The following is a 57,671-nucleotide window of genomic DNA, read 5'->3' as shown; positions in this document are numbered from 1 at the left end:
GAACCCGGCACAAATAACATGCTTCTACGTAATTTCGCTTTCATTACACCGCACTCCAATCTATTTCTGAACTGTCCGACGCACGCATAACCGCCGCTTGAACTCGAGCTCTAATCACGCAATCTAATGCACCTTTGTCATTGATAACCACTGTCGCACTAGTAACACCTAGTTCGTTCAAAGTATCGGTAACCACCTTGAGAATAAGATCTCCGAATTGCTGTTCTACAGAGCTGGTAAGTTCGATTTCTAAACTGTTTGTTTCAGATGGCAAGATCTCAACTAGCAGATCACTAGATTCAAGACCTCCAGCGTACGATCGCTGATTAATTTGCATGTTAACTCCTCATGAGTTAAGAATTTGGGGGAAATGATTACGAAGAAATGGCACGATATAAACACGGACCAAGTCATTATCTGGGTGTTATTTTCCCCGATGAGAAAGACTTTATGATGATGAGACTCAAGTTTCATCGAAAGGTAAAAATCGTTTATGTATTTAATGGTTTTAACTGGAAAATTGCAGGAGTGATGGGTGTTAATTGACGTAAACAACGTTGCTTAGTATTCAACTTTCGAAATTTGGTGACCTCTCGGCCACCAAAGGTAGGTTCTTACTGTTATATTTAGGCTAATAAAATGACGGAATAAAAAGCGATATCATCCTAAAATAATGAGGGGATTTTGACCTTTTTACCTAACTAGTTTTTACATAGACTCGTTCAGGACGTCCAACTCGACCATGTTCATTTTCAGCGATCAAAAAACCACTCGCGGAACAAAACTCCAAATAACGTCTGGCTGTAGTTTTGCTAATACCAACCTCGCCACCTAAACTCTCCGCCGTATATTTGACGCCAATATTCTGCAAAAACACCTGCTTGATCTTATCAAGTGTTAGGTCACCAATGCCTTTCGGTAAGGAACCGGTCGTTTTATCTCGCGCCTGAATATTGAATAGATCATCAACATGTCTTTGACTGATATTATCAAAGGCATTAATAGCACTGTTAAATTTTAGGTATCTATCTAGGGTATCTTGTAGTCGGTCGTAAGCGACTGGCTTCAATATGTAATCAAAACAACCACAGTGCATCGCTTCTTTGACTGTTTCCATTTCGCTAGACGCCGTCACCAAAATAACGTCTACTTTGTCGGAACTTTTATCCGCAGCAATTTCCCTCAATAGCTCCGTACCTTTGCCATCCGGTAGGTAATTGTCGAGGATAATTAACTTTGGCTTTTGAACCTTAATCATGGTTCTCGCCATATTTAAATTTGAGGCGATTCCAATTGGTCGAAATCGTTGAGTTTGCCTTAAAAATTGCGCATGTAATTCAGCAATTGCTGACTCATCTTCGACAATTAACACATCAATGATATTCATTATTTGTCATCACTATTTGGTATAAAAATTGAGAATATTGAACCTTTCGGTTCTGCGTTGTCCACCAAGATTACCCCACCTGCATTTGTGACGTAACGGTTAATTAAGTAAAGTCCAATTCCGTGACCATCGCTATCCATTTTACTCGTTACTCCGCGGTTAAATATGTCTGCGGCTAATTCAGAAGGGATCCCGCAGCCGTTATCCGCTACTTCTATCACTAATTCATGGCTTGCATCCGTGATGAGCAACGATACTTTTTTATTACTTTCTGGGTTATTGAGCGTTGCTTCATAAGCATTATCAATTAAGTTACCAATGATTGCTGAAAGCTCATCTGGCTCTATTTTTTCATTCAAATGATATAACTGGCAAGTAGGATCAAACTCGAGTTCTAATCCCAACTCCCGAGCTCTAGAGTACTTCCCAAGCAATATACCGGCTACCTGACGACACTGAATTCTCGTACTGATAAAGTCAATTAATTGCTGTTTCATACTGCTCTCATGATTGATAAGTCTCAGTGCAGCGGCACTATCACCAATCCCAATCAAACCACCAATCGTCGACAGTTTATTCGCATGCTCATGACGCATGACACGTAGATTTTCGGTATACAGCTTTATTTGACTTAACTCTGCTGTCAATGAATTGATATCATTTTTATGCCGGAAACTAATGACCCAGCCACTCAAAATGTCGCCATCAAAAATAGCCACTCTATTCGCTATCAATGTTTTTCCATTGATCGACACAATTTCATCTTTTATATTTTTATCAAATGGGGTTTGAAAGAAGAACTGTGTTTGAGAGACAAATTCAATAATTTGGCGGGTTTTTAGGTACTTAATCTCTCTTTCGGTTCCAAGCAGTTCTCTAGCCGTATTATTAACAGCTAAAATGTATCCTGCTTTATCTATCGCAATAACGCCTTCATAAACAGAACTTAAGATCGATTTTTGCAAATGCAAGGCTAATGCAATTTCAGACGGCTCCATTCCATTCATTTTCTTTTTGATATGAGACGAAAAGGTCCATGCTCCAACCATGGTTAAGAACAGTATGATCGCGATCTCTATGATGAGCGGTTGGCTATAAAATAAAAACCATTGTTCAAATCGGTTGAGTAAATAACCGACAGACACAACACCAATTATTTTACCATCAAAGTCAATAACTGGGGCTTTACCTCGTACTCCATACCCGAGACTGCCTTCTCGCACCGAAATATACGACTCACCCCTTTCCAAAGCACCCGTATTGTCCCCACCTATCATAGGCAGTCCAATTCGTTCTTTCACAGGATGAGACAGTCGTATGCCTCTCTCGTCACCTACGACGATAAAGCTTGCGTCTGATATCCCATGCAACCTATCGATCACATGTTCTACTGCTGGGACATTTTTGATGCGAACTTCTTGTATCAGTTCGGGGTCACTCGCAATTTCCTGTGCTTGAATGAGCGCTCTAGTACCCACTTGATGATGCAGCGTATCGATTAGTGCATTATGAAAATTGAACCCCATGATGACGGCTTGTAGCATTAAGAGGCCAAAAATAAGCACGAATACGCGCCCTTTAAAGGACATACCTATTTTTAGTCTCTCTTTCAAACGCGCAGTCCTACTTTCCATAATATCTTTAAACCTTCAAATGAAGACAAAAACCTAACGATAAACGGTATTTGTTATTGGCATTTTAATCAACAAATAATTGCTTACAGTTATAAATAAGACCAATAATTAGTCATAGGTCACATATTTACACTCAATAATAAAATCAATATTACTTATATTAAACCAACAACAATACTTTTGGCGTTAAATTAGACGTCAATTTATATTAAATTTCGCAAACTCATCTGAACTAAGACAATTAAATTCATTAAAACCATTTAAAGCTCTTTCGCTTTATATATATGTATTAGTTCTCAAAGTAAAAGAGAATTGTTCTGTTATTGTCTTATTCATATTGATTAAGGAGGACAGTAAATGAGCACCAGCGTATCCCTATATGACTCTTTTCTTTGTAAAGAAACCAGAGCAAAAAAACAGCAGCAACTAATTAAAAAGTATGCAACACCACTCGTCACGATAAAGGCTCATATGCCCAAAGAGCTTCGCTGTAATATGTATGTCAATGCGATCATCGAGCAAGCCTACTTATCGGTCAAAGACGTATTGTTACAACATGAATTTACCTGCATCGGTAACGACGAACACAAAAGTAATGTCGGTGAAGAGCGGTACCTAGCGGTTCAGTGTCGTTCGGCAAGTGAGCTTAAAAAATTCATGATGGTCATTGAAAATACACATCCTTTAGGACAACTAATGGACCTAAATGTTATGAACCGCGAGGGAAAAACCATCTCTAGGGGCTCGTGTGAACTCTCGGCTCGTAAGTGTATAATTTGTGACTGTCCTGCACCTGAATGTGCTAAAAAACATCAGCACAGCCTTGCTGACTTGGACCTTAAAATTAAACAGATACTAGAAACATATATGACGGTTGCATAGTGCCTTTATCCTTACTCAACAAACGTGCCAAGCACTTTGATAGCGTGTGTTAAGCACGTAGATTCTTCTGATATGTTTGATTAAATAATAGAGTCAACTCGACATTGTTGCTTCGTAATGAATCGGAGCAACTCTCGCCTCTTTACACCTCAGTTCATACACTTCACTTTCTTTGCTAAAAAGGTTTTTAACATAGTTGTAGGTCGTGAGAGGGACAAGTTTTCTCAAGTCATCCCACTGATTATTGAATAACAGATGCCTTACCAAAGAGGCAGAGATAGGCTGATCTTCTTTCTCACAACGAGGAAACTCAACTAAATTTACTGGCTCACACTCAAGTGTTGGTGTCGTTAACCATTGGTGCATTTGTTGGTTGTAGAAACGAGTCACAGCACAGATAGGTTCCGTACCGACAAAGCGGTGGGTTATACCAAGGGACGGAGCAATATATCCTCTGAACATTTGCAGGTCGACCGCAGTATGACAATAGTTAATCACCCCGTCATCTTTTAAAAAGTAGCTTGGAAATGTTGCTCTAGAAATGATGTAATCTGACCCAGGATGGATAATGACATTAGGGAACTCTTTTACCCCTTCACGGATCATATTCAATCTATCTTCATAGGTGAAAAAAGATCGGTCTTCTTTAACGACAAATACATGAACCCAGTCGCATTGCTGAGAAGCTTGTTCAACCAAGTAACGATGGCCGTAAGTAAAGGGATTGGCATTCATTACGATACTGCCAATTTTATCTCCTGAACGTTTCAATAAGGCCAGTTTATTACAGTAATTTTTAAGCCGGGTTTTGCTATTTTCAAGTAAAACCACTCTATCCTTTACTGACGTAAGTTTATAAAACCCTGCTTTGTGAAACATCTGATAGTTTTCTGGCTTGGTGTAAATAAACAGATTAAAACGCCCAATATCATAGGCATATGTCACCAGTTCGGTCAGTAATTGTGTTGATAGTCCATGGCCTTGATAGCGGTCATCAACCGCTATCGACTTAAGCGTATTTCCAGCCAAACCACCGGTTGCGACTACTCGCTCATTGTCGAAAGCAACCACAAACATTTCGACATCGGAATCAATACCCAATCCCATTTTGTCTAGAAAGGATTTTACCTTTTCTAATTTTTGGTTGTTTTTCGTGCTTACACGAATAAAATTGAAAGCGAAGTCCACTGACTTTTCCTACTACTTAATAACTTGTTAAGTATCGTTTATATGCGGTATTAATATCATGATTTAAATCATAACTGAATTTAGTTAATAATATTTAAATGGCGTAAATGATTTTATTTCAATAATATTAGTAAATATATATAAATTAAAAAAACGGTGCAAATCTAATAGATTGCACCGTTTTTAATCACTTTTATATTAAGCGATTGCTTCTTTCTTACGTTTTCTCATCATGCCTAAGATTGGCAAAACAACGGACAAGATAGTAATTAATATCAGTCCTTGTGACACAGAAGAGCCCACAAATATTGATACATCTTGGTTCGCTATTCGGTAAGCCTGACGGAATGATTGTTCCATAGTACCACCAACGATGACGGCAAGAATCATAGGCGCAGTAGGAATATCTGCACGCTTCATGACCACCCCAGCAACACCCAATATAGTCAGAATATAGAAATCCATAACCGAACTACTGATTGCATAACAGCCTACAAAAGCAAGACCAAGAACAATCGGGTAAAGAACCTTAGGTGGTATAGCAAGCACTCTCACTAAAACACCTGCCAACGGTATGTTTACAATCGCTAAAATGAAGTTTGCTACAAACATTGACGCAATTAAGCCCCAAGCGGTATCTGGATACTGAGTAAACAATAGTGGACCAGGCTGAATACCGAGCATTAACAATGCGCCCATCATTACTGCCGTGGTACCTGAACCAGGAACCCCCAATGTTAACATAGGGATCATTGCACCAATTGATGCTGCATTATTCGCAGATTCTGGAGCAGCAAGACCTTCAATCGCACCGTTACCAAACTCTTCACTGTTTTTCGACAACTGTTTTTCATTGTTGTAGCACATAAGCGAAGCCATTGTACCGCCAGCTCCAGGAAGTGAACCAATAATGAAACCCACTGGGGCGCTACGAAGGATAGGCCATTTAGAACGTTTCCAATCATCACCACTAATCCAAATTCTTTTGAATTTAGTCTGTGCTTTTTTGGTTCCGTCGCTCAAAGAGCGGAAGCTTTTAAACACCTCTCCCATTGCATAGATACCGATAATCACAACAAGGAAATCCACACCAGTTTGCAGCTCTAAGCTGCCGTAAGTAAAGCGGTCAAGCCCGGACTGTGCATCGATACCAATTGTCGCTATCGCTAAGCCAACCACCATTGAAAGGAATCCTTTCAACATGTTATTTTTAGACATAGAAGCTGTCATTGATAACGCAGCAACCATTAACAGAAAGTATTCTGCAGGTCCAAATTTTAAGGCAAAGCCCGCAACTGGTTCAGCTAAAAGCGTCATCAATACGGCCGCTATTGTACCGCCTATTAACGAGGCAATTGCGGAAATTGCTAATGCCGATTCTGCTCGACCTTGCATCGCCATTGGGTAGCCGTCGAAAGTTGCAGCAAGGGCCGCACCATCCCCCGGGGTATTTATTAAAATCGAACTACGAGACCCACCAAACATTGCACCGATGTAAACACCAGTCATGGTAATGAGTGCTGCTGTAGGCCCCATAGCAAAAGTCAGTGGCAGTAGCACTGCAACACCGGTTGCAGGGCCTAAGCCCGGAAGCATACCTACGATGGTCCCTAAAACGCCACCAACGGTAACAAGTAGTAAATGATATGGTTGTAGCGCGATGCCAAAACCATTTATTAAGTTCGCAAATACATCAGTCATGATTATCGCCTTATTCCATAAATGGCAGAGGTGGGAGACTTACAGCAAGCAAAGTGTTGAATATAAAAAATATTGCTACTGAGAAAACCAATGCCACTACTATGCTCATTTTCCAACCACTGCGCCCACTTGTAATAGTCAACATGGCTGACATAAACAGGAATGTACTGATTACATAACCTAAATGTTCAAATAACAAAGCATATGCGACAGAAATTATACAAGTGTAAAAAATTCTTTTCCGATCATTCTTTTTGACCGAGTCTTCATTGATAATATTTGTGAAAGCCATTATTGATGCTTTAAAGTTGCTTTTAACCAGCAATAATACACCGATTAAAATGGCTAAAGTTGCAATGCCTAATGGAAAATAAATTGGGTCCATTGGGTTACCAAACATCGCTCTTGGCATCGTATAGGCTTGACCGCCATATATCAGACCGAATGCTACGCTAAATAAACCCGTAAATGCGTCCCAATTTGGGCGAACATTCTTGCTATTCATGGAATAACCTTATGTTAGGAGTTCTAGGAGGAACATTGATAAATGACACAATGAAGAGGGAAGTCGCCTTCCCTCTTATTTTCGTATAACTAATCAATTACTTTGCGAAAATTTCTGCAAGGATAGCTTTGTACTGCTCGTTCGTTGTAGCAAGGAACTTAGTAAATTCTTCGCCATTTTGATAAGCATCATCCCAACCATTACGTGCACGAGCTTCAGCCCACTCTGGAGTAGCAACCATATCTTTCAATGTCTTGTTCCAGAAAGTTACCGCATATTCAGGCATATCTTTAGGCCCGAATAGTCCACGCCAGTTTTCAAACGTAGCATCAATTCCTTGTTCTTTTACTGTAGGAATTTCTGCAACCAAACCTTCGCCAATGCGTTTGTCAGCCGTATGTGCTAAAGCACGCAAATCACCGCTTTTAACAAGAGAAGTTACATCACCAAGACCAGTAGAGATTAGGTCAACGTGGCCACCAAGAACCTGAGCAACCGCACCACCATCTTGGAATGAGATATAGTCGATTTGACTTAGGTTAGGAACACCTGCCGCTTTAGCAATAATCAAAAACTGGATATGATCCATTGAGCCAGCAGAAGAAGTACCACCAATTTTCACTGATTTAGGGTCTTTCTTTAGTGCTTCCATTATTTCATTAATAGATGTGTACTTAGAGTTTTTAGAAACCACAAATGCGCCATAGTCCGTAATTAAACGAGCTAATGGTGTTGTATCTTGGTAGCTGTACTTACTTGCACCCGTAAGATTTGTAAGCAAAATAGGAGGAGAATAAACTGAAATAAGTTTGTCACTACTCTTTTTGGTTTGCATGTAAGCGAGGTTGACTGCACCGCCGCCACCAGGACGGTTAGTAACAGGCATGTTAGATTCAACAAGACCGGTATCTTTCAGTGTTTTTGCAACAGTACGAATCGTTAAATCCCAACCACCACCAGCGCCAGAAGGTGCAACCATAGAAATAGTTCTTGGTGGATAATCTTTAGCAATAGCATTGCTTAGAGGCATTGTAGCGATAGAAGCCATAGCAGCACCCATCATCACGTTTTTGAGTTTCATGTTCATTGAATTACCTATAATATTTATTAGTATTTATTAGTATTCATTCTAAATTGCTAGTATGAGAATTCGTCATCAATCATTAATTGATAACAACATTATTAAATATAAGGAGAAATGGTTATGTGATTTAAAACTCTTAAAAGTAGTTCTTTAATGTTACAAATGGCGTAAATGAATTTAAAGAAACAAAATCCATATATTACAATGAGTTATTAAATCTGGATAAATAGACATAATTAAGGTAGTCAACCCAGAGACCAAAAAAACACACACACTAATATTATTGTATATATCGACATCCACCAACTAAAATAATGAGTTGACATTATATTGTCAAAATAAATTTTTAAGAGTATTCATTAGGTTTCTAAATAAATTTTACGTTTAAATCAATAACACCACTAAATACTTTAACTCCGTTTATTGGTGTGTCGAAGTTCAAAGATTGAGTTGGGTATAATATATAATATTACTCTCGTTCCACAGCCACGAGATAATAAATATGATCGTTACCAACATATCAGATGATACTGTTACCGAAGAAGCTAGAAATCATTGGCTAAAATATTGGAAACATTTTTCTACACAAGATTACTGTTATTGTTCTGAAGTCAATTGTACTGAAAAACATGACCACGGTGTTTTAGTCAAACATAGAACACCGACTTCAGAAAAACTTTTTGTTGTTCCTTTGTGCAAAGAACATAGTTATGGCTATCAAAGTCAACTCGAGATAGACGAGAGAGTTGATATTGTTCCAGCGGAACTGTGCTTGTAGGGATTTTATTGGGACAGAGCAATGAACTATTTTCATTGCTCTTTTTTTTCAGAACAATGTCTAAATAATTTCTTGTGTAAACGTCATTACATTCTGGTTATTAACTAAGTCACCAGATTTGAAGTGCGCTTTAATTTCATTTTCATCCAAAACCTCGGCGTCGCACGCCGCGATATGTACTTTATCACCCACTTTAATAAAGTTATCCGTACCCCACTTTGAGTAATTTGGTGCGCCAGTATATAAAACCAATTCCTCAGGATAATTACTCTCAATGATTGAAGGCAATATTTCTTCATACATCCCTTCATTTTTTTGATTGTTAATTTGCTCCACGATCCATGTGATTAGATCCGAGCAAAAAACTTTCGTATCAGAACAATCAACCAATGGTGTTGCGCAGTGGAACTCACCATCACGTTCTATGTATGACACCAGTTTTAAGTTTCTTCCGTAGTTCTCTGGTGTAAAGGGTTTCATATCCCACCAAAGTTTATTGATCCCTTTTGACTTTTCTCCCCAAGCTTTACGTTGGGAGATCTTCTGTGACCCTTCTAATTTTCGAATGGTGAAATCATTACCAATCGTTATTTGCAACGGCTGTAAATCGACAATGCGTCCATTTTGGTAAGCCACTTTAAATTTGATGACAAATTCTGGTTCAATATCAACATTAGATCCTGCTTTCGGATACATCACGTGTCCATTGCTGGTTAGCGTCTCTTCGTGACCTTTATTGATGACAAAAATGCCATTCGGCAATGGGTGTTCTTGCACATTTTCCGCACCACTTAGATGGCCGAAATAATTACCGATAATGCCGATACATATACTTGAAGTCATGGTTTCCCTTAAATAAAAAAAAGTCCCCATAACGAAGGCTATGGGGAAAATCGAAGATAATATAAAACATATGAACTCTATTTATCACACTAATTCACCGAGTGTGATAAATAAAATTCATTAATAACCCGTTACATTGAGCCTTACGGGTTTGCATCAGAACACATATTGAGTTGCGCAAGTAACCATGTGGCAGCAAGTAAGTCTGCACTTCCTCCGGGACTTAGATTCAGATCGACGAGTTTCTCATCGAACGCCAATATCACTTTCTCATAATCGAGATGAGTGCTATCAAATGCTAAGAGCATGTCTTTCGACTGTTCCTGAACGAATGTTAAGCCTTGTAACCCGCCTCTATTGACTAGATTCGTATCACTATTATTCGCCATTAGTGATAATAGTGTTTTTGACATCGCTTGTTCTTCGGATTTTCCGTCAGAAATGCACTCTTCGTAAACGGATAAACCGTGTTGAAAAATAGTCGGGTATCCATACGCAGCTTCACCCCGAATGCCTGTCAGCCTGTGCTCTCTAAATAACCTTTCCCCTGCTGTGGCAGGTATCTTAGCGGATTCTTTTAGGTCATCTTTCACTAAACTGGCGCAACATTCCATAATGACACTTCGAATATGGATCGCATCATAAGCAAGGCCCTTTTTATGCAACCAACCAACGGCACCACAGATCAAACCAAGCGTGAATATCATCCCTTTATGGGTATTAACACCATCCGTCGCTTTAAACATGGCCCTCTCTGCCTCAATACCAACTCGACGTAGGCGAGGTAAAAGTTGACTTGCGGGAAGGTGATGATTGTCATACCCGGTTCGAACAAACTTTTTCATGAATGATCTTAACGCATTTGAGCTAGCAATAAACGTGTTGATATCCATATCTGAATGCGCCCCTGTCGACAGGCAATCAACCAAACCAGGTTTTGGTGTAAGGTGCGCTTCTAACATCATCGCATGGTAAGCAAGATTCCCTGCTAACTCACAGATATTGAGCTCTAATTTACCACTGGCGGTCTGTTCATATAGACAACAGTCATCTAATAACCATCGAATAGAATTACTTGCAATCATAGACAATCTCGCTCAATTTCTTGTTCAATTTGGATAACGACTGAATCAGGCACTATATAGATCATCATTGTTTCCTAAAGAGAGAAACAAGATGGCGATTACAATCAAGGTTTAGCACAGGTTAAACATCATTTATGGTTTTTATGACGGTAATTATGGGAATGATCATTTAAGCGCAAAAAAGGGAGAGCACCGCTCTCCCTTTTTCCATTAGATTGTTTATTTGCTATAGATTGTTTATTCGCTATTAAGCTTAACCACCTAACACATACTTTATCATCACACCGGCCGCGACCGCGGAACCGATAACACCGGCAACATTGGGGCCCATTGCATGCATAAGAAGGAAGTTTTGTGGATTCGCTTCTAGTCCAATTTTATTGGTGACACGTGCCGCCATCGGTACTGCCGAAACGCCAGCAGAACCAAGTAAGGGGTTAACCTTATCTTTGAACACTCGGTTCATTAGTTTAGCCATCAGCAAACCAGCTGCGGTTCCGATACAGAATGCCACGATACCAAGCGCAAGAATCCCTAATGTTTGAGGCTGTAAAAATTTGTCTGCCATCAACTTAGATCCAACCGACAAACCTAAGAAAATGGTCACAATATTGATCAAACCATTCTGTGCTGTATCAGATAAACGCTCTACCACACCACATTCACGCATCAGGTTGCCAAAGCAAAACATACCCAATAAAGGCGTTGCTGAAGGAAGCAACATCGCAATCAAAATAAGCAGCATTAGAGGGAAACACACCTTCTCTATTTTGCTTATTGGACGAAGTTGCTTCATCTCAATTCTGCGTTCCGCCTCCGTGGTTAATGCCCGCATTATCGGCGGTTGTATCATTGGAACCAACGCCATGTAGGAGTATGCCGCAACCGCAATTGCACCAAGCAACTCAGGCGCTAACAAACTCGATACATAGATAGCAGTTGGACCATCTGCACCACCAATGATGCCAATAGCCGCCGCCTGAGCAACACTAAAGTCCATGATACCGAATTGGCTTAGAGCCAAGGCACCAAGCACGGTCGCAAAAATACCAAATTGAGCCGCCGCACCAAGCAACAAGGTTTTCGGGTTTGCCAATAACGGACCAAAGTCAGTCATTGCCCCTACACCCATAAAGATAACCAGAGGAGCGACCCCTGATGCAATAGAAACATTATAAAAAGTATAAAGCATACCATCAGAATATTTGTATTGCTCAGCCATTAAGTGAAGGTGCATTTTTTGCTCTGGCGTTGCCATCGCTAACGCGCCTTTAATCACATTTGGTTGTGTATCAGTCATGCCAAGAATATTGGCAAACGCCTGCATTACTTCGGCATTGCCGGCATGTAAAGCGGCTTCAATACCACTAATGGCAAGGTTTGCTTCAGGCAGGTTTGCAAGAATCCCACCGATACCAATTGGCACAAGAAGCAATGGTTCGAAGTTCTTAACTATCGCTAAGTAAAGAAGTATCAGTCCCACTATAATCATGGTTGCCTGACCCCAAGTGAGGTGAAGGAAACCAAAGTCTCTTACTAGAGCTAAAACGCTGTCCATTTCCTGCCCTTATGCTAGTGCAACGAGTGCATCGCCAACCTGAACGGAATCACCTTCAGAAACGGTGACACTTTCGATGACACCGCCACGTGCGGCTCTAATTTCCGTTTCCATTTTCATGGCTTCTAGAATCAAAATAACGTCACCTTCTTTTACCGTTTCGCCTACCTTTACGTGGATCTTCCAGATATTACCTGCTAGCGGAGCTGATACGGTTTCAGCGTTGCCAGAAGGTGCAGCAGGGGTTGTTGTGAGTCCAGCGACAGGTGCGGTGTTGGCAACAGCCAACACATCAGGATCTGCCCCTTCGTTTATTTGAACCACGTAAGCTTGGTTGTTTACGTTTACGGTATATACTGCGCTTTCATCTGTAGTCGATTTCGTCGCCGCTTTTGGTGCTGGCTCAGCAACCGTTGGGACTGGTTCAAAAGCCTCTGGATTATGACGATTCTCAAGAAATTTCCATGCCACTTGATCAAATAGAGCAACCGTTAACACATCATCAATTTCACTTTCAGCCAGTGTGATGCCTTTTTCCTTCGCTTTTGCTTTTACTGATTCTGTTAGGGTAGATACTTCAGGTTCAATAAGATCGGCTGGACGGCAGGTTATCGGTTTCGCACCATCTAACACTCGCGCTTGCAGTGATGCATCCATCGGTGCTGGTGTCTGACCATACTCACCTTTTAATACACCTGCCGTTTCTTTTGTGATGGTTTTATAGCGTTCACCCATCATCACGTTGATCACGGCCTGAGTACCGACAATTTGAGACGTTGGAGTAACCAGTGGAATATAACCAAGATCTTTACGGACACGAGGGATTTCTTCCAACACTTCATCAATACGGTCAAGCGCATTTTGTTGCTTAAGTTGCCCTTCCATGTTGGTGAGCATGCCACCCGGAACCTGTGCAACTAAAATGCGAGAATCAGCCCCTTTCATCTGGCCTTCAAACGCGTGGTATTTCTTACGAACCTCACGGAAATAAGCCGCAATATTCTCTAGTTTTTCGATATCAAGACCCGTATCTCGCTCGGTGCCTTTCAGTGCCGCAACGATAGATTCTGTTGCTGGGTGCCCGTAGGTACCACTCATCGAAGAGATCGCCGTATCCACACGGTCTACACCTGCTTCAATCGCCTTAAGCATTGTCATATCGGCAATACCTGCGGTTGAATGGCAATGGAGGTGCAATTCAACATCCAACTGCTTCTTCAGTGTAGAGACCAGCTCATACGCCTCATAAGGCGACATCACTCCGGACATATCTTTAATCGCAATAGAATCAACACCACACTCAACCAGTTGTTCGGCGACGTCTATCCACGACTGCATTGTATGTACAGGGCTTGTTGTATAGCAGATAGTACCTTGAGCATGTGCTCCTTGACGATTCACCGCTTTAATCGCTTGTTGCATATTACGAACATCATTCAATGCATCGAATACCCGGAAAACATCCATACCGTTGACCACGGCACGTTCTACAAACTTATCGACAACATCATCAGCGTAGTGACGATAACCAAGAATATTCTGCCCTCGGAAAAGCATCTGCTGTTTGGTATTCGGCATCACTTTTTTAAGTTCACGCAAACGCTCCCATGGGTCTTCCCCTAGGAATCGGATACATGAGTCGAACGTTGCGCCTCCCCAAGATTCTAAAGACCAATATCCGATCTCATCGAGTTTTGAAGCAATGGGTAGCATGTCGTCTAAACGAAGGCGGGTAGCAAAAAGTGATTGGTGTGCATCGCGCAGTACGACGTCGGTGATACCTAGTGGCTTAACTATTTTGGACATTAGAGGTTCCCTGTATTCTTACAGCTGTTGACTGATTTTTTTCTTATGGTGATGAAGTGCTGCAGTAATAGCAGCAACCATAGTGTCATCGGAAGTTGAGACCGCAGATCGTGTTGCCGACGCGGCGTTTGGAGCAGCAGGAGGTTGGAGCTTGATAGCAACGAAAGATAGCAGGCGCGTTGCCCCTACTAATAAGGCTAAGAAGCAGAAAACGAAACCCATGCCAAGAGCCATTAATGTTACGCCTTCGAGAATTATCGGACCTTCATTCATGAAAATTCCAAACCTGTTGGTAAAAGTGTCCGAGAAGTCTAGCTGAGACCGCGAATCCAACTCCGTGAGTTAGCTCATTCAATTGGGACTACTAAACAACTAATATGGCGTTAATAACCTAAATACAAATTCGTATCTCTTTGATTTACAGTTGAATTCATTAACAGCATATAAAGCTCAAACGTCACAATATTTTGTGAAGCGACATCCGTTTCTTAATTTCAGCGTTAGAGATTAAAAACGCCAGACAAAAGCCTGGCAGAGGGTAGATGAAGAGGGGTTCTTAGTAAGCATCCGTGATTATGCCTGCAAACTGATCTGTGGTGCTGCTGACTTAATTAAATGATGTCTGGCTAAGATTTACCACATTTTCGAGTCGTACTTGGTGGCACTCCTATCTGATTCTTATACGCTCTGCTGAATGCCGCCTCGGATTGATAACCCAAGCTCAGGGCGATGTCTAATACACTTTCTCGACTGCTTATTAGTCGACGGCTCGCTAAAGTCATCCGGTATTGAGTAAGATAATTGAGGGGCGAGTCGCCCACCATCCGTTTGAAATGTTCCGAAAATGTTGTGCGCGACATACCAGCTTCGTTTGCTAGCGACTCAACAGTCCAACTCACCTCGGGTTTATGATGAATAGCCAACATTGCCTTACTTAACCTTTTATCTCGAAGCGCCGCTAACCAGCTGTTCTGATCGGATTCAAATAGCGCTAACCACGCTCGAAGAGATTGTATGACTAAAATGTCGGCTAAACGTGTAATCACGGCTTCCCCACCAACATTCGCATGCTTCGCTTCGTCCGCGAGCATAGACATGGTGCTGTGAATGACGTGATGATACTCACTTTGATCAGAACCAATCTTAATAAAATGAGGCATCAATGCTAATAACCTGCAGGCAATCGGATGATCAAAGCTAACCGCACCACAAATCAGCACGGTTTGCTCACCTTTCCCACCGTACGACAGAACCTCATAGTGATCGCTTAACGACTCTATTGGTAACTCTAATAAGGGAACGCGACAGGATGTGGCATGGTCGAAAATACAGTGACCTAAACCATGAGGCACCATAACGAAATCGCCTTTTGAAAGAGATGTCTTTTCTCCCTCAACTTCAACGTAGCAATGCCCGTGGACCACGATATGAAACATGAGCGATTGGTCTATCACGGGCATTTCCATCCCCCAAGGCGCTGTGAGATCTGAACGGGTATAAAATACACTATTCATTTTAAGCAGGTGAAAGATATCCCCTAGTGGGTCGCCCGTCCTTCTGTCCACAGACCGTTGAGAACTTCTAACCTTCTGTATTGCAAATGATTCTAAGTTATCCGCCATAATCAAATACTCATTCCGTACGATTAATCAACAATAGCGTATAAATTGCAATCATTCATTCTAATCATTCAATTACACTGAACTCGTCAATTAAACAACGAGGCAAAAAACATGATTGAATCTAACGCACCAATCCTAGTCATCGGTGGCACGGGTAAGACAGGTAAACGAGTTGTACAAGGTTTACACGAAAAAAAACTCAATGTACGAGTGGGCTCTCGCTCAGCGCATCCTGCATTTGACTGGGACGACGCAGAGACGTGGGAAGGGGCTCTACAAGGTGTCAAGGCTGTCTATTTAACTTATTTTCCAGACCTGGCGGTACCTCAAGCACCATCAGCCATTCGCCATTTTTGCAAAGTAGCAAAAAGCGCCGGTACTGAGCATATCGTTTTGTTGTCTGGTAGAGGCGAGCCTGCCGCACAACATTGCGAGCAAATTGTCCAAGACTCAGGAATGGATTGGACGATAATTCGAGCTAGTTGGTTTAATCAAAACTTTAATGAAGGTGCGTTTAATAGCATGGTTGAGGCGGGTGTAATGGCGCTGCCTGTCGACAAGATTGGCGAACCTTTTATTGATGTTAATGATATTGCTGATGTTGCTTTGAGTGCCTTAACTGATCCCAAACATAGAGGACAGCTATACGAAGTAACGGGTCCACGCCTGCTGACCTTTGCTGATGTTGCGGACGAATTAACGAAAGCTACTGGCAAAAAAGTGCGGTTCCTTTCTATATCGGCGGAAACCTTTACCGAACAGTTGACCATACAACAGGTTCCAAAAGAGACGATCGGTATGTTGCTCTTTTTGTTTAAAGAAGTACTCGATGGTCGCAACGCGACGGTATGCGACGGTGTTGAACGCGCTCTTGGAAGGCCCGCGACCGATTTTTCAGTGTATGCCGCCAATCTGCCAAAAACAGACCATACCTAAACACGGAGACAGAGCATGCCACATCATCTGATCTTTGCTCTCTATATTTTTGCAGCGGTATCGACAGGGTTATTAGCAGGTATTTACTTTATTTTTTCAAATACCGTAATGCCCGCATTAGCGGGCATGGCGACAACTTCAGCAGCTGAAGTCATGCAACGCATAAACCGCCTTATTTTGAATCCGCCTTTTTTGGTATTATTCATGGGCTCCGCATTCGCAAGCTTGCTCATCATTGGCTTAAGCTTATTTGGTTTAGGAATACCGGACAGTACCTTGGGTATATTCGCAGCTGGACTGACTATGACTACTTTTATCTCCACTATCGGGGGTAATGTACCTCTAAACAATCTACTTGAAGGCACCCATTTACACTCCATCTCATTAGAAATGACATGGTTGCATTACCTCAACAAATGGATAAAGTGGAATCACTTACGTGCAGTGTTGAGTTCTATTGCCACCATACTCTATTCTATTGAACTCACACTAATAGCGTTCTAACGCAGAAACCCTATATATAATGCCCTCTTTCCCTATTCAAGAAAGGAACTTTTGACTCATGAAATGCAAACTTGTTGATGTCTTTGCACACAAAAAACTCACAGGTAATGGTCTCACCATTCTCTATGATTTTGACTCATTGACTAAACATGAAATGTTGGTTCTTACACGCGAAATGAAGCAATTTGAATCCATATTCCTGTCGAAAAGAGCGAAAGATGGGTCTTTTCGCGCTCACATTTTCACTGTAGATGAGGAACTCGATTTTGCCGGGCACCCATTAATCGGGTTGGGCGCTCATTTACATGAAGAGTACGGTACAAATGACCTTCATACGTGGGACATAGAATTAAACCAACAGCACGTGGAACTAACTTCAAAACCCTATGCTGACTATTATCAAGTGACCATGGATCAAGGTAAGCCTCTTTTTTTTCAAGAATATAGAAAAGATGAACTCAACGAAATCATTACGGCGATGAGTTTAAAGCAGGCGGATATCGCGCCCTATCCTCTGGAAGTCATTTCAACAGGCTTACCTTATTTAATCGTACCAATAGTTCGGGGAATAGAAGATGCTCGCATTATTGTTAGCAATTTCGAGGACATGTTAGAAAGATGTGGTGCAAAGTTTGCCTATATTCTTGATATTAATAATTTTGAAGGACGGACTTGGGATAACCATGGCAATGTTGAAGATATCGCTACTGGCAGCGCAGCCGGCCCTTCAGCAGCTTTTCTTTATAAACATAAATTGGTATCAGGTAAACAATCATTCACTTTATCTCAGGGCCGTTTTTTAGAACGCCCAAGCAAGATTGGTATCAACTTGATAATAGATAACGACACCATTAGTCATATATTGGTCCATGGGCAGGTCTGTAAGATTGCTAATATTGAGTTTGTGTAATATGGGAACAGCGTAGTACCTGAGTAAAACTACGCTAATGTAAACCTTCTCGACATGAACCGTCACCAAGGGTTCTCTTTTTCACTGCACCTTTTTAGTCAATACCAAAATACCATCGTTAATTTCGGAATTAAGGTCGTTGTGCTTGAGATATTTACTGATATCACATTTGAAATCATGTTTATGCTCGTTAGCAATGCGTTCTATCGTCTCTTTTGGGGAGTCTTCCAGCTCAACCTCCATTAATTTGATTTCTAATTCAGAGACATACCAAACACGTTTTCAAAGTTTTTCTTCATCGTTGAGTCGGTACTTAACCGAAGTACTAAAGGCATTTTCACTTGGCATCTGAAAAGGTTCCTCTTTGTATAATAAAATATCATCGAACTGTTCTGGTAGATGCTCATGGAAAAAAACATACGGTACTCCTTCAATTTGTACAATATAAAGAAGCCAGTAACGGCTTCCTTATATATGAATTAGTTTATGGCTTGTTCAATAGCAACGGCGGTTGCTACAGTGGCGCCTACCATTGGGTTATTCCCCATACCGATGAGTCCCATCATTTCTACATGGGCAGGTACAGATGAAGAACCAGCAAATTGTGCGTCGCAGTGCATTCGCCCCATCGTGTCTGTCATACCATAAGATGCCGGCCCTGCCGCTACATTATCTGGATGCAGGGTACGTCCAGTACCACCACCGGAGGCAACAGAAAAGAAAAGTTTTCCTTGTTCTAGACGTTCTTTCTTATATGTACCAGCCACCGGATGCTGGAATCGAGTGGGGTTGGTTGAGTTACCTGTGATTGAAACCTGCACATTTTCTTTATGCATCATTGCAACACCCTCTCTGACATCATCCGCTCCATAACATAAAATTTCTCCATTAGAACCTTTAGAAAAAGAGCGACGAGACAGCTCAATGAGTTCGCTGGTGTCGTAGTTAAATTTGGTTTCCACATAGGTAAAACCATTGAGACGAGAAATTAAATACGCCGCGTCTTTACCTAAACCAATGAGAATAACTTTCAACTTTATATCTCTAACCTTGTTCGCATTAAGTGCTATTTTTATCGCACCTTCTGCTGCCGCAAATGACTCATGACCTGCAAGAAAACAGAAACATTCCGTCGTTTCACTAAGCAAACGTGCGGCTAAATGACCATGTCCTAAACCAACTTTTCGCTGCTCAGCGACTGAGCCGGGAATACAAAAAGCTTGCAGCCCTTCGCCGATATAATTTGCGGCGTCCGACGCGGTTTGAGACCGCTGTTTCAACGCTATAGCAGCACCCAAGACGTATGCCCAACCTGCGTTATCGAAGGCAATTTTCTGGGTTTCCTCAACGATTTTTCTTGGGTCAATATTCTTTTCTAGACAGTATTCTTCAGCATGCTCCAAACTATCAAAGTCATAAGCCTGCAATGCGGTAAGAATTTGTTTTTCTCTTCGTTCGTAGTTTTCAAACTTTGGCATAATATATTCCTTTGGAAGATTTCGTTATTGGTGTCGAGGATTAATAGTTTTCGTGGCTTCTGAGTACCTACCATAGGTACCTGTTGCTTTAGCAAGCGCTTCATTTGCTGCACATCCTTCGCTGATCAAGCCCATCATTTGGCCTAAATTGACGTACTGATAACCAATAATTTCATCATTATCATCCAATGCCATAGATTGGACATAACCTTCCGCCATTTCTAGATAACGCGCGCCCTTAATCTTGGTTCCATAATGCGTACCGATAGAGCTCCGTAATCCTTTTCCTAAGTCTTCAAGACCTGCGCCGATCGGCAATCCTCCTTCAGAAAAAGCAGTTTGAGTTCGCCCATAAGCAAACTGAAGAAATATTTCTCGCATTGCAACATTGATCGCGTCGCATACTAAGTCAGTATTCATTGCCTCTAAAAGCGTCTTCCCAGTTAGTATTTCCGAAGCCATTGCAGCAGAGTGTGTCATTCCAGAACAACCGATCGTTTCGATCAACGCCTCTTCAATGATGCCGTTTTTAGTATTCAATGTAAGTTTTGCAGCGCCTTGCTGTGGTGCACAAGTTCCAACGCCATGACTAACCCCGGATAAGGCAATAACATCTTTTGGTGAAATCCAGCGTCCTTCGACAGGAATAGGAGACGACATATGTCTCGGCCCACGTGAAACGGAGCACATAGATTGAACTTCGGTAGAATAATTCATTGCTTACTCACTAAATCAATATATTAGAAAAGCAATAAGCATAGGAAAGGTTGGATATCGACGTTCTGTCAATACACAAGCCTAGGAATAATCCTATTGCTCTTGCGTGTATTAGCAGACGTCATCAGCTTTTTAGGGCGGTTTTGTATACGTGAGGAATTAAAGTATACATGGCGGAACATCATCGCCTTTTACATATGTTACTCTTATTTACCGTGCTGTAAACACTTCAGTAGACACGTTTTATCGTAATGTAGTTAAGTTATTAAATAGATTGAGTTTTAATCATTGCGTCCAGTTTTATACACGATAGGACCGTCAACTCATCCGATTAAGGTGATTAAGCTCAATCAGGTTAGTATTATTCTATATTTAAAATACCGTTAGATCTCAGAAAAATAAAATATCAACTTATTCATCTAAGTTCACTTAATTGTGGATACTTTCTGGCGATTAGGTTCACTACGATACATCATTAAGTGGCTAAGAATATCGTGTTAAAATAAGTAATGACGGTTAAAGGTACGCCCCCTCCAACAAAAAGCGTTTAGTTAAAATCGGATTTTAACCACAGACATTAGTCGCTTAATTACTGTTCCTGTAACGTTATCATTCATGTCAATGTCGACTGAACATTTGCCCATTACTCTTTACCCACTTTGCCGTGTTAATCTACCCGATAATCAAAAATCAGAGTACAGACCCATTATCAGCAGAACGGACGCGTTTGACCTCTATTGTTACCGCTATGCATATCTTAATTTTGACTAAAACAGACCATACCAACGCCTCCTAATGAGACTAATATCCTGCATTGAGCATATTATAAAACTATTACGCGCTCTAGTAGGGTAAGATCCTCTCAATGCGATTACTTTATTTGTTACTTCAGCTCTAGAATCTAGGGTGGAATTTAGCCTAGTGGTAATGTATAACACCAATAAAAAATAGAGTAGTTATGAATAATAAGAATGAGTTAGAACGTACCCATGATGAAATATTGGGGTTTTCAGATAGATTACACCAGTCTGGTTGTGCTCCATATTCAGTATCTGAATATACAAAATTGTATGCTAAGAATCGTAATGTCGATATTTCAATCGACGTAACGCCAACTAAAGTCATCACTGTCTTCGAAAAACCCATTCAAAACGTAGTGATAGAAACAAAAAAACCACCTTCTGTTAACCTGCGCAATTTGGTCGCAACGCTAGAAGCATTCTCTACTAAAAAAAAGTTTAAACCCGCAGAGAAATACTCAAACCGAATGCTGTGTATCGCCAATATAATGCTACCACCTTGCTATTTGATGTTGGTAGGAACCACATATTTCGCTGTCGTAATCTCGGCGATTTTGGGGCTAATTGCTTGGCTTGCACAGGTTACGCTAAAAGGAGAGAAAGCACTGCTCATCGAGTTTTTAGTTGCGCTTATCGCCAGTTTTTTGGTCGGATTAATGGCGGCCCATTATCCTCAGTTACCTACCCTTGCGTTATGCATCTCATCCATTGTGCTTTTTATCCCCGGCCTTACGGTAACCAATGCTCTAGGGAGCTTAGCGTTAAACGATTTCCGATCAGGCATTGAACTGCTCGCACAAAGCACGTTGGTGGTCATTAAAGTATTCATCGGTATTGTACTGGGTTTAAGTTTGTCCAGCTTAATCACTCACAACACAGCAGTGGTAGAATTTGCCAACGAAATCCCTCTGTTTCTTCATGTATTGGCTCTTATCGGCATATCAGTTGCTATCGGTATTGTTTTTAACGCGAGCATGAAAGATATCATTATCGGTTTACCTGCCGCCGCAATTGGGATGTGGGGACCACACTGGTTTACCTCTGATTGGGTTGTAGGGACTTGGATTAGTACCATGTTGATCACTTTATATGGGTTAGCTGCGGGCAGAGTACGAGAGGTGCCCCCTTTGGTTTACATTATCCAAGGCATTATTATTTTGGTTCCAGGCAGTAGAATTATTGTCGGGGCAAGTGAATCCTTTTTTGCTACCGCTATCTTGCCTATACCAAATATTGGTATGTCCGCGCTACTGATGTTTTGCGCCATTGTTGCCGGTCAGATTATGGTCTACTCATTTTTTAACCGGAATTTCAGCTCCATCGAGTAACGTGATTAAGCTCAGCGAGCAGACATAGACAATATAACCTTCCCTCTAGAATGGCCACTTTGAATTTGAGTGTGCGCTTCGATAATCTGATCTTTTCTAAATGTCTTTTGTATACAGGGAATCAGTTTTCCGCAATCTACCAAGTCCGCTAGATAGGTCAGATCTTCATGTGAAGAATTCACCATTACGAGCCTAGATTTGTTACTTATGTGCAACCGAGCCTTCAGTTCAGCCATAATTGATTTACCTGTGGGTACAGTGCTAACGAAGATCCCTTCTTTTTTGAGTTGTTTTGAAAAGTAGTGCCTTTCATACCTACCTGCTGCGTCAAAGACCGCATTGTACTGATGATCAATTTCTGAAGGTTTAACTTTAGTGTAATCGTACACATGATGTGCACCTAATGTCGAAACAAAGTCCACATTATTGGTACCACAAATACCGTGAACTTCAGCCCCTAGGTGCTTTGAAAGTTGAATCGCGAAGTGACCAACGCCTCCGCTAGCACCTGTGATAAGAACTTTCTTACCCGCCTCCACGCCACAAATATCACGGATAGCCTGCAATGCAGTTTGGGCCGATAAAGGGATTGCTGCACAAGTAACTAACGGTATCGATATCGGAGCTTTGGCAGCTTCTGTTTCTTTAAGCACAGCAAACGTACTAAGTACACCACCAGAGAAATTATTGGTCATCCCAAAGACCGTATCACCAATCTCAAAGCACGTAACATTCTTACCTATCTCCACAACAGTGCCTGAGATATCCATACCTGTTAATCTTGGTAGTGGCTCACGCGCGAGTGTTCTTCTAAATTTTCCCTTACGTAACAAAGCATCTTTCGGGTTAACGCTACTAGCCGCAACTTTAATGAGTAACGAATCAGTATCGCACTCTGGTTCTGGCCAATTGTCGACCCACTCTAAAACATCTGCTCTACCAAATTTTTTGTAAATACACGCTTCCACAAGCACTCCATGATTTATTGATTAAATAAACACGACTAATATCGAATAAATAGGTAATAAGTAAACATATCTTCTTTATCAACAAATCGCACTTCTGAAAAAATTGACTATCGTACCTAATCCCCTCAAACAATTTTACAGTTTAACTAAAGATAGACCGCATTTTAAGATCACCTGTCATCATCTTCGTATCCTAAGGAATCTAATTGTAAACACTCTGTTTATTAATCAAAGTCGTCACCACAAAAATTTCCGAATAAGAATACTTATGTTGTATTTGTAATTGGACTTCGAGCTAGCACAAATCTATATTTGAATATTGTATAACCACCATGTCCAAATCAGGGCAATGAGAGCAACAGTTTATTGAATTTTAGACACACAAAATACACAACAAAGCGTTTCATTTTCGAATGATTGGGATGGTTGTTATAGAAGGGACAACAAGTTAACTAGATAACTAGATAACTAGATAACTAGATAACTAGATAACTAGATAAAAACAATACCATTTGGTCTCAACAATGATGTCTATTTAAATTTGAAAAATGTAGATTCACTTTGCTTTGGTATTAAGAAGATTCCAGATCTTTAACGTTAAGGGGCCACTACCCTTTTGGTAATAACTGTAAAGCACCTACATAGTCTCTACCGATCATAGATAACAAATCAAAGGGTAGAGAAGAGCCTACTTGAGTAGCGAAAAGAATGAGCACCGTTATTGGATTTTTTAAACTCGCCGACGAGGTAGGCATCTAAGAGAGCTTTACCACTCCTCTTTCCAGCCTGATTCATCATCGCTACTCTTGCTATTACGAGGGGTAATTTCAAAATCTAACTCAAGTGCAGAAAGGAGTTTAAAAAAGGTATCCAGCTTGGTTGGTTCTGCTCTTAGCTCGAAATTTGAAACGATATCTTGGCGTATCCCAACTTTTTAGCGACATCTGTTTGCGATAATTCATTATCTAAGCGAACATCCTTTAAGTATGCACTGAGTTGTTTTGTTGTGGAGATTTTCATATTGCACCTTACACGCTATAACAAATAAAGCTTACTCCTCTTGGTTCAGGTACACGTTCCCTATGAGCAACTACATTAGATAAACTGCGATCCAATTAAATTTCAGCCACCTTCAGCACTGGCGCTTGCAAGATAGATTTGTTTAACAAACCAGCGTAAATACCGTTGTGAGCAACCAGTTCTTGATGTTTACCCCTTTCAACGATTTCACCTTGTTCAAGTACTAATATCATATCGGAGTGACGCACTGTGCTTAAACGATGCGCAATAGCGATCACCGTTTTTTCTTTAAACAGACGCTGCATTGCTTTCTGGATCAAATCTTCCGTTATGGAATCAACAGAACTCGTCGCTTCGTCCAACATCATCACTTGCCCACTTTGAGCAATAGAACGAGCAAAAGAAATCAACTGAATCTGTCCGACCGAAAGATTTGAAGCATTTTTATCCAAACAAAAATCATAGCCGTTAGGCAATTCATCAATAAATTTATCCGCATAAACATAACGTGACGCCTTCTCTACTTGTTCACGCTGTATTCCTTTTTTCCCCAAAGCAATATTGAAATGTACACTCTCTTCAAACAGGTGAACATCCTGCATCATCATCGAGAATAGATGCGTAGAGTCTTCAATCGAAATTTGAGAAAACTCGATACCATTTAGCAGAATGCTGCCGTCATAATCTTGATATGTTTTTGATATCAAACGTAGAATTGTCGACTTACCTGAACCAGTTGAACCAACCAGTGCTATCTGATGCCCCTTTCTCAGTAAAAAAGACACATTTTTTAACACATAAGGTAAACTTTCATTGTAACGAAAACTGACATTTTTGAACTCAAGACTGACAAACTTATTTAGTTGTTTTTCAACCTTATGTGTCGGTTGCAAATCACGCCCTTCTTCTTCCGTAGCTTCGACAAAGAGCTCTTCAATATGGTCAAAAGCAGCAAAGGAGCTCTGAATAGATGCAATTTGTGATGTAAAATCCCTGATTGGAACAAATACTTTTTCCAGCGTGTTAATAAATGCAATCAGTACACCCAATGTGAGTGCTTCTTGAATGACTTGCCCTGACCCATACCAGATCATCAGCGCGATGGTGATAGAGGTAACGCCGGAAATAAAGGCAAACAAAATAGCATCATATTTATTAACCTTCTTTTGAGCTTTTAACAACTCATCGGTATAACCTTTGTACCTGTCCTCGACCTCTTCTTCGGCGCGATATAACTGAATGGTTTTCACGCCGAGTAAAACTTCCTGCAAAAAACCGATACTACGTGCCAATGTTGAACGTGTGACTTGATAAAGCGCTCGAAGACGGTTACGAACATAGAAAGTTAGATACATCACAGGAGGCATGATGACCAATACAATCAGTGTCAGCTGCCAATCAATAAATAGCATCATCACCAATAGAGCGACAGTATTGATGGTGTCTTTCACCAGCCCAACAATGGATTGAATAAAAGTCTCGCCGATAGTTTCTAAATCACTCGTTAAACGAGAGAGGGTTACGCCAGTCGGTGTATTATCAAAATAGCGGCGTGGCAACTTAAGCACGCGATCAACAAGCACCGAACGCATATCTGTAATGGTGTACTGCCCTGCTTTACGCAAGTTGTATGAATACGTTGTATCAACAACGTAGCTAGCAATTAGTACCATAAGCAAATAAGCAGTATGTAGCAGCAATCCATCTATATTTCTCTGAGAGAGATGGACATCAATGACTTGGATAATGAGCCAGGGGAACAATAGACTGGTGATAACAGAAAGAGGGAGCATGGTAATGCCAAGCAATATGGAGCGCTTATATTTTTTAGCAAACGTAAAAAAGTGCTTTAAATATTGAACATCGATGCTCTTTAACATACTGCCGCCTCCGTTTCATTCTGTTGCAACTTCCAAGTTTCAAAATAATAGGGACAAGTCAGGATCAGAGCGGCGTGATTACCTTTGGCGATAATCTTGCCCTCACTGAGCACGATAATTTCATCCATGTATTCGAGTGCGTTAACACGGTGAGAGACAACAAGTACAGACTGGTTATCCAACCGTTCAAACAACCCTTCTAGAATTTTACGTTCGGTTTCGTAATCCACCGCAGACAATACATTGTCCATGATAATCACATCACAAGGTTCAAGCAGAGCACGAGCAATACTCAAGCGTTGCTTTTGACCTCCAGACAGCATAATCCCCTTCTCACCAACCAGAGTTTGGTCACCTTTTTCAAAACGGTAAACATCATTAGCCAACTGGCTCAGTTTCAGGACTTCATCAACTTGAGTTTTCGCTATATCTGCATCACGACTACCAAAGCGAATGTTCTCCTCTACGGTTGCGGAGAATAAATATGGGTCTTGGGTCACCGTTTTAATATAACGGCGTAAATCACTACGGGAAAAAGTCGTCACATCCCTATCGGCAAGAAACACTGTGCCCTCAGGCACATCAAGATGGTGATTCAGACAGTTCACCAATGTTGTTTTACCTGACCCAATACTGCCCAGTACGCCTATTTTTTTACCGACTGGAATATCGAAACTGATGTTATCTAAAATTAGTCGCGTCTCTCCCTGATAACTGAAGCTCAAATTTCTAATCGAGAGTGTTTTAGCCTTCAGTTTTTCAACTTCTGCCAGTGGTAGTTTTACTAAATCTTTTTGTGGAACTTCAGCATTTAGAATTGTCTGCACACTGTGAATGGCAACCATACCTCGCTGATAAATAGTGGCGATCCGGCCTAATTGCATTAACGGCATAGCCAGTAACACTGAATAGGTAAGAAAAGCGGTAATTTCACCAAGAGTAAGCTGCTGATTCATCAGCATATAACCACCAATCCCAAGAATCATAATTTTCATAAAGTCATTGGCGTAATCCAACACTGGCATAAAAAACACCTGAACGCGTGTGATCTGAATTCGGCAGCGAAGTAAATTCTGATTAAGGTTTTCGATTTCTTCCTTCACCCAAGGAGACATTTTCTCGCTCTTAATTAAATCAATACCCGTTAAATAACTCATTAATTGAGCGGAAAGATTTTGCAAGCGACGCATATGTTCCATATGGAGATCTTTCATACGTTTAAAGCCAATACGAAAAATCACGAACGCAATAACAATAGGGATAATCGAGTAGAGTGTTAACTCTGGCGAGATACGCCACATCCATAACGGTGTTAACGAAAGCGCAAGCAAAGCATTAAAAAACTGCAAAAAGCCGAGTCCAAATAGTAGACGAACACCACTAAGGTCGTTATTGATGATTGAAATAAGTCTCCCTGATGCAAATTTTTGATGAAAATTATTTGGTAGACGATTCAGTTTTTTCAACAGAATGTTTTTTAACGCAGCCTCAGTTATACGACCTGGATTTAACGCATAGATACGTGAAAAAACCCGAACTACGGTCATAGACACAGCCATCACAACAACAATACCCACATAGGTTTGAAGCTCTTGATGGTCAGCCGGAGATGCACTGTCAATTAGGTCAATTGCCAATTGAATATAACGAGGAATTTCTACTTGAAGCCAATTAACGAGAAAAATTAATACGATTGCAATCATATACGACGTACGATTCATACGCAGGAAATGCGCGATAAACTGTTTTTTAGTCATGTGACTCTTTCTTTCGGGGAGGTTCAATGCCGTACTGCTCGATGCAAGCTTTGACAATACAGTGACGAGGTTCATCTATATCTTCTAATGCATCCAATAACCACTCAGGTAGGCGCACTGGCCGCGTTTTTACACCTGGTTTACGACCACAACCCGACCTAAAACCACCTCTATTACTGCAATGATACTTTTCAGAGTTATTTTTCAAGCTAAGTCCAGATTCGTTGCTATTTGATAAGTGTACACCTATCAAAATGAAATAGCATCCGGTATGTGAAGCAAAGGCATCCGTTCTGCGGCTTTTGTAAAATTCGGCACGATGCAAATGCCTTTGTAAATTGAAAACGTTGTAAACCAATGAAAACATACTGAGGAAACTCTGAGCGTGGGCCTGCTTTCGAACTGGGAACTAACTCCCTATGAGCAACATATTAACTGCGGAGTTTGTCTGTCACCATTTTCCAAGATTTAACACCTTAATTGCACATTAGTCAGCATTTGAAAAAACACGTTGCTGCTTTTCCGTCTCTTCTTTTCTGAACAAGAGTATCGAAGAATTTCGTAACTTACGGTAACGCCTCATTCAGCCTAAAGCTCTTCTACATATCGAAAACGCAGATTATCGCACAATTGGTTGATGCGTTGTTAACTTGACAATACCAATCTAAGATACAATTTCATTAACTTATATCGTGTTTAATTGCTGTAAAGTTTATTTCAGCTAAACTCTATTTATTATTCAGTGTTGGTAAGGAAGTATTAATGGAATTTGAAAAAGGCAGTAAAAAAATATCGGTTAAAAAAAACGCCAAGAATACAATAAAAACACCAACACAATTAAAGCGAAAACGTAATAAGTTATTTTCTCGCGTCAGTATCAACGTGCCATTAGCACCTTCAATTATGATGATACTACCTAATGTTAACGCACATGAAAATCAGCAAAATTCACACACAGAAAAAGTGAAAACTGAAGGTATTAAGCACGATAAGTTAAATGATGAAAGTACGCCCCTTTCAAATACTCCTGAAAAAAATAACGAAATAGCACAACAACTACAAGATAAAATAAGTGTTGAAGAAGCATCTTCCACCGATAAAAACATTACGCCTAAAACTTCCACGACACCGATACATTCCGGTCACCATTTATCAGCGACATCAAGCCCTTCTATTATTTACATGCCAGTAACTAAATCACCAACTAATACCTCAATAGAAAACGCGTTAATAAGTCCTGCGGTTAATTTAGTAACAACAGGAACACAAGCTCCCCATACCAACTCCAATTTATCGCAAACACCTATGCCAATCACTTTTGTCGTTGAATCTATTGTTGGTAAATATGGCACATTACAAGTTGATTCATCTGGGCAATATCAATTCACTCTTAATACTCAGTCCCAACCTTTTATTGCCTTAACCGATAAAACATTAGGAACCGATACCTTTACTTTGTATCGAACAGACGGATCAACATTTATAGTGCATATTCCTGTGACAGGAAAGCAAGACCAAGCGCTTATCAGTGGTGACTTGTCTGGCAATGTAACGGAAGATACCAATGTTGATCAGCAAGGGTTGTTACAAGTGAGTGGTAAGTTGGACATTGTCGACCCCGATCAAGGCGAAAGCGGTTTACAAGCAGAGACCATACAAGGTTTGTACGGTGTTATAACCACGGACTCACAAGGTCATTGGCAATACCAAGTTGATAATAGCCAAGCAGTAGTACAACAATTACTGACGGGAGGTGCACTGCATGAGTCTATTGATATTCATACCATCGATGGAACGGTTCAAACCTTAGATCTCACTATCGGTGGAACAGATGATAACGCCACCATTTCGGGTATCGATATTGGTAATCTCACTGAAGATTTAACATTGCAAACATCAGGTAAGTTAACGGTTAACGACTTAGATGCGGGCGAATCACATTTCTCTAGTGGCGATATTATTGGTTTGCTAGGCACTTTACACCTTCAGGAAAATGGTAACTGGAGTTATGATTTAGACAATAGCAACTCAACGGTTCAATCGCTCAAGCAAGGTGCAACGACTCAAGATATTATTACGGTGCAATCCGCTGATGGCAGTACCCATCAAGTGACGATCACGGTAAATGGTATTAATGACAAAGCGGTCATTACCGGCACTGCCACTGCAAGTTTGACTGAAGATAAAGACTTAATGAGTGGCGCAATTCTGCACGCTGATGGACAACTTATTGCAACAGATCCAGACGCTGGCCAATCACAATTTACCGCTGATCACTTGCAAGGCCAATATGGTGAAATGTCGATTAACAGTAACGGACATTGGTCTTATACCGCTCACAATGCAGGCACTGCCGTTCAAGGATTAAAAACCGGAGAACAACTCACTGAAACGTTGTTAGTACATTCTATTGATGGAACGGAACAAAAAGTGACAGTAACGATTGATGGTACGGACGATAAACCAGTCATTACCACTATTACTGCTTCGACAGCGATTGAGGGTGCAACGGCAACAACAGGTACGATTACCTCAACAGATAAAGATTTGGGCGACACATCCACCTTTACCACCACTGCAACCGTCGCTGGATTCACACTCAATACTGACGGCACTTACACCTTCGATACAGTTAACGGTGCAAATAGCGCCTACGAGCATTTAACAGATGGTGATACCCAAACAATCACCATTCCTGTAACCGTCACCGATACGGCAGGTAATAGCGATCTAAAAGATCTGATCATTACCGTTATAGGTACCAATGATAAACCCGTATTAGGTACAATCAGTGCACAAAGTACTGATGAAGACGGCGCTAAACTCACTGGGCAATTGACCTCAACAGATGTCGATGATCATGAAACCGCAACCTATACTTCGCCAACGATTGATGGTTTCGTATTAAACAGTGATGGCAGTTATACTTTCGATTCAAGCCACGGTGCTTATCAGCATTTGGCAGCAGGCCAAGAGCAGACGGTAACGATTCCGGTGACTGTCACCGACCAAGACGGTGGTACCGACACCCATAATTTAGTGATCACTGTTCACGGTAGCCAAGATGCATCAATTATTGCCGGTACTGACTCAGGAATAACCAAAGAAGATTCAATACTGCAAGCGAGTGGCACACTGACTATCGCTGACAAAGATGATGGACAGGATCACTTTCAAGCGGTACTAATTCAAGCGGCTCACGGTACACTTTCATTAAAGGCAGATGGCAGTTGGACTTACCATCTCGATAATAACAATCCAGACGTTCAAGCACTCGGTACAGGTAACGGTAGCACAACAAGTTCACTGACAGATATCATCACAATTTCAGGTGCAGATGGCACAACGCATGATATTAGCGTAACCATTAATGGGACAAATGACGCCCCAACCATCTCCACTATAACGGCGGCAACAGCGACAGAAAATGCAAGCGCAACAACGGGTAGCATAACCTCAACCGATACAGATACCGGTGATACCTCAACATTTACGACCACGGCAACCGTGGCCGGGTTCACGCTAAATAACGATGGCACTTACACCTTCGATACAATTAATGGCGCCAGTGGGGCCTATGAACATCTAGCTGATGGTGATACACAGAAAATTACTATACCCGTGACCGTGACGGATGGCTCTGGTGGCACAGATCAAAAAGGGTTAGTAATCACTGTTACCGGCACCAACGATAAACCAATATTAAGTGCAATCAGTGCGCAAAGTACGAATGAAGATGATGTAACACTCACTGGTAAGTTCACTACAACTGATATTGATGATCATGAAACGGCAACCTATACCGCATCAACTGTTGATGGGTTTACCTTACATACTGACGGCAGCTACAGCTTCGATCCAAGCCACAGTGCTTATCAGCATTTAGCGGCAGGACAAGCTCAGACCATCACTATCCCAATTACCGTAACCGATCAAAGCGGTGCGACTGACACGAAAAACATGGTCATTACCGTTCACGGCATCAATGATGCGACGACACTCACTACACCTGATTTAGCGGCCAAAGAAGATGGCACATCAGTGAAAGGCACAGCCTTGTTTACTGATGTTGATACGACGGATACTCATAGTTTCACAGTATCAAATATGCCTAATAGTGAAGGCGCGGTATCAATTGATTCAAAGACAGGGGAGTATACTTTTACGCCAGGTACAGATTTCCAAGCGTTAGCTGCAGGTGAAACCAAAGATGTGAGTTTTATTGTCACCATTAATGATGGTCACGGTGGTACGGATACAGAGCAAGTGACGGTTACCGTTACGGGAACCAATGATGCACCGACATTGGCTGTGACAAACTTAGCGGCAAACGAAGATGGCTTGTCAGTCAAAGGCACAGCCACATTTACGGATGTGGATCTAACCGACACGCACAGTTTCACAGTATCTAATATGGCTGCAGGTGAAGGGACAGTGTCGATTGATGCAACAACTGGCGAATATACCTTTACACCCGGTACTGATTTCCAAGCGCTAGCCGCGGGTAAAATCAAAGATGTCACTTTTGATGTGACCATCAATGATGGCCATGGCGGCAGCGATACTCAACAGGTAATTGTTAGCGTCACCGGTACAAACGATAACCCGATCATTACCGATATAAGAACCGGCAGTATCGATGAAGGCACCGGAAAATATTATGACATGTCGCCAGATTTTGGTAAAAGTCGCTTAACTTCCGAGGCACTCTATGCTGATGGTAAAATTGAGATTGTTGATGCTGATACAGGTCAAAGTCAATTTGACACAAAAGGTGGCGGGTATAATTACGCAGGACAATATGGGCGAATAAATCTCCATCAAGACGGCACATGGCATTACATGGTCGACATTGGCCATAATGGTTTTACTACAGGTACATCAACCACCAGCGCCGCAACGGCGATTGACCAACTAGGCGATGGACAATCCTTAACGGATACTATTACCGTTTATTCTAAAGATGGTACGGCTCATGATGTTGTTATCACCATTCATGGTGATAATGATAAACCGTATTGTTCCTCTGACGTTCACTTAAATTCTGGGATAGAGGATACCGCTCAAATACTGACGTTAACACAACTTCTACAAAATACGGTTGATGTAGATAAAAACGATGTAGGACAATTATCGATTGAAAACTTACGGGCTAATCACGGTTCAATCGCAATCAATACAGATGGCAGCTTCACTTTCACACCTGATAAAGATTACAACGGCCAAGTACAATTTAATTATGATGTTAAAGATGCACATGGCGGGGTGACTCACACGAGTGCAACAACAACACTTTCTGCCGTATCAGACAAAGCTGTCATCACTGGCGACACTACGGGTTCAGTCACTGAAGATGGTAAACATCATACAAGTAACGCAGGCGTAACGACTGAACTTGCTAATGGCAGTTTACATGTGATCGACCCTGATGCTGGGGAATCAGGTTTTCGCTATAGTCAGTTTGGCGAACACGCTCTACACGACCCATTTGGTGGTTTTTTACGTATAGATCGTGCAGGTAGTTGGGGTTATTCAGTACCGAACAGCGCGCTACAATCTCTTGCTGCTGGTCAAGTAGAGAAAGTTCAATACGAAGTCACGACGTTAGGTGGCGACAGACAAATTATTACCATTGATGTCGTGGGCACTAACGATATACCTACTGTTACCTCTCATGTATTAGCAGGAACAGAAGATACTGCCCATACATTCACAGCTAATGAGTTTGGTTTTACCGATGTCGATGCAGGTGCTGCACTTGATCATATAAGTATCACCGCATTACCTGATGCATTAGAGGGTGTATTAACACTCAACGGCGCAACAGTTTCAGCGGGCGATAGTGTAACCACCGCTGATATTGGTCACCTTGTTTTTACACCGACAGCTAACTTTAATGGTGTCGCTAATTTTGGCTATACCGTTAACGATGGTTCAGCAAATTCTGCCCCAGCCACAATGCAACTGAACGTAGCATCAACTAATGATATATCGGTTATTAGTGGTGATACCTCTGGCGCGCTAAACGAAGGTAATATTGGTGATGTATCGACTGCTACAGGTCACTTAGCCATTACTGATGTAGATGTTACTGATACGCCAACATTCCCCGATGTTGCTTCAACAGCAACGACTTACGGCCATATAGCTATGGTTAATGGACAATGGAAATACACCGTTGATCAAAGCAAAATTCAAGATTTAGACCCTAACGATAATGATGTGACTAAACATCAAGTGACCGATCACCATACGTTTACCGCCAGTGATGGCAGTACACAAGTGGTTGATATCGTCATCAAAGGCACTAATGACAAACCAATTATTGAATCCGCACATGCAGCACCGGCAGGCTCATCAAGTACCTTAAAAATTGATGACTTTGAAATGGTATCAGCACCAACCGGCGCAAATATTGATGTGGCGCCAAGTGAAGCAGAAAACGCTGCACGTTGGGGAACCGATCAAGTTGAAGTTGGGGTTGGAATGAAACTGGTAGGCTTGTACAAACCTGGCAGTGATCAAAATTGGATTCAATCAGGACATGAAGCAACCATTACCACCGGTCATAGTGGTGCGGGTGGTTATAGTATGGTTGATAGTCATGGTTGGTGGGCAGCGAATCACGTTCCCGATGCGGTTAATACCGGCTCTGGCGGGGCAACGGGTCATGGTAACGCATGGACTGGTGGTATCGCAGTTTTTGAGGCTCCTGATGGTACTCAACATATTGGTATTGTTAACCGAGTGTGTGCAGGTGGCGGTAGTACAGAGCATGATTACCTTTATTTTCATAGCTACAGTAACCTTCATCCGGGTGCGTCGATCATTAAAGGTCAAGGCACCGCTGGCGAAACCATCACGGTTAAAGACGATCAAGGGCATGCAATCACCACCGCCGTAGTTGATACTCACGGCCATTGGGAAGTGGCAGCAGCCGCGTTAGGAAACGGTCAGCACACCTTGCATATTGAAAATGCAGCAGGCCAATCGTCACCCGATCGTATTTATGATATTAAGGCGAATGGCGTTGTTGACATTACCCCTGCAGGCTTAACCGCTGAGATCAAAGAAGATACAGCCCATACAATTATCAACGGCGAACTTAGAACCTCTGATGCTGATCATGGTGATAATCCAGTCTTTGTGGCTCAAGCGGATCACGCAACGAAATACGGACACTTCTCCATTGATGCAGCAGGGAAATATCATTACACCATCGATAATAATAACGCTAATGTTAACCATTTAGGTGTTAATCAAAGCATACAAGAGCATATTACGGTTACCTCGAAAACCGCAGACGGTGAAATTGCGACCAGTGAAGTGATTATTACCATCAACGGCTCTGTTGATGCGCCTACGTTAAGCGCCAGTGCGGCAACCGCGCAACAAGGCTCATTAGTTTCGTTAAACCTTCAAGCAGCGCTCACTGATACGGGTGGCGACGCTGAAACATTAACCCTTAAAATAAGTGGCTTACCAGACACTGCAACGCTTAATCACGGCACCTATGATAGCGTTGCCAAATATTGGGTACTGCATGCTAGCGATTTAAACGATTTAAAACTCGACATGAAAGATCCCAATTTTCATGGCGACTTACATTTTAATGTAACGGCAACGGCTACATCGGGTGGTGAGTCTGAGTCAACCACGCAATCGGTTAGCTTACATGTTAATGCGCCACCGGTTGTAGCAAGTGCTATTACCGATACTGAAACCGAGGGCGGCACAACAGCGACTGTTGATTTACTGCAAGGAGCAACGGATCCCGATAATGCAGCACTCAGTATTGCAGCGGTAACTTATGCTGTTGGCAGTGGAGCCTTAAGCCCTACCCTACCTGCTGGTGTAACGCTAGGCGGTGATGGTCATACCTTAACAATAGATCCAAGTCATGCTACTTTTAATCATTTAGCCGCTGGTACATCAGAAAACATAACGGTTAGCTATGAGATCACCGATGGCGCTGGTGGACTTGTTCATCAAACCGCTACGTTAACGGTAACAGGTACTAATGATGGAGCTGTTATTGGTGGCCAAGATATCGGGGCAGTTCAAGAAGATGTACATATAAATAGCACTGGTTTTCTTACCGCTTCAGGGACGCTTAGCGTTGTGGATCCTGATACAGGAGAGAACAGCTTTGAGTTCCACGGTTATAATAAAACGGCTTTACAGGGTACCTACGGAACGCTCCATATAAGTCCTAATGGAGACTGGGGGTATCGAGCAGATAATGCCCAACAAGCAATCCAATCTCTTGGGGCAGGTAAACACCTTCAAGATGTCATTACTATTACAAGTAAAGATGGCACGCACCACGACATTACTATTACCATAAATGGCACCAACGATGGCCCAACAATCACGACGGTTGCACTAACGGGTACAGAAGATACTGATTACACCTTTAGCGTGGGTAATTTTGGATTTACAGATATTGATACCGGCGATACCTTAGCGCATGTCACCATTACCGATTTGCCTGACCCTACAGAGGGAATATTGTTACTCAACGGAGTAGCGATTACGGCAAACCAAGACATTGATAATGCAGATATAAGCCACTTAACATTTAAACCCACGGCTAATTTTAACGGCGATGTACATTTTAAATATACCGTTAATGATGGAAGTGTAGATTCAACAGAGGCAACCGGCACACTAACAGTGGCAAGCGTGAACGACACGACAACAGTGGTTGGAACAACCAACACAACCGCCGAAGACACTGATATCACTATTACTAAAGCACAGCTACTTGCAGGCAGTAGTGATATTGACGGTGATGCGCTCGATATTAATAGCGTAAGTGTTAACGGCAGTCACGGTACGATAACCGATAATCACGATGGCACCTGGACGCTTCATCCTGACACCAATTTTAAGGGCGATATCGCCTTAAGCTACAATGTTAACGACGGGCACGCCAATGTCGCAAATCACATGACGGTGAGTGTGGCATCGGTGACTGACGCTGCGGACATAAGCTTGTCTGTTTCGTCCGACAAAGGCTGGATGACGGATTCTGGTCATCACTTGTCCATCGATGCGTTACACAATACAGATGGTAAAACGGACAGACCTTACGGATGCACTCTGAGCATTGAATTAGGTGTAACGCTTACTGGTAAGGCTGATTCTTACCACAATAGTGATGTGATCGCGCAATACGGGACGCACCTTAAAGATAGTACTGGCGCCCAAACTCACCGTTACTCGGATACCTCTGGTTGGGGCGGGAGGGGAGTAACCCTCACAAATCCGCACAGTGTCACTATTTGGATCGCAGGAAGGGATCCCGTTGAAACCCACATTGACCTTACCGATGGCAAACCACACCGACTTACCGTGGTTGTTGAGAACGATGAAGATAACGGTAAAAAGCCCACCACGTCGATATTCGATAATGGCCAGCCAGTAACTTACGCCGATGGCACAAGCTCTGAAAGTATGCCACTTCACACACTCGGAGGAAGTGGTTCGAATCAGCACTACAGCGGTTTTTCAGCAGGTGGAGATAAATTTCCTACCGATTTTACCTACGGTGGTGGTAATCCGGCGGTACCGAAATTTATTGTAGATCGAGCAGGGTCTACTGAACTCTCCGTGGGCGGGGGGCGTAACCCGATATCTCTCGGAGATGGCACTCATGCAAACGGATATGAAAATGGTCATATTATTTGGCAAGCGGGATCGACCGTTCAAGGTGGTAATGTACCTCCTATAACGCCACTGGTTGCAACGTTCGATCATGTCTCTGTTTCAAAGACGGCACTCACAGCTGCTCAGGTTGCTCATGGCCCACTGGGCGAACTAGGTCTTCCTGCAACCGATGTCATCATTGACTTAGGAGTAGCTGGAGGAAGTCTAGTTGATCATAGTGGACACCAAAGTGCCACTAACTTTGGCAGCCAACAGTTAGCCGACGACTCACATCATTTAACCATCAATGCTTCGGTTACACCTCACGATGCCGACGATGCACTGCAGTCTGTTCACCTTCAAGGTCTGCCTATTGGCACCACGGTAAGCGACGGAACGCATACGCATACGATTGATGCGACAGATCAGAAAGATGGTCTAGACATCAAAGATTGGAAGCTAGGCTCGCTAGACGTTACCATTCCAACGGGTGTTAACCATAACGCGATTATTACCGTGAATGCAGTGACTCAGAATGCCAATGGCACGACGGCTCATAGCGAATCATCGGCGTCGATTATCCTCGATCCAGCGCATGCTGGCGATGTCATTATCTCCGCAGTACCGATTCATGGCGTTGAAGATCAGGGGCCGTACGACCTTAACTTAACGGCTATTGATCCGGCGGATACCCACGCGGCGATAACCTTCGCTGTTTCTGGCCTACCGGCAGGAGCGACATTAAGCGCAGGTAGCTATGATGCGATCACCAAAACCTGGACAATTACGCCAAGCGAAACGAACGGCTTGCAGATAACGCTGCCAAAGGACTTCTCGGGTAGCGTGACACCCCATATCACCGCAAGCTCTAGCGCTGGCCACAGTCATAGCATCGATGTAAGTGGCAGTATCACCGATACGCCGGATACTGCTGTTATCAGTGGCACTGATAGTGATTCAACGCTCATAGAGGATCATAATGTATTTAGTGGAACAACACTTGAAACCAATCAGCATCAATTGCATGTACAGGACCCTGATGCAGGCGAAGCATTGTTTACTCCAACGGGAACTGCGTCAGGTAGCGGTGCAGCAGCAACGGGAAGTTGGGTAGCTGGTGATAATGGCGTGGGCCAATTTATATTACATGCGGATGGTCGTTGGGTATTCAAATGTGCTAACGCTGATGTCCAACATTTAAAAGCCGGTGAAATAGGCACAGACACTATTACTGTTCATAGTGCTGATGGAACAGCGCATGTGCTTACTGCTTCTGTTACCGGCACCAACGATCAACCGGTAATTGATGCAACGTCAGCTGTTACTGCTGTTGAAGCTGGGCATACCGCTCATAAAGGACAAATCACAGTAACAGATGTGGATACCGGAGATACAGCCGCTTACACAGCGATTACGCCCACGACAGGGCAGCATATTGCAGGCTTTACACTGAATGCCAATGGTAGTTATAAATTTGACGCTACCGATGCAGGTTACGATCATTTAGCATTAGGTAAAACCGAACAAGTTAGCGTTGCTGTCACGGTAACAGATGCGGCTGGCGAAACGGATCAAAAAGATTTAATTATTACTATTACAGGTACTAACGACAGACCGACGGTAGTGTCTTCACTTGCACAGCATATTCACTCGATTGATGAAGATACTACGCAACACTTTACGGCTAAAGATTTTGCTTTTATCGATAAAGATCACGGCGATCAGCTTGACCATATAACAATTACCGCACTGCCAGATCCGTATAAGGGCCATTTTGAATATGACGGTCATCCACTAACCATTCCTTTAGATGTGCTACCGGCTGATATCAGTAAATTAACCTTTGTTCCCGCTCAAGATTATAATGGTGGTGTTCAATTTGGCTTTACCGTTAATGACGGGCATACCGATTCTTTTCCTAAAATAGGTAATTTCGAAGTTACGCCAGTCGATGATATTTCTACGGTTAGTGGTGTTTCTACATTGGCTATTACAGAAGGCAGTGCTGCCAATACGCATGCAGACTTAACCGTTGCCAAAGGTGCATGGTTAGGTAATGTTGATGGCACTTTCAACTTCCCTGATGTTGTACCTAATGACCCCCATGCAGGGCGCTGGTATGCAATAACAGGTGCAGGTATAGCGGGAGGTGCTGCCCATGGTATGCGCGTTGAAACAACACAATGGGTCATGAATATGGGAGACCCCAATTACGGTCACAACGGTTATATGACCTTTACCCGTAATACCGATCATGCCACTGCGTCCTATAACGGTGGCGACCGTGTCGAGGGTGATTTACTCATTACTGACCCAGATAGCGCACCTGCAACCTTTATTGACGTAACCGATAGTATAGGTGATGGCGGTTACGGAACCTTTTCGATGCACAATGGCCATTGGTCGTTTGTCGCTAGCGATAAAGCAGTCGCACTAGCGGATGGCGCAACAGCCAAAGAAACCTTTACCTTTAATACCTCCGATGGCGTTACGCATCAGGTCACCGTTAACCTTACCGGTAGCGATACCAAAGCTGAGTTTAAAGGCGATATTTCTGCCAATCTCAAAGAGGCGAATATTGGCGATAATGTGTCTGCACATGGCACGCTTAATATTGTCGATGTCGATACCGGGCAAAACCCAACAATTGCAGATTTCCATGATATTAGCGGTACCAATGCTTACGGCCATTTTTCCATGGTCAATAATCAATGGACCTATGAAATTGATCAAACGAAAGTTCAACACCTTAATCCTCATGAGTCCGTTCAAGATAAAATAATCGTTACCGCCAGTGATGGCACGAAACAAGAGATTGTCGTTAATATAAGAGGCACAAACGATGCACCAGTTGCCCATCACATTGATGATATTAATCAACATGACAGTAGTGATGGCACCTCCATTCGTGTAGTACTGCCAGCGAATGCCTTTACGGATGTTGATCACTCAGACACCCTTTCGTTATCAGCAAGTTTGGGGGATGGCAGTGCGCTACCTTCATGGCTTAAATTTGATGCAGCCACAGGCTCATTGTCTGGTAAAGCGCCACATTCAGCCGATGGCGACTTTGATGTGAAAATCATTGCAACAGATTCAAACGGTGGCCAAGCCTCTCATGATTTCCACTTAACCGTAACGGATATGACCGGGGATGTTAAAGAGGATGGCCGCGCGACCGGCATTGATTATAGTGTTAATGGTCAGCTAGAAACTCATGTAGTCAGTGGCGGCGTTAATCAATCGATTGTATGGCACGAACATCAAGACGGCACGGATGCTAGTCCTAATCATATGCAAGGGACCTATGGGTTCTTACAAATGTCGACAGGTGGCACTTGGATTTATCACGTTGACCATGATGGTGATGCACATTATTCTAATTCCGCCATAAATGCTTTAAAAGGTGGTGAAGTAGTACAAGAATCGTTTAATATTTTTGGTTATGTCAATGGCGCTTTAGTTAAAACAGATACCATTACGGTTCATGTTAAAGGTACAAATGACGCTGCCACCATAAACGGCGTAGTGCATTCTACATCGAGTGGAAGTCTTACCGAAGATGATGCGACTTCGACGTTAACTGGTTCATTAAACTTAGCGGATGCCGATCACGGTGAAAATCTATTTATCGCCGACCCAAATATAGTTGGCACCTATGGTCACGTAGCGTTAGCGGCCGATGGCTCGTGGACTTATCAATTAGATAATAACTTACCAGCAACCAATGCCTTAAATACAGGAGATGTTGTTACTGATACTATTACAATTCAATCTCCTGACGGCACGGCAGACCATACTATAGAGGTGAATATCACAGGGCATAGTGATACAAACCCAACCGCTTCTCCTGCAAGTCCAGCTCCGCCTGTAACACAACATGATGAGCCAGAGCCTGTCATAGAGACCGCGGACATAACGATACAAGTGTCTGATTATAGCATTGATCAAGTAATACCAGCCTCCGGTGCTGCGCTTTACTTACAGGCATTAGGCATTGAACTTCCAGAACATTCACAACCTGTTATGGCTGGCCATGATGATCTGCCCAATGATATGGATATCCTATTTGCACAAGATGATGCTTCTAGTGGCCTAGAGGCAGGTATGGATGGCGACTTGGCAGATGAACTGACACACCAAACTGATGATAAACATCATGATCAGCAACAAGATGATAATCACCAGCATCATCTTGATGTTGATGGCTTACCTGACATAGACCACAATAGTTAACTGAACAACCGCTCTATCAATTATACGATAATCTGCAGATGAAGAATTCAAATATCTATGCAGGTTATCGTTTTCCTACCCAAATAATTAGCCATACGGTTTGGATTTATCATCGTTTTACGCTCGGCTTTAGTGATATCGAAGGACCGTCATTTAATTCAAGCAAAACATTATCGATGATCCCGTGATCGCTCCTTTTCTGAATGGACGCGGGTTAGTTTCATCAAAAATTTAGATTAAGGGTGATTTTATAGCTTTTAATCGTCGCTAGCACATAAGTTGACAATACTATTCTGGAGGACCATTAGTTAGCTTCCAGACACACAAAAAACCACAACAAAGTGGTTAATTTTCAAAACCTTGGAATTGGTAGAACAGAAGGAACAACTTGGAGCGTGCAGTGGGAATCGAACCCACATCATCAGCTTGGAAGGATTACACTGTACCTATTGTTTACGCCACTTGAGACCTTGCATCCCTTAGTCCCTTTGATATCAAGGCCTAAAGCATATTTTTCATCATCAACCATAAATCATTTATTGTAGAATCACTTCCAGAATTGGTCCCACCTATTTTAAGTAATTATTTCATTGTGAGAAAGTACTACTACCTAATTATCCTATGATTTAACTACATTAGGTGTACTTTTTTTATCTGAAACAGCCATTAATTATTTAGGTTTTGAAATGCTGGAACTGTACGAAGAACCGTTAAAGTATCTCAAGCCAGCACGTGCGATTGAATTCCTACCAGCGTCATATTTCGCTCTTTAACGCTCGTAAACGGGAATCAGCGAACGTGGCATTTTTCTCATTGAAGTATCTTAGCGCGCGAAGCTAAGCAACCTAGAAAAAATAGCATAGCCAGATTTACTTAATCATTTCACCTGTAACTAACGAGGATTAAAGGAAAGTGAATTTATATTTAGCCTGTCAGTCTTTGATTAAATACCGCCTGAATAAAGTCCATAAAGACTTTTATCTTGGGAATATTGAGCCTGTGCTTGGGGTAAAGGGCATAGACATCGACAGCCGGCATACCCCAGTCTGGTAGTATCTGCACCAGTGTTCCATTTTCCTGCTCTTGCTGACACATATAATTCGGGATAACTGCCGCGCCTAAACCTTCTACGACCATTTCTTTTAGGATTACATAATCATCCACGATCATTTTAGGTGCCAAATTAAACACGTGCTGCTTTTCTCCCGATTCTAATAATAAACACCCGCAATATTGAGCACTGCTCATCATTAAAAAATCACATTTACCCAGTTGCTCGAGTGATCCTATGTGGCCATGCTGGGCTAAATAATTCGGGCTTACATAAATATTACGAGTTATGGTGCCTAACCGCTTTGCTATTAAGCGTGAATCTTCCAACTTGCCGATACGAATGACCAGATCAAACCCTTCTTCAATTAAATCAACGCGGCGATTTAACAGGTCAAGTTGCAGAGTAACATTGGGATATAGAAACATGAACTGCCCAAGTACGGGTTTAAGAATTTCATGGCCCAGCCCTACGGATGAGCTTACACGCAGATGGCCTTCAACCTTATTCAATATTTTTTCAATACAAGCTTCGGCTAAATCGACCTCCTGATAAATGCGCCGACAGTGAGCTAAATAATGTTTACCTGCCTCAGTAATATGCTGAGAACGAGTGGTACGGTCTAGCAGAGTTACCCCTAAACGCTGCTCTAGATGGGAAATTTTACGGCTCAAATTTGCTTTAGGAATATTTAAACGATCTGCCGCTAAGGTAAAACTGCCGGCATCAACAACGGCGATAAACAACATCATCTCATTTAAGTCTATTGAACCAGCCATAAAGTGAACCTCTATTGTTGTTGTAAATGGAATTATCATTTTAAATTAAGACTATTTATTAAACAATACATATTCCATAAGATGGCCTCATCAACTAAGAAAACAAATACTTCAACGGAGTTAGTCATGAAAATCTTATCAAGAGATTCATTATTATTAGGGGGTTTTGCCGGTATTAAAGAGCACCGTTTAGTAACTGACAGCCGTATTTTCGGCCGCCATAAAGAGCCGCAAACGTGGGAAGGACTCGGTTGCATGGTTTATCTCGCGGATGCTCAATATCAACCTAAGGGAGAGTCCGGCATGCACCCTCATAGTGAGGTTGATGTTATTTCTGTGATTATTAAAGGGCGAGTCAGCCATGAAGGTTCGCTGGAGCACGGTAAGGATCTGGCCGCGGGAGATGTACAGGTACAACGGGCAGGTGGGGAAGGTTTTGAACATAACGAAATTAACCCTGATAAACGCAAAAACAGAATGCTGCAGGTGTGGGCATTGCCAGAGGTAAAAGGGCAGCGCGCAGCTTATAAATTTTACACACCTAAGCTAGATGGAATGACCAGAATTTATGGTGGGGACAAATCCCAATCAGAAACCTTTGCAAGCACTACTGTCATTGACATTGTTCATTTGCAAGCGGGTAAAAGCATGGCGTTAGCTGGTGAACAACTAACCTATGTAATTACCGGGAAAGGCACATTTACTGAAGCGCATGTCAGTGGTGAAAAGTGTATGCATCCTGCTGAAGAGGGCGATCTTGTCCGAAGTCAAAATACCGTAATAATTGCTAAGAAAAATTTACACATGCTTGTAATTAGTCAACAAACTTGAATCTTTCTGGCCATATTGGTGATTTAAATAAGGAGTACAGCATGAATAATTGCCCGCAGAGTAATCAGCATGTTATGACACTGATTACATTTTTAACCTTAGTACCTTTAGTTTATTTTATTCCTGACTTTCTCAAGTTATTTCTACCCGACAATAAGTGGGTCAATGTAATCGCATCTGTTGGGATCATTGTACCTATTATTTCTTATGTAGTTGCGCCAATAGCTAACTTGATTTTATTACGTAACAAAAAACCTGATTAATACAGCTTCATTTATGCCGTGAATTTACAGTTAGGCATAACACATTATTAAATAGTTTTATCAAGCAAGCGAGTGGTGATTTAGCAGATGCTATTTCTATGCTGTCGTTTGTTTATTCTGAAAGAAGACATTACAACAACTAGGAATTCAACATGAGTAAATTAAAGGGCAAGGCAGCATTAGTGACTGGCGGCAGCAGAGGAATGGAGCGGCTGTAGATAAAACGGCCGCTGAGTTTGGTCAACTTGATATCCTAGTTAACAATGCCGGTATTTTTGTCGTGAAACCCATTGAATTGCTGACATTGAATGATTTTGATAACACAGTCAATGTTAACGTGCGAGCTGTATTTTTTGCATCTCAAGCTGCGGCTGCTCATATAGGGGAAGGTGATCGAATTATCTCAATCGGCAGTAACCTAGCTGAACATGTGTCTATGCCGGGAGCCAGTCTATATAGTCTCAGTAAGTCGGCACTGATAGAGTTTACAAAGGGGCTAGCACGTGATCTTGGTGACTCTCACTTCGAATATTGACAAACACTTCATCAATGAACCAGATATCGCCGAACTGACCAGTATTTTTCTTCAAACGCTTACTATAACACCCAAATTTATTACACCAATACCGAATAGTTTCGTAACTAACGGTAATGCCTCATTCAGCTTAAAGCTCTTATACATCTCGAAAATTCAGGTTAAAACGGTAATACAACCACACGGCATGTAGAAAAATATCAGAGGAAAATCAATGTCTTTTCTATAGGCTCATCTTGGAATACTGCCATAGCATTATTTAACTAGACAGTATCCTTATTATGCCGTTTATTTTAGCTGTGTTTCAGTATTTAGGTCGGACGAAGTAACACAAATGTAATTCGATTTGATACTATTGAAGTAATCATTCCAATGGATATGAGGGCGGCCAGCGGCTTGCTCAAAATTACTTGGATTATCGGCGGCGCCTTCCAAAATACCTTGATAGATGCCTGCGATAACGGTTCCAATGAAATCACCTAATTCACTAGTACGTTCTTCGCGGTAATCATCGATGCTCATCGATGTGAAGATGAGATCAGTGCCAAAAGCCTGGTTCATATAACTAGCTAGTTGGGCTTGAGAGATTGCCTCGCCGTTTAAGTTATAAGTTTGACCATTGTGTTTTTCTTCAGTAAGCATACGTGCATAAGCATAACCGAGCTCAGAACGAGTGGTGTATCCACATTTTCCTTCACCTGCACAGTTAGAAATACCACCAGATATTTTATAGCTATCAATAAATTCTATGTCCGGTTCAATGTAGATACCATTACGCCCAATGACCCATTCTAGCCCACATCCACGAACGTCTTGTTCAGTTTGTCGATTACTCTGAATAACTGGTGAAAACGCTGTGTTCTCTTCAGCTCCTTGTACACTAGTGTATACAATTTTCTTCACTCCTGTTTTTTTTGCCGCTTCAATCACATTTCGGTGCTGACCAATTCGTTTATCGGGAGCGTCCATTCCAGAGATAAGTAAAAGTGTATCCACATTCTGCAATGACTGTTCAAGTTGTTCGATATTATTGTAGTCACCCGGCCTTACTTCTACACCTAGATGTTTTGCTTTTTCAGGTGTACGAGCAAGTGCTATTACGCTTTCTTTTGATGTCAATGCTACCGTGGCCTCGACTATCGCTGAACCTAATCGACCGCTTGCGGCGGTAATTGCAATTTTCATTCTAAATTCCTCGAATTCAAACGTAGGATTTACATCTTATTCTGAATACCTATGTAGTTGTCTACTCGTATAATTTGGCGAGCTTACCAATCACAAGACATGTCCTTGGCAAGAGAGAGCACATCGTCTCTCCTCAAATCATATAGCATACTCAATGTATCAGCCTTCTTTACCCGCTGATTTAACTGTACTTTTTAGGTCCTGCATGAACGTTTTGAAGTGAGGCCTAAAATTAACAAATAACGGGTGTTTTCCATTTTTTATCATAACCGGACCAAGTAAACGTAGTGCTACTCCAATTTTAGTCGCTTCATTTTCTTCAAGCCCACTAGATTTTTTAAGGGTTTCGACAACCTTGAATAAATTTTCTCGGTCTTCCAATTCAAGTTGTAGAGTTTCTATTGTTTCATGATCACTGTTCACTTCTTCTACAGTAATTCGATAGCATCTATCTTTTCTAATTTTAGGGATCATAAACTCTTACCTTCTGTGTATGATGGAGCCATCATTGTTCAAACTGGATCAATCGACTAAACGCAATATCGTTAGCTTCTCAAGAGTTTTTCAACTTTTGGTTTGATCGTAATGGAAACAAAAGTCATAAGGACTAACGCAACAGGAAGTGCTCCCAATACTGCGTGAAGCCAAGCGGATAGAAAGGTATCGAAATTACTTAGACCTATATTATTAAGTGTGGTAACAAATGCCATCCCTGACTCCATGATTAAAGCCATCATGAATCCAACAGCAATGTTACGACCTTTCTCGTCAAGGTTGGGTAACACGGCTTCAGTTAATTTGGTCATTAATACCATTATAAAAAAACCAGCAGGCATCACAACAACCGCTGCAGTCAAAAATGAGCGTAACCAATTAAAGAAAAAAGTCGAGCTATAACCTGCATTCATATAAGTCATAACACCCGTCAGTGTTCCTCCCATTAACACCATCATTACGGAAACAACTAAAATTTTATGAAACAATGGTGTCTTCTTTGACTCGATTACTGAGTCAGACATAGTAAGCTGTACATTCATCTTATTCTCCAGATTTAAACAAAATCGCCAAACAAGTTGACAATATCAACTATAATATTAATGGTTGATATTGTCAACCATGTGCTTAAAAAGACGTTTCGTCTAAGTAGGTGTTTGGGAGATCTTTCTGGGAAATTTATTCATCGACATCATTTTTTACCTTTTGTAGATACTGTCAACTTAACTAAACTGAAGGTCAGTTTCCCCGTAAATTATCTCTTAACTAGCGATGATATTACGCGATGTAACAAAGGCATCCGTTCTTCAATTTTTTTTAAAATTCGGCACGACATGTTGAAAATATCAGAGGGGAAATCAATATCTCTTATATAAGCTCATCTTGGAATACTGCCATAGCACCGGTTAACTTGACAGTACTCACCGGGTCCATATTAAGATGATAAAAACCAAAATTGTACAGATAACAGACACACAAAAACCCACAACAAAGTGGTTAATTTTCAAATAATTGGGATTGGTAGAACAAGAAGAGACAACTTGGAGCGTGCAGTGGGAATCGAACCCACATCATCAGCTTGGAAGGCTGAGGTAATAGCCATTATACGATGCACGCACATCGTTGAGGGGGTTATAATGCCACAGCGAACAGAAAATGGAAGCCCAAACCACGATAAATTCAATAAAACTCAATCGGTTGCTTTAATTTTAAACAAAGCGATTGATTTGGCATCATGTAAGGGCATGATATCAACTGGTATTGCTGTTGTGCATCCCGTCTGGCTGCCTCTTTCTCGAGTATCAAGGCTTACCAAATACGCTAAAGCTTGCCCACGCAGACGGATTGGCTAAAACGCCACCACGGCTAATCATTGCTCGTTGTGCATTTGCCATAGCCGCAAACAGGTTGATCTCTGGGTCTTGAATTTCTTTGTAGAAGATCTGCATCAATTCTGACGTTGCCTCATCGTTCACTTGCCAGTAGCTCGCCACAATAGAAGGCACTTTTGCATGGGCAAAAGCCCTTGCCAAGGAAGCGTACTCAAGCCCTTTGGTACCAATACCCGATTCGCATGCAGACAATACAACGATGTCAGTTTCAGACAAATCCATTACAGAAATATCGATAACACCCAGTTGTTCGTCATTCGCCATAATAAGGTAGCTATCGGCTGCGCTTTCAGAGTCCAGTATCCCATGAGTAGCAAAATGAATCACTCGGCTGTCCATGGATATCTCTTCTAGATCCTCTAAGCTTGCTTCATCTCCTTGCAACACCACCGCGTTATCTTTGTAGAGTAACGCTATGTTCTCTACCTCTTGTTTCGCTCCGGGTAGCGACCCATCTGGGTCAGCAATAAATAACGCCGTATCGCTCAACGACGCTTCGTCATTCATGACCAGATTGAAATGATAAAGTGACGGTAGTACTCCGATATTGTATTTCTCTATTGCATACTCTAGGGTAGGTTCCTGAGTTTTAATTAGAGAACCAAAAGGCAGATAATTTAGCTTACCAACTGGCGTGACGTAGACTTGGTCCTTGCCTTTCATGTCGGCTTCTACCGGTCTTAACAGTTTGTCGTAAAGCCAAGCCAAACTCTGATTTACACCCGTACTCGTTTTCGGTGCGGATTTTATAAAGCCTCTTTGCTTAACAAGAACCTCAATATTGGTGGCCACATTTATCGTATCAAGCGTAAAGGCTCCTTGACGCAAACCGATAATGGCATTATCTACATGGCGGTTTAGTTCTTGATCCGACACATCAATTTCGATGATACGAACACCCTCTTGTGTAACCACTTGCGTCAGCAACTTATCCGGCGACGGTATAAACTGAAGCAGCACTTGGTTTTCATCCAACCGCTCATGCATTGAACCTATTTCACGAGGATCAAGCCGAAGCATTTGGAAAAGCGCTGGATGATCTCGTTCTAAGTTTGCGAGTAATCGTTGCCTTTTTCGTTGCTCTTTTTTGATGCTTTTTTGCAGTTTCTTCTTATCAACAGAGGTAAATTCACTGTTCGCGGTTTTGGTCTCCAATGTGGTCGGCTCTGCCTTCAATGTATCTTCTTCTAGCTGGTTCTCTAATTGTTCGAGACGAGCTTGTAATTTCTGATAATCGGCAATCAACTCGCCCTGCTCACTGCCTTCTGGAATGTTATCGAGAAAGAGGTGATTCAGCTCGCTTTGTATCTCATTATTTTGACTAACAAAAGCCTGTTGTCCACGGTTATGGTCGCTAAGAAGCGAGGCTAAGTTACCCGCTTTGTATAGCAACACGCCTCTGTCCGTTCCAACAAAAACTCTCCCTTTGTCATCAATAGAGATGGCGTGGATCACCCGTGCTCCATACTGACCCAATTTTTGGTCATCCGGCAACAATTGATTCAATCTATCTGGATATAGCCATTGGCCTTGATAGTAAATGACGACACCAGCAGCCGACGGAAATAACCACGCTTTATCGCTAGGTAATTTGGCGCCCGCTCCGCCCAAGTAGAGCATTTTGATCTGTTCCGACATTTCTTTATAGCTAACGTCACCTGCGCTTCTGTAAGAAGACCATTCTCCTTCTCTATCCAGAGCAAAACTGCCTGTTGTAGAAATGATGGCTGTATTATCACTGATCGGCGTATAAGCGGTTGCAAACCACGTTGGTTTCTCTTTTAGACTCACTCGCGTAAAGCCGGATTCGGTTAACTCTAATAGCCCACCCGCTAAGCTAACGCCTTTATAATTCAGATGCCCTTCATCGGAAGCGACCACATAAAGTGTACCTCGAACATCCCTGAATACACGCGCCAACATATTGCTTCGAGCTGGGAATGCAACAGGGTCGACATAATAATTGAATCGCGCCAATGTACCGTCTTGCCAGTGGAAAAGATCCGCACCAGCCGCAACCCAAATCGAATCATCCTTGTCTACATAGATGTCGGCGATACGACCAGACTCATCATCGCTTGATGCAGTGAATAGCTCCTCGTATTCTTCCGTGAGGCTATTCACTCTTATCACCCTACTTCCTGAGTGAGTAATCATGTTGCCAGCACTATCACGCCTTAAAATCCGAGCATTTAAACTGGCAAAATAATCGTATTCGAGCTGACCGTCGTCACCTTCATAGAAGGTCATGATGTCGCGCCCATTGGCCGCAAAAGTCCTGCCCATTTCGGGAATATAGAGTAAGTCACGCACCTTTCCCACGTCGTTAAATCGTTGGCTTCTCGACGGCGTAAATTGATAAACCGCTTCCTCCGTAACAAGCGTCCAATCTTGCTGCGAAGAGACCACAGCCAATGGGCCAATGTCTAATCCGCCTCTTAATTCTTCGTAGGGTAACGACAACATGTTGAAACTATCTTGATGCCAGATCGCCATTCCCTGATCGGTCAACACTACAGGCTTTCTACCCAGAGTCGGGATCTCAAGCCATTGTAAGCCATGAATTTTTTTGCTCATTGGTAGTAGCGATTTGTCAGCGATAACCGATGCCTCATCAAACTGACCTCGTTGGTATCGCGCCTGAGTTAATACCGAGCCATTCCACCACCATAGTTGACCTTTATTTTGCTGCCAAAGAAAATGCTCCACACCATTCGCTAGCGTCTTTTCTGCTTTGTCTTCTTCGGATTGACTGTTGTTGCCCTGCAACAAGGCAAGGGAGTCTGCGGAGTGAACTAACCAGTTTCCATCTGGTAGCCTTTGCAATGCATCTATCTGGGATGAATATTCTGCCTCAAAAGCAACCACGTGGCTGGCGCGTTCAATACTGAAAATCTGATTTTTAATCGCAACCCAAACGGTATTGGCACTCGTCTGGATATGAGCGACAGAAGCGTCAGGCATACCATCATTTACCCCACTCCAGCGCCTTACCGCATCCTCTTTTTCAATGGCAAATAAACCGCCATTTGTCGCAACCCAAATCACGCCATCTGCCGACACTTTAAGGTCATTAATGTGGGTACGAGGAGAGGCATCGGGTTGCTCTCCTGTTCGAATAAATTTTTGGGCGATGCCTTCATAGACAAACCAACTCCAAAAATTGTGTCTACGAAGCAACAAACCTTGGGATGTGCCTAGCAGAACCTCACCATTTTCTAGAGAAACCATACTGGAAATATCAGAGGCATCAGAAGGTATACTCAATAACTCAGGTAATGCTTCTCGATACCAATACCCTGAATTACTCAGCGCATTTCCTTCCATCCAATTTTGTGTTTTTAGTTCAGTAACTTTGATATTACTCAGTGTTTCATTAAGACCACTCAACTCATTTTCTTTATCACGGTTTGCCAGCATCCAAAGCTTCATCTGCTGACTTAATTGATAATCACTCTTGGGTACACCGTATGGTCGGATTTTGCTCTTGAGCTTATGCCACAAAACAATGGCTTCACCCGTAGCCACATTTGTATTACCAGTATCGACGGATGCTTGAAAGATACCTTCCATTAGATTGGTTATTTTATCAACATTGTCTTGGTTTAAATCACTGTGTTCAAATAGATACAACGCATAATCTAGAGCGGCTCTTCTTTCTTGCTCAGAACCACTCGGCGTTTCTTGGTATCGGTTGTACAACTGCTCTTGCATTTCATCCTGAACACTAATGTCAGGCAGTTCAAAATTGTTTGCAGCATCACCGAGCGATTTTGTTAATGAAGTGAGTTTTTGAAACGATTGAGTAATATTCAAGGCTAAATTATTGCCTTCACCTACACTGTTTACATTCAGTATTTCATTATTATTGTCATAGGTAATGGTCAGTTTTCCTAACCCTAACAGTTCAATTTCAATTGGCTTCCCTCGTTTATTGTATTGAAGCTGCAACGAAGCAACAGATGAAACCATTTTGATTATGTTTTCATGAACATCATAATGAAGGCTTACCGCCTCACCAGATGAATCTTCGACTTGAGTTAAGCTACCATTTTTGTTGTATTCCGCTTTGATGAACGTTGCCCCACGTCCAAGAAAAACCATCTTACCTTTTGTTGCATCGTCTCGACGAACAAGCACTTCTCCACTAGGCAATATGATCTCAACTTCCGGTTGGTCTCCTTCAAATCGATATCGGACCTGATTTCCTTTTTCTTCTAATGCCGATTCCCGTGCCATATCAAACCAACCAATATAACGCAGTGAATTTGAAATAGCGGTGTCGTGTCGATAACCAAGAAATCCAGCTAGGTTGTCTCCCAGATCACTGAGTGCTTTTTCTTCCCATTTTTTGTTTAGAAAAACACCCCGCTGTTTCGCCTCTTCGATAACCTGCAATGCAATAACCGCGGAACCCTGTCCCCAATAAAGCGCACGATTAACAAACGATGAAATATGTGAAGCACTATAAGGGTTTCGCTGGATCATACGATAACCATAACCGTATACATCTTGTGAGGTAAGTGGCTCGGAATATCGAGCCGCCAGTTGATGATATATCTTGGTGCTATCTTTATTCAGTTCACTGTACTGCTTCATAACATCTGCGGCTTCTTGAATTCGGCCCATTGAATACAGTAAATCGCGTTTGTAATAGTAGTAATTACTGAGGCTTGCAAAATTGTCGCGGTATTGGTCCCATTCTGACAAGTAACGATTTAGTTCATCGTTGGACAATCTGGTCTCTCGGCTCTTTTGTGCAACCAACCAAATCTTAGACAGTTGCAGTTCTAACGACTCATTCAATGTCCCTTCAACATCGGGTATCTGAGCAAGAAGTTGGCTAGCTAACTCATAGTCTTTATTGCCTGTCGCAATATCCATCCTTTTACGCAAGGCTGATGTGGCGTAAGCTGGGTTTGCCTGTAATTGTTGCCAAACCAAATCGGGTTTGTCGGATTTAGATGCGACAAAGCGCCACAAAGCGTGGTTCCATGGCTGCTCCTTTGCCCTATCAAAAAAACGCTGCTGTGCGATTTTCGCATCATGGGCCGATACCAGTGCTTGATAAAACGTCTTCATAACACCGCTGTCTTCAGGCCACTGATTGATCAGGCTCAGACCTTGATCGACCGCTTCTATATATTGTTTCTTATTTAAAAAGGCCAGAATGGATTCTTTATGTAATCCAATAGAACGAGGATAGATCTCAAGCGATTGGGTGAGAAGTCGCTCATACTTTGCCGTCATTTGAGCGGATTTGTATAGATCTAGACCTTCTAGATATAGGGAAATAGTCGGATATGGGATGGTTACTAGTGCTTGTTCAAACCGTTCAATCGCACGAGCGGTTTCCCCTATTTCACTGTAACTTTTAACGATGTTCTTCCAGTCACTTGCATCAAAATCGTCATTACCGATAAGAGGCTCTAGTGCTTTAATTGCTTGAAGATGTCTATCATCAGAGCGTTCAAGCTCGGCAAGGTAATAGCCCAAAAAAAGTGAATTTTCATCAACTAACGCATTATAAACTTGATGCGCTTTGCCTTTATCTCCAGCGTTCAAAAAGGCTTGTCCATTGTAGCGTTGCTGTCGAACCAATCGGCTCTCTTGCTCTTCGTCATACCAATTTGCCTTCAATGCATTTTGGTTTTCAACTAAAGCGTAATCCCCTGTTTTTGCGATAATTTCGACATACTTGCCCCAGTTGCTATAGAAAGGGTAACTCATCACGGCCTGTTCAAATGCCGCTTTCGCCTCCACTAAATAACCACCAGTAGAATATAAATACCCCATAGAAGTAAGGAGCCTAGCGTCGTGCGTTTTCTGATACCACTTATCTTTAAGCTCTTGTAGGTCAATAGGATTAATCGATCTCGCAGAAAGTACAGCTTGCCCATATTGACTAAATAGCGAGCCTTTCAACTGCGGACTATCCACTAATTTCTGTGCTCGAGCTCTAAAGGTTTCATTATTGAGCCAACTGCTACTGAAATAGCGCCAACTGAATTGCCAAAAGTTTGGTGAAAGCTTTATACCCGTTTCTAATACATCCCACGATTTTTTTTGCTCGTCCGCGTTAATATAAAGATCGGCAATTTCATGGACAAGCCACAGATCGTGTTCCGTTGGTTCTACCAAAAGATACTGTTCAATCGCCTCATCACGTTCACCTAAATTTGCTAGGCGTTCCGCTTCAAACCCTTTCCCCATGGCGGCTTTCAGAGGGTCAGAGATTGTGAAATCGTCCTTATCTAACGTGTTTTGTCGCATGGCAACCGTTAACCATATGTGTCTGGCAAACGGGTGTGGCTGACCGTTAAGTAGGTGCTTTTCTAGATGACTCTGTAGCGTACTCGTTTGACCCGTATTTGAGAGCCATGACCAGTACCGTATTAAATCACTGTCAAAGTAAGAATCGCTTGGGGAATATTTGATTGATGGCTCAGGGTAGTGATCCATCAAGAGGTTTAAAATAGGTTGGTTAGCCGCGTACATTGCAATCTCAAAACCCGTTTGTTTCTTTTGATTTTGCTTGAGTGGGTCGAATCCTGCGTTTAGAAAGTAAGCGATTAAAGGTTCATTGCGGTGTTGTATCGCCAAATGAAACAGCGAGGTCTGTTTCTCATCGCCAAGTTTTTCTATTACTGAAGCGACTAATTCGATATTTTTTGACAGCGCAAAAGAAGAAAGCGTCGCATCATTAACCACTAAACCGTGTTCAAACAGCCACCTGATATTTTCTTTATCATTTTCTGCAATTAAATAATCCAGGAAGCGGTTCCCAGACATATCTTTTTGGTTGACTAAAACATCGATGGATTCACGGCTCGTTGATAGCCAATCCGTAAATGGTATGGCCTGTTTATAAGGTTCTTGATACCAACTCTGATAAACATTAGTGATAAGAAAATGTCCTTCACTATCCATCGATTGTGTGTAAGCTCCTTTCGACCACAACGCATAACAAAGCGCTAGGTCACCCTGGTTATAGGCTAATCTTAGTAATCCGTTCCATTCTTCTTGGTAGCGAAACCGACCTTTTTTTAACAAAGCTTCAGCCCGTTTAGGCGCACTATTTATCATGGCAGTGAGTAGCATTACTCCAGCATTAGACCCCATTTCATTGAGATCTTTACCTTTTATAATCTGATCAAATAATGGCTGTGAAATAACCCCGACAGAATCTAAAAATAACGGGTCTCCTAGGCTATTTTTAAATGTCGGATCAGCGCCAAGCCCCATCAACTTCAAGACCAAATCTTCGACTAACGCACCTGTTTCTTCTGGAAAATTATCAAATACACTCTCTATATGCTGCTGTGGAGATACAGGGGTAAAACGATCAAGCAATTGTAACGCGGATTTATAGTCTTGATAGCGAATATAAACACTGACTATTTCGTCTGCATGTCCATTGTCAATAAGTTGTTGGGTGTTTTCTGTAACTTCTGCCAATGTGGCATTATATGTCGCCGTCTGTTCAAGATTTAGCTCTGTATCCACCTCAAGCAATCGAGTCAACATAGGTATTTGAGTATCGCTAGGAATAGGCTTATTGTTGGCTTGGATAATAGATAGATAAGAAAGGAATTCACCATCTTGATAAGTCGCTGGCACAAGCGGGTATAGTTTTGAGAGCATCACGTCATCTTCTTTGACCGCATATTCTAACCAAACAGTGAGGCCCTCTTCTGTGTCACTGAACAGTATTTCAAAGCCCAATAGACTCATTTCATCCGGTGTAAGATACGGCCTTAAGACTAAAAATCGTTCAACCTGTCCATCGTATAAATACTCTTCCGCGAGCTGTACTCTAAGTTTTTTAGGACCATTTTCACCAATAGCCTTCACTATGACAGGCACGACAAGGTTATCTTCATCGTATCTTGAGGCGGCATAAGGGGTATCATCGTAATGGTTCGTTGCCTGTAAATCGGCCCCTTGTTCGAGTAAAAACTGGGTAATTTCAACACGGTGAAAGATCACGGCATAATGAAGTAGACTTGAATTGTCGGCACTTCTATATTCAAGATCTTTTTTGGTAAAATAGTGTCTAAATGCCTCTTCTTCGTTAATGCTGATCGCAAGTCTCAATCGTTCGTTCTTTAATGTGCGTATCTGATCTTGAGTTAGGTTGCTCTCTGCATTATTTAACCGCGATTGAATATCCTGATACAGGATCAGACTGGTTTCATCGCTGTCACTGTAAAGCGCAAACTCATAGGCAGTTTCATCCTCATAGGTCAATTCTAACGGGTCATAGCCTTGCTCGATCAACTGCTCAACAAGGTTATTTTGTTCATAAAGAACCGCCCAATGCAGCAGTGAATACCCCTCATTCGAACGCAGTTTTGAATCAAGCCCTGCGGCTACTAATGTTTTCGCCAATAACGGATCCGGATATTCGTCCTCCATTGCGGTTAGGCTATCCAATACATTCCAGTTCAATGCACTGCTTTTATTAACATCATATCCTTGTTGAATGAGCCAGGAAACCAAATCAGCATTACCTGAAAGCACAGCATAATAAAGTGGTGATTCACCACTACCTGAATCGACATCAAGCTTCGCCCCCAGACTTTGCAACAACTTGACGATATTTAGATCACCAAACTCAAGCGCAAGCATCATAACGGTTTGACCATCTTCATTCTCTGTTTCAAGGTCTGCACCGTAATGCGCAACCATCTCTAAGGCGTCGAGGCTTTCAGAGTACAGTGCAACATGGATAGGATAGGCGCCAAACTCTTCACTGTACGCGTTTACATCAGCGCCACTTTTTATGGCTTTCTCTGCAGATAAAACACCTCCATCATGTAAATCTTCAAGCCAGTTTGCATTGGCTATAGAAAGACATAAATACGGGAGAAGCAACAGTAA

General features: G+C 42.1%; 37 protein-coding genes, 1 tRNA gene and 1 riboswitch (2 of these 39 cut by a window edge). Of the genes, 12 read left to right on the top strand and 26 right to left on the bottom strand.

Features of this window, described 5'->3' with window-relative positions:
* A protein-coding gene (gene citE, locus AACW90_RS16350; protein WP_390236561.1) for a citrate (pro-3S)-lyase subunit beta crosses the window boundary here: on the bottom strand, nt 1–44 show its beginning. 835 nt of this gene lie to the left of the window's left edge; 44 of the gene's 879 nt are visible here — the first part of the coding sequence; the start codon lies at nt 42–44; its stop codon lies off the left edge, out of view.
* Complete coding sequence (gene citD / locus AACW90_RS16345; RefSeq protein WP_275137134.1) at nt 44–337, bottom strand: citrate lyase acyl carrier protein; 294 nt, start codon at nt 335–337, stop codon at nt 44–46. The genes citE and citD overlap by 1 nt, the downstream gene beginning before the upstream one ends.
* A gap of 47 nt (nt 338–384) precedes the next feature.
* On the opposite strand from citD, the gene AACW90_RS16340 reads away from it, so the two are divergent.
* Complete coding sequence (locus tag AACW90_RS16340; protein WP_390236559.1) at nt 385–546, top strand: hypothetical protein; 162 nt, start codon at nt 385–387, stop codon at nt 544–546.
* Nucleotides 547–697: 151 nt separating this feature from the next.
* On the opposite strand, the gene AACW90_RS16335 is transcribed toward AACW90_RS16340, so the two are convergent.
* Both AACW90_RS16335 and AACW90_RS16330 read right to left on the bottom strand, forming a co-directional pair.
* Nucleotides 698–1,390, bottom strand: coding sequence for a response regulator (locus AACW90_RS16335; RefSeq protein ID WP_390236796.1), 693 nt, complete (start codon nt 1,388–1,390; stop codon nt 698–700).
* Nucleotides 1,387–3,021 carry an ATP-binding protein gene (locus tag AACW90_RS16330; protein ID WP_390236557.1) on the bottom strand — a complete coding sequence of 545 codons (1,635 nt, stop codon included), beginning with the start codon at nt 3,019–3,021 and terminating at the stop codon, nt 1,387–1,389. The genes AACW90_RS16335 and AACW90_RS16330 overlap by 4 nt, the downstream gene beginning before the upstream one ends.
* 357 nt (nt 3,022–3,378) lie before the next feature.
* Between AACW90_RS16330 and citX the strand changes: the two genes are divergently transcribed.
* On the top strand, nt 3,379–3,903 hold the full coding sequence (citX, locus tag AACW90_RS16325) for a citrate lyase holo-[acyl-carrier protein] synthase (RefSeq protein WP_390236555.1): 525 nt from the start codon (nt 3,379–3,381) through the stop codon (nt 3,901–3,903).
* 93 nt (nt 3,904–3,996) lie between these two features.
* On the opposite strand, the gene citC is transcribed toward citX, so the two are convergent.
* The 4 genes from citC to AACW90_RS16305 all read right to left on the bottom strand — a co-directional run bounded on the left by citC (nt 3,997) and on the right by AACW90_RS16305 (nt 8,384).
* The gene (citC, locus tag AACW90_RS16320) at nt 3,997–5,091 is read right to left on the bottom strand and encodes a [citrate (pro-3S)-lyase] ligase (RefSeq protein ID WP_390236551.1); all 1,095 of its coding nucleotides are present in this window, start codon (nt 5,089–5,091) and stop codon (nt 3,997–3,999) included.
* 198 nt (nt 5,092–5,289) lie between these two features.
* The gene (locus AACW90_RS16315; protein WP_195705484.1) at nt 5,290–6,792 is read right to left on the bottom strand and encodes a tripartite tricarboxylate transporter permease; all 1,503 of its coding nucleotides are present in this window, start codon (nt 6,790–6,792) and stop codon (nt 5,290–5,292) included.
* A gap of 10 nt (nt 6,793–6,802) precedes the next feature.
* Entirely contained in the window at nt 6,803–7,297 is a 495-nt protein-coding gene (locus AACW90_RS16310) for a tripartite tricarboxylate transporter TctB family protein (RefSeq protein WP_195705485.1), read from the bottom strand.
* Between the two features lie 97 nt (nt 7,298–7,394).
* Nucleotides 7,395–8,384 (bottom strand): Bug family tripartite tricarboxylate transporter substrate binding protein, encoded by a 990-nt coding sequence (locus AACW90_RS16305; RefSeq protein WP_390236548.1) that lies wholly within the window; start codon nt 8,382–8,384, stop codon nt 7,395–7,397.
* 499 nt (nt 8,385–8,883) lie between these two features.
* Between AACW90_RS16305 and AACW90_RS16300 the strand changes: the two genes are divergently transcribed.
* Nucleotides 8,884–9,159 (top strand): hypothetical protein, encoded by a 276-nt coding sequence (locus tag AACW90_RS16300; RefSeq protein WP_195705487.1) that lies wholly within the window; start codon nt 8,884–8,886, stop codon nt 9,157–9,159.
* A 60-nt stretch (nt 9,160–9,219) separates the two neighbouring features.
* Here AACW90_RS16300 and AACW90_RS16295 read toward each other — a convergent pair whose 3' ends face one another.
* The 6 genes from AACW90_RS16295 to AACW90_RS16270 form a co-directional block, all read right to left on the bottom strand.
* Complete coding sequence (locus AACW90_RS16295; RefSeq protein ID WP_390236544.1) at nt 9,220–10,002, bottom strand: DUF5718 family protein; 783 nt, start codon at nt 10,000–10,002, stop codon at nt 9,220–9,222.
* Between the two features lie 143 nt (nt 10,003–10,145).
* Nucleotides 10,146–11,087, bottom strand: a complete 942-nt coding sequence (citG, locus tag AACW90_RS16290) for a triphosphoribosyl-dephospho-CoA synthase CitG (protein WP_390236541.1) — start codon at nt 11,085–11,087, stop codon at nt 10,146–10,148.
* A 253-nt stretch (nt 11,088–11,340) separates the two neighbouring features.
* Nucleotides 11,341–12,645 (bottom strand): sodium ion-translocating decarboxylase subunit beta, encoded by a 1,305-nt coding sequence (locus AACW90_RS16285; protein ID WP_390236538.1) that lies wholly within the window; start codon nt 12,643–12,645, stop codon nt 11,341–11,343.
* A gap of 9 nt (nt 12,646–12,654) precedes the next feature.
* The gene (oadA, locus tag AACW90_RS16280) at nt 12,655–14,451 is read right to left on the bottom strand and encodes a sodium-extruding oxaloacetate decarboxylase subunit alpha (RefSeq protein WP_390236535.1); all 1,797 of its coding nucleotides are present in this window, start codon (nt 14,449–14,451) and stop codon (nt 12,655–12,657) included.
* Nucleotides 14,452–14,469: 18 nt separating this feature from the next.
* Nucleotides 14,470–14,724: an OadG family protein gene (locus AACW90_RS16275; protein ID WP_390236532.1), complete on the bottom strand. Its 255-nt coding sequence runs from the start codon at nt 14,722–14,724 to the stop codon at nt 14,470–14,472.
* 353 nt (nt 14,725–15,077) lie between these two features.
* Nucleotides 15,078–16,073, bottom strand: coding sequence for an AraC family transcriptional regulator (locus AACW90_RS16270; RefSeq protein ID WP_390236529.1), 996 nt, complete (start codon nt 16,071–16,073; stop codon nt 15,078–15,080).
* Between the two features lie 111 nt (nt 16,074–16,184).
* Between AACW90_RS16270 and AACW90_RS16265 the strand changes: the two genes are divergently transcribed.
* Genes AACW90_RS16265 through AACW90_RS16255 form a run of 3 tightly spaced genes read left to right on the top strand, consistent with a single transcriptional unit; the run spans nt 16,185 to nt 18,423 of the window.
* Complete coding sequence (locus AACW90_RS16265; RefSeq protein ID WP_390236526.1) at nt 16,185–17,009, top strand: NmrA family NAD(P)-binding protein; 825 nt, start codon at nt 16,185–16,187, stop codon at nt 17,007–17,009.
* Between the two features lie 15 nt (nt 17,010–17,024).
* Nucleotides 17,025–17,513, top strand: coding sequence for an anthrone oxygenase family protein (locus AACW90_RS16260; protein ID WP_390236523.1), 489 nt, complete (start codon nt 17,025–17,027; stop codon nt 17,511–17,513).
* A gap of 58 nt (nt 17,514–17,571) precedes the next feature.
* On the top strand, nt 17,572–18,423 hold the full coding sequence (locus AACW90_RS16255; protein ID WP_390236520.1) for a PhzF family phenazine biosynthesis protein: 852 nt from the start codon (nt 17,572–17,574) through the stop codon (nt 18,421–18,423).
* Between the two features lie 479 nt (nt 18,424–18,902).
* Here AACW90_RS16255 and AACW90_RS16250 read toward each other — a convergent pair whose 3' ends face one another.
* The gene (locus AACW90_RS16250) at nt 18,903–19,901 is read right to left on the bottom strand and encodes a GGGtGRT protein (protein ID WP_390236517.1); all 999 of its coding nucleotides are present in this window, start codon (nt 19,899–19,901) and stop codon (nt 18,903–18,905) included.
* Between the two features lie 24 nt (nt 19,902–19,925).
* Nucleotides 19,926–20,618 carry an iron-sulfur cluster assembly scaffold protein gene (locus tag AACW90_RS16245; RefSeq protein WP_390236514.1) on the bottom strand — a complete coding sequence of 231 codons (693 nt, stop codon included), beginning with the start codon at nt 20,616–20,618 and terminating at the stop codon, nt 19,926–19,928.
* Between the two features lie 108 nt (nt 20,619–20,726).
* A riboswitch (Fluoride riboswitch) is annotated at nt 20,727–20,816 on the bottom strand.
* A gap of 760 nt (nt 20,817–21,576) precedes the next feature.
* On the opposite strand from AACW90_RS16245, the gene AACW90_RS16240 reads away from it, so the two are divergent.
* Nucleotides 21,577–22,746 (top strand): threonine/serine exporter family protein, encoded by a 1,170-nt coding sequence (locus AACW90_RS16240; RefSeq protein WP_390236511.1) that lies wholly within the window; start codon nt 21,577–21,579, stop codon nt 22,744–22,746.
* An 11-nt stretch (nt 22,747–22,757) separates the two neighbouring features.
* Here the strand turns inward: AACW90_RS16240 and AACW90_RS16235 are convergent, their stop codons facing one another.
* The 4 genes from AACW90_RS16235 to AACW90_RS16220 all read right to left on the bottom strand — a co-directional run bounded on the left by AACW90_RS16235 (nt 22,758) and on the right by AACW90_RS16220 (nt 28,579).
* Nucleotides 22,758–23,714, bottom strand: coding sequence for an NAD(P)-dependent alcohol dehydrogenase (locus AACW90_RS16235; RefSeq protein ID WP_390236508.1), 957 nt, complete (start codon nt 23,712–23,714; stop codon nt 22,758–22,760).
* Between the two features lie 1,115 nt (nt 23,715–24,829).
* Nucleotides 24,830–26,614 (bottom strand): ABC transporter ATP-binding protein, encoded by a 1,785-nt coding sequence (locus AACW90_RS16230; RefSeq protein ID WP_390236505.1) that lies wholly within the window; start codon nt 26,612–26,614, stop codon nt 24,830–24,832.
* Entirely contained in the window at nt 26,608–28,371 is a 1,764-nt protein-coding gene (locus tag AACW90_RS16225; RefSeq protein WP_390236502.1) for an ABC transporter ATP-binding protein, read from the bottom strand. Before AACW90_RS16225 ends, AACW90_RS16230 begins: the two co-directional genes overlap by 7 nt.
* Nucleotides 28,364–28,579 carry a hypothetical protein gene (locus AACW90_RS16220; protein ID WP_390236499.1) on the bottom strand — a complete coding sequence of 72 codons (216 nt, stop codon included), beginning with the start codon at nt 28,577–28,579 and terminating at the stop codon, nt 28,364–28,366. Before AACW90_RS16220 ends, AACW90_RS16225 begins: the two co-directional genes overlap by 8 nt.
* Nucleotides 28,580–29,133: 554 nt before the next feature.
* Here AACW90_RS16220 and AACW90_RS16215 point away from each other — a divergent pair.
* Complete coding sequence (locus tag AACW90_RS16215) at nt 29,134–42,258, top strand: VCBS domain-containing protein (protein ID WP_390236496.1); 13,125 nt, start codon at nt 29,134–29,136, stop codon at nt 42,256–42,258.
* Between the two features lie 924 nt (nt 42,259–43,182).
* Here AACW90_RS16215 and AACW90_RS16210 read toward each other — a convergent pair.
* On the bottom strand, nt 43,183–44,088 hold the full coding sequence (locus AACW90_RS16210) for a LysR family transcriptional regulator (RefSeq protein WP_390236493.1): 906 nt from the start codon (nt 44,086–44,088) through the stop codon (nt 43,183–43,185).
* Between the two features lie 126 nt (nt 44,089–44,214).
* On the opposite strand from AACW90_RS16210, the gene AACW90_RS16205 reads away from it, so the two are divergent.
* The 3 genes from AACW90_RS16205 to AACW90_RS16195 all read left to right on the top strand — a co-directional run bounded on the left by AACW90_RS16205 (nt 44,215) and on the right by AACW90_RS16195 (nt 45,717).
* Nucleotides 44,215–44,919 carry a pirin family protein gene (locus tag AACW90_RS16205; RefSeq protein ID WP_390236490.1) on the top strand — a complete coding sequence of 235 codons (705 nt, stop codon included), beginning with the start codon at nt 44,215–44,217 and terminating at the stop codon, nt 44,917–44,919.
* Between the two features lie 41 nt (nt 44,920–44,960).
* Nucleotides 44,961–45,182 carry a hypothetical protein gene (locus AACW90_RS16200; protein WP_390236488.1) on the top strand — a complete coding sequence of 74 codons (222 nt, stop codon included), beginning with the start codon at nt 44,961–44,963 and terminating at the stop codon, nt 45,180–45,182.
* A gap of 160 nt (nt 45,183–45,342) precedes the next feature.
* Nucleotides 45,343–45,717 carry an SDR family NAD(P)-dependent oxidoreductase gene (locus tag AACW90_RS16195; RefSeq protein ID WP_390236794.1) on the top strand — a complete coding sequence of 125 codons (375 nt, stop codon included), beginning with the start codon at nt 45,343–45,345 and terminating at the stop codon, nt 45,715–45,717.
* 288 nt (nt 45,718–46,005) lie between these two features.
* Here AACW90_RS16195 and AACW90_RS16190 read toward each other — a convergent pair whose 3' ends face one another.
* From AACW90_RS16190 to AACW90_RS16175, 4 genes are all read right to left on the bottom strand, one after another.
* Nucleotides 46,006–46,902 (bottom strand): SDR family oxidoreductase, encoded by an 897-nt coding sequence (locus AACW90_RS16190; protein ID WP_390236485.1) that lies wholly within the window; start codon nt 46,900–46,902, stop codon nt 46,006–46,008.
* Nucleotides 46,903–47,061: 159 nt separating this feature from the next.
* Nucleotides 47,062–47,376: a DUF3861 domain-containing protein gene (locus tag AACW90_RS16185; RefSeq protein WP_390236482.1), complete on the bottom strand. Its 315-nt coding sequence runs from the start codon at nt 47,374–47,376 to the stop codon at nt 47,062–47,064.
* A 71-nt stretch (nt 47,377–47,447) separates the two neighbouring features.
* Complete coding sequence (locus AACW90_RS16180; protein ID WP_390236479.1) at nt 47,448–47,939, bottom strand: DUF2798 domain-containing protein; 492 nt, start codon at nt 47,937–47,939, stop codon at nt 47,448–47,450.
* Between the two features lie 499 nt (nt 47,940–48,438).
* A tRNA-Gly gene (locus AACW90_RS16175) sits at nt 48,439–48,513 on the bottom strand.
* A gap of 20 nt (nt 48,514–48,533) precedes the next feature.
* Between AACW90_RS16175 and AACW90_RS16170 the strand changes: the two genes are divergently transcribed.
* Nucleotides 48,534–48,749, top strand: coding sequence for a hypothetical protein (locus AACW90_RS16170; protein WP_390236476.1), 216 nt, complete (start codon nt 48,534–48,536; stop codon nt 48,747–48,749).
* Here AACW90_RS16170 and AACW90_RS16165 read toward each other — a convergent pair.
* Nucleotides 48,699–57,671: the 3' portion of a CHAT domain-containing protein gene (locus tag AACW90_RS16165; protein ID WP_390236474.1), read on the bottom strand. 21 nt of this gene lie beyond the right edge of the window; only the last 8,973 of its 8,994 coding nucleotides appear in the window; its start codon lies beyond the right edge, outside the window — the gene reads right to left on this strand; it ends in the stop codon at nt 48,699–48,701. The genes AACW90_RS16170 and AACW90_RS16165 overlap by 51 nt on opposite strands.

This window comes from Vibrio frigidus (assembly GCF_042465995.1).
In the GTDB taxonomy this organism is placed as follows: Bacteria; Pseudomonadota; Gammaproteobacteria; order Enterobacterales; family Vibrionaceae; genus Vibrio.
The sequence above is the reverse complement of the archived record's forward strand: the minus strand, read 5'-3'. Positions and strand labels throughout refer to the sequence as shown.

Bases quoted from the DNA above. Each gene is read 5' to 3' on its own strand.
- citD (WP_275137134.1), bottom strand. From the start codon at position 337: ATGCAAATTAATCAGCGATCGTACGCTGGAGGTCTTGAATCTAGTGAT.
- AACW90_RS16340 (WP_390236559.1), top strand. From the start codon at position 385: ATGGCACGATATAAACACGGACCAAGTCATTATCTGGGTGTTATTTTC.
- AACW90_RS16330 (WP_390236557.1), bottom strand. From the start codon at position 3,021: ATGGAAAGTAGGACTGCGCGTTTGAAAGAGAGACTAAAAATAGGTATG.
- citX (WP_390236555.1), top strand. From the start codon at position 3,379: ATGAGCACCAGCGTATCCCTATATGACTCTTTTCTTTGTAAAGAAACC.
- AACW90_RS16315 (WP_195705484.1), bottom strand. From the start codon at position 6,792: ATGACTGATGTATTTGCGAACTTAATAAATGGTTTTGGCATCGCGCTA.
- AACW90_RS16310 (WP_195705485.1), bottom strand. From the start codon at position 7,297: ATGAATAGCAAGAATGTTCGCCCAAATTGGGACGCATTTACGGGTTTA.
- AACW90_RS16305 (WP_390236548.1), bottom strand. From the start codon at position 8,384: ATGAACATGAAACTCAAAAACGTGATGATGGGTGCTGCTATGGCTTCT.
- AACW90_RS16300 (WP_195705487.1), top strand. From the start codon at position 8,884: ATGATCGTTACCAACATATCAGATGATACTGTTACCGAAGAAGCTAGA.
- AACW90_RS16295 (WP_390236544.1), bottom strand. From the start codon at position 10,002: ATGACTTCAAGTATATGTATCGGCATTATCGGTAATTATTTCGGCCAT.
- citG (WP_390236541.1), bottom strand. From the start codon at position 11,087: ATGATTGCAAGTAATTCTATTCGATGGTTATTAGATGACTGTTGTCTA.
- AACW90_RS16285 (WP_390236538.1), bottom strand. From the start codon at position 12,645: ATGGACAGCGTTTTAGCTCTAGTAAGAGACTTTGGTTTCCTTCACCTC.
- oadA (WP_390236535.1), bottom strand. From the start codon at position 14,451: ATGTCCAAAATAGTTAAGCCACTAGGTATCACCGACGTCGTACTGCGC.
- AACW90_RS16275 (WP_390236532.1), bottom strand. From the start codon at position 14,724: ATGAATGAAGGTCCGATAATTCTCGAAGGCGTAACATTAATGGCTCTT.
- AACW90_RS16270 (WP_390236529.1), bottom strand. From the start codon at position 16,073: ATGGCGGATAACTTAGAATCATTTGCAATACAGAAGGTTAGAAGTTCT.
- AACW90_RS16265 (WP_390236526.1), top strand. From the start codon at position 16,185: ATGATTGAATCTAACGCACCAATCCTAGTCATCGGTGGCACGGGTAAG.
- AACW90_RS16260 (WP_390236523.1), top strand. From the start codon at position 17,025: ATGCCACATCATCTGATCTTTGCTCTCTATATTTTTGCAGCGGTATCG.
- AACW90_RS16255 (WP_390236520.1), top strand. From the start codon at position 17,572: ATGAAATGCAAACTTGTTGATGTCTTTGCACACAAAAAACTCACAGGT.
- AACW90_RS16250 (WP_390236517.1), bottom strand. From the start codon at position 19,901: ATGCCAAAGTTTGAAAACTACGAACGAAGAGAAAAACAAATTCTTACC.
- AACW90_RS16245 (WP_390236514.1), bottom strand. From the start codon at position 20,618: ATGAATTATTCTACCGAAGTTCAATCTATGTGCTCCGTTTCACGTGGG.
- AACW90_RS16240 (WP_390236511.1), top strand. From the start codon at position 21,577: ATGAATAATAAGAATGAGTTAGAACGTACCCATGATGAAATATTGGGG.
- AACW90_RS16230 (WP_390236505.1), bottom strand. From the start codon at position 26,614: ATGTTAAAGAGCATCGATGTTCAATATTTAAAGCACTTTTTTACGTTT.
- AACW90_RS16225 (WP_390236502.1), bottom strand. From the start codon at position 28,371: ATGACTAAAAAACAGTTTATCGCGCATTTCCTGCGTATGAATCGTACG.
- AACW90_RS16215 (WP_390236496.1), top strand. From the start codon at position 29,134: ATGGAATTTGAAAAAGGCAGTAAAAAAATATCGGTTAAAAAAAACGCC.
- AACW90_RS16210 (WP_390236493.1), bottom strand. From the start codon at position 44,088: ATGGCTGGTTCAATAGACTTAAATGAGATGATGTTGTTTATCGCCGTT.
- AACW90_RS16205 (WP_390236490.1), top strand. From the start codon at position 44,215: ATGAAAATCTTATCAAGAGATTCATTATTATTAGGGGGTTTTGCCGGT.
- AACW90_RS16200 (WP_390236488.1), top strand. From the start codon at position 44,961: ATGAATAATTGCCCGCAGAGTAATCAGCATGTTATGACACTGATTACA.
- AACW90_RS16190 (WP_390236485.1), bottom strand. From the start codon at position 46,902: ATGAAAATTGCAATTACCGCCGCAAGCGGTCGATTAGGTTCAGCGATA.
- AACW90_RS16185 (WP_390236482.1), bottom strand. From the start codon at position 47,376: ATGATCCCTAAAATTAGAAAAGATAGATGCTATCGAATTACTGTAGAA.
- AACW90_RS16180 (WP_390236479.1), bottom strand. From the start codon at position 47,939: ATGAATGTACAGCTTACTATGTCTGACTCAGTAATCGAGTCAAAGAAG.
- AACW90_RS16170 (WP_390236476.1), top strand. From the start codon at position 48,534: ATGCCACAGCGAACAGAAAATGGAAGCCCAAACCACGATAAATTCAAT.